Source organism: Extibacter muris, from assembly GCF_004345005.1.
GTDB classification, from domain to species: Bacteria; Bacillota; Clostridia; order Lachnospirales; family Lachnospiraceae; genus Extibacter; species Extibacter muris.
Genome location: NZ_SMMX01000008.1, coordinates 57,672 through 115,342, shown reverse-complemented (window position 1 = coordinate 115,342; position 57,671 = coordinate 57,672). Strand labels below are relative to the sequence as shown.

Here is a 57,671-nt window from a genome sequence, read left to right as displayed (position 1 = left end):
TTACTGGCCAGCATAAGGCTTTGGCTGTGTCAGCATAGTGATAAAGGGCTAAGCAAGTTGGAAACCTTGGTTGGTAATAACATAATGAAAAAGAGCCGGAATCAGGTACGGGGATGTTGAGATGACATCCCCTGGCCAGCAACGCCTCACGACCGCCTCGCCCTTGTTAGTAAAGTAGATAGCGGGCGGGGAGCCGGGTGGGAGATGCGCAGGTGTAAGCGGGAGAGGCGGAGAATCCGTCCCGGAATCCTTGGTTTGCGGAAGAGGAGCTGCTATCAGCGACTCTGCCGCAAAGTTAGGAGGCCGTGGACTAGTCGCAGCCTCGGACGCATCGGAGCAGATGCCACCCGGCTCCCAGTCCGCAGCCACTTTACCGCCCCCCCCACTACTGGATATCCCGGATCTTCTTCCTGAGTCCGAGTACCTGAGGTGGTGTCACGGATAATTCGTCTATGCCTATCTGGATAAAGAACTCTGTCAGCGTCAGATCTGCCGCCAGATCTCCACAGATACTGATTCTTTTTCCCTCCAGATGGACATTGTTCGTCACGATACGAATCATCTTGAGCAGCGCGGGATGGTGCGGGTCATAATATCTTCCGATCCTGCCGTTCTGCCGGTCCACCGCCATCGTATACTGTGACAGGTCGTTCGTCCCTATGCTGAAGAAGTCCACCTCTCTGGCGAGCTCCCCGCTGATCATTACAGCGGCCGGAGTCTCTATCATTACGCCAACCTGTATATCTTCATCAAAAGCTGTCTTTTCATCTTTGAGCTCGCGCTTGGCTGCTTCCAGCATCACCTTCGCACTCTGCACCTCAGCGAGCGATGTGATCATCGGGAGCATGATCGACACATTGCCAAATACCGAGGCGCGCAGTATAGCCCGCAGCTGCGTCTTGAACATCTCGTCCTTATCGAGGGAGATGCGGATTCCGCGGTATCCCATCGCCGGGTTGTTCTCCTCTCCGAGATCAAGACATTCCGCCTGCTTGTCGCCGCCCAGGTCAGCCGTCCTTATGACGACACGCTTCGCTCCCATGGCCTCGGCTGCCAGCTTATACGTCTGGAACTGCTGCTCTTCGGTGGGCAGCTTATGCCTGTTCTCCATATAGAGGAACTCGCTCCGGAACAGGCCGATACCGCCTGCATCGCTGCGCAGTACATTTTCTATGTCTTCCCGTTTGCCGATATTGGCGCAGATGTCAATCCTCTGTCCGCTCTGGGTGACGTTATCCTTTCCCTTGAGACGCTCCAGATTCTTCACCTGTGACACATTGCTTTCTTTCTTCTGCTTCATCCTCGTAAGCGTCGTGTAATCCGGCTCTATGTATATCTTTCCCTCGAAACCGTCGATGATGATAGTCTTGCCGTCATAATCCTTCTTCAGCGCTTCTCCGAGTCCGATGACAGAAGGAATCCCCATCGTTCTTGCCAGTACGGCGGTGTGTGAATTGATTGCGCCGTACCTCGTGACGAATCCGAGAATCTTCGTCTTATCAAGCTGCACCGCCTCGCTCGGATAGATCTCATTGGCCGCCAGCACGATCGGTTCATCCGTAAGCAGCTTGTCTTTCCAGCTTCTGGACAGAATGCGCACGAGCCTGCATGACACGTCACGGATATCCGTGTCATGCCCCTGGACATAGTTCTTCCCCTCCTGCACGCATGTCTCAACAAAATGCTCTGACGCAGACTGTACCGCATATTCCGCATTCAGCTTCTGTTCCAGTATCACGCCGGTAATCACATCGATATAATCCTGATCCTCCAGGATCATCTGCTGCATCTCAAAGATGGCGGCATTCGCCTCCCCGACATCTTTAATGGAATCCGTATACAAATCTTTCAGTTCCAGAAGGGCTTTCTCCCGCCCTTTCTGGAATCTCATGATCTCTTTTTCTACATCTTTGACATCAAACTTCTTGATTTCTTTTGTATCTCTCCTGTAAAACGACAGCCGTCCGATCGCGACGCCTTCCGAAACTTTCTTCCCTGTCAGTGTAATCATAGTACCTCTATCCTTTACTGCCTCTTCGTGTTCAATAAGATAACTTTACACGTTAAAGCAGCTTCCGTCAAGAACTAATATTTTACTCAAACAGTGGAGTTGACAGATATCTCTCCCCCGTATCCGGTAGCAGTGCTACAATCGTTTTTCCTTTATTTTCCACTCTCATAGCCAGCGTTATTGCCGCATGGAGCGCAGCTCCTGAGGAGATGCCGGTGAGAACACCCTGCTTTGCAGCCAGAAGCCTCGACGCATTGTAAGCCTCTTCATTTTCTACTGTTATAATCTCATCGTAGATATCCGTGTCCAGTATATCCGGTACAAATCCCGCACCGATTCCCTGCAGGCCATGCGGACCCGGTTTCCCTCCCGAGAGGACAGGGGAGGCGGCCGGCTCGACGGCAACTACTTTTATATCCGGGTTCTTTTCCTTCAAGTATGCACCCGTACCTGTGACCGTGCCGCCGGTACCTACGCCGGCCACGAATATGTCGACCGTTCCGTCTGTGTCTTGCCATATCTCAGGCCCTGTCGTCTCCCTATGCGCTTTCGGGTTCGCCTCATTCACAAACTGGCCGAGCACGATAGCATCTTCCGTCTCAGCCGCCAGCTCTTCTGCTTTGGCGATAGCTCCCGGCATTCCTTTGGCACCTTCCGTGAGGACGATCTCAGCCCCATATCCTTTCAACAGCTTCCTGCGCTCTATGCTCATCGTCTCCGGCATGGTAAATACGGTCCGGTATCCCCTCGACGCGGCAACTGAAGCCAGCCCGATCCCTGTATTGCCGCTTGTCGGTTCGATAATCGTGGAACCAGGGGCGATAAGCCCTCTCTCTTCCGCGTCAAGCAGCATCGATAAGGCCGCTCTGTCTTTTACGCTACCCGCAGGGTTGAAGAGCTCCAGCTTTACAAGCACTTTTGCCTGTAGCCCCTTTTCCTCCTCAATTCTGGCCACTTCCAGAAGCGGCGTCCTTCCTATCATTTCTTCTACGTTCTTGTATATCTGTCCCATTATGAAACTCCTCCTTTTCTACTGCCGGATTACACGGCTTTACTGATATATGGTTATATTGACGCCAATGCCTGATCCAGATCATGGATGATATCGTCGATATGTTCTGTCCCGATTGACAGACGTACGCTGTTCGGGCGTATGCCGGAATTGCCAAGTTCTTCCTCGGTCATCTGGGAATGTGTCGTGCTGGCCGGATGGATGACAAGTGATTTAACGTCTGCCACATTAGCCAGCAGAGAAAATATTTGCAGCTTATCAATGAAGCGTTTCGCTTCCTCTTCACCTCCTTTCACTTCAAAGGTAAAGATAGAACAGCCCCCTTCCGGAAAGTATCTGCCGTACAAATCATGGTATGGGCTGTCTGCCAGCATCGGATGGTTCACCCGTTCTACTTTCGGGTGCCTGCTCAGGTAATCGACTACCTGCAACGTATTCTGTACATGGCGTTCCACCCGCAGAGACAGCGTCTCAAGCCCCTGCAGAAACAGAAATGCGTGAAGCGGCGCCATCGTGGCTCCTGTGTCCCTCAATATGACTGCCCGGATTCTTGTCACAAATGCCGCCGCCCCGGCCGCCTCGGTAAATATGACGCCGTGATAGCTGGCATCCGGTTCGGTAAGCTGCGGGTATCTGCCTGATGCCTTCCAGTCAAATCTGCCTCCGTCTATGATTACGCCGCCAATCGCCGTTCCATGCCCCCCGATAAATTTTGTGGCCGAATGTACGACGATATCTGCACCATGTTCAAATGGCCGCAGCAGATACGGTGTCGCGAACGTACTGTCCATCACGAGCACGATTCCATGCCTGTGGGCCGTCTCCGCCACTTTTTCTATATCTGCAAGATTGGCGTTTGGGTTGCCGATGGACTCGAGGAACAGTGCCTTTGTGTTGTCCTGTATAGCCGCTTCCCACGCCCCTTCTTCATCGGGATCGATGAAAGTCGTCGTTATCCCCTGTGCGGGCAGCGTATGTTCCAGAAGGTTATAGCTTCCGCCATATATGTATTTGCTTGCCACGATATGGTCACCGGCATGGGCAAGATTCTGGAACGTATACGTTATCGCTGCCGCCCCCGAAGCTACGCCGAGCGCCGCCACGCCTCCCTCCAGCGCAGCCATGCGCTTCTCAAATACGTCCTGCGTGGAATTGGTGAGCCGGCCGTATATATTCCCTGCGTCTGCAAGGGAGAACCGGTCTGCCGCGTGCTGGCAGTCCCGGAACACATAAGAAGTCGTCTGATATATAGGAACCGCCCTGGCGTCGCTTGCCGGGTCCGGCTGCTCCTGTCCTATATGTAGCTGTAATGTCTCAAATTTCCAATCTCTGCTCATAACTGATGTCCCCACTTTCTTTATACTGCAATATTATTGTTCTGTCTGTGTCGCCCTGTGGATGTGCCGCTACAGGTAATACATAGGAACGAATTGTCCCTGCTTTTCCCGATAGTCATCCACGAGCCTGCCAAGCGTGCACTCCTGAAACAATTCATTTACCCTCCTGTCGATTTCATCCCAGACGAGTTCCCGGATAGCTGCTTCCACTTCATCTTCACATTCATCCGTTATCCTGTTGACAATTGAGAATTCTCCTTCCAGAGCCTCCAGAATCTCCTTCACCGTTATCTCAGATGCATCTTTTGCAAGCATGTATCCCCCTCCGGCGCCCTTGACGCTTGCCACGATTCCTGCTTTGCGCAAGGTACCGAATACCTGTTCAAGATAGTTCAGCGACAAGTTCTGCCTGCTCGCCGTCTGCGTAAGGGAGACCGGTTCCCCGTTTGTATTTGCCGCCATATCCACAAGTGCTCTCAGTCCATATCTGCCCTTGGTCGATATCTTCATTGCAGGCACCTCCATTCTAATTCCTACTAAATCGATATGATTTATATGTTTTATGTTATACACCATTTTTCCTACCATGTCAATATACTTTCTGAAAAAATATTCCAGATTAACGGACATGAAGAACGCCCGGGACAAGAATGTACGTTGATACATTCTTGTCCCGGGCGTCTGCACTACGGCCTATCCTCTCTCTGCCGCCACTTTGACAATCTCACCCACAGTCACTGCGTCTGTAACGCTGACGATTACATCCCAGAGCCTCCCCCACGTATCCTGCGTCGGACAGAGGCTGCAGCCAATACCACATCCAGTCTCTTTTGTCAGGCAATCTACAGGCACCAGCTCTCCTTCCACAGCCTCCAGCACTTCCCGCACCGTGAGCTGCCCAGCGTCTTTTGCGAGACGGTATCCGCCCTGTGCGCCGCGCACGCTCGTCACGATTCCTGCAGCTTTCAGCAGCCTGACGATGCGTTCCAGATATTTTTCCGAGAGCTTCCTTCGCTCCGCTATATTTTTTAGGCGTTCCAGGTGCCTGTCGTCTGAATGCATGGCCAGATCTGCCGTTATCTCTAACGCATAGATTCCTTTTGTCGATATCTTCATATGCAGTCCCTCCCAACAGGTGATTCCTCATCAGCACCAGCTTTACGCTATGATTCCTTCCACTATCTCACATTTCAGATCCATTATATCATCCTTTAGCACTTCTTTTGCTTCTTCAATATTCTACCAGATATTTCCCGTTCCTCGCAATGGCTTTCTCATGACATCTTCGATATCCATGCATGCTTTCTCTGCAAAGGCAGTCTGCATATACCCCGGTAATATAGTGATATTGTAAAAAAGATTGTCGAATGCATTGACTTTTTTATAAAAATATGCTAATCTGACGGGGTATTATTTATAGATTCATTTTATAGTTAATACGGTATCTAACTATTTATTTTTATTTTTTATGGAGGTAACACAATGAACAGAGGTACAGTAAAATGGTTCAACAACCAAAAGGGTTATGGTTTCATCTCAGATGAGACTGGCAACGATGTATTCGTACACTACTCAGGCCTGAACATGGACGGTTTCAAGTCTCTGGAAGAAGGACAGGAAGTAGAGTTCGAAGTAACTGAAGGCTCTAAAGGTCCTCAGGCTGTTAACGTAACAAGAGTTTAGTCAATTGCATTAATCAGAATTTGGATGTACCTTTTTATATATAAAACAAGACTTGAAAGATTGATTTAGATATTAAAAAGTAATACATGAAATGAGATTAAGAGAAGAGGGATGTCGAAATGACATCCCTCTTTTTTGTCTTTACACATTCGCCCTGTAAGCCTCATCTGCACTGTACACGTCAAATCCGCTGCCTTTCAGGATATCGATGACCCTCGCCGGGTCGTCGCTTTTGAGCACTGCCGCGGCATCGCTTCCGTTGGCAAATGCGTACATATATTCGATATTCACTTCGCCTTCCACGATCTGGTGCATCGCTTTGCTCAGGGAACCGGTAGCATGAGGCACCCGCAGCGCAACTACGTCTGTCAGCATAGCCGTAATATCCGCCTCCTTCAGAACCGCCCTTCCTTTGTGGGGATCAGACACAATCATGCGGAGCATTCCGTAATCAGATGTATCTGCCAGGCTCAAAGCTACAATATTTACCCCGCCTTCCGCAAGTATGGCAAGCACTTCGTCTAGTCGGCCCTCCCTGTTTTCCAAAAATACTGATAACTGCTGTACTGTATTACTCATACCCATCTCTTTTCCCCTCCTTCTTACAAGTCTCTCTTGTCGATGACACGCTTCGCCTTGCCTTCGCTTCGTTCTATCGTCTTAGGCTCTACCAGCTTCACTCTGGCGGATACGCCAAGCGCCTGCTTCAATGCGGCTCCGACCTTGTTCTTCAGTTCATCCAGCTTACGGATCTCGTCTGAGAAGTATCGCTCATCCACCTCTACCATAACAGTCAGGACATCGAGATTGTTCTCCCGTTCCACGATCATCAGATAATGAGGTGCCACGCCGCCTCCCATCGAGAGCAGCGCTGTCTCTACCTGGGTCGGGAATACATTGACGCCGCGGATGACTTTCATATCATCCGTACGTCCAGTGAACTTCTGGATTCTCGGCAGCGTCCTTCCACATTCGCACGTACTGTATTCGATGCTGGTCAGGTCCTTCGTCCTGTAACGGATCAGCGGCATGCCTTCTTTGGCAAGCGTAGTGAATACAAGCTCTCCCGTTTCTCTGTCCGCGCACGGGGTGTCATCTCCCGGGTTCAATATCTCAGGGTAGAAATAGTCTTCGTACACGTGAAGCCCTTTGTGGTGGATACAGTCCATGGCAACACCTGGTCCTGTGATCTCGCACAGCCCGTAGATATCGAAGCTGTTGATATGCAGGATGCCTTCGATCTTCTTGCGCATCTCGTCTGTCCACGGCTCCGCACCGTTGATGCTCGCCTTGATCTGGAGACGGTCCACGATTCCGGCTTCCTGCGCCGCCTCCGCCAGATAGAGTGCATAGGACGGCGTGCAGGCGAATGCCGTCGCTTTGAAGTCTTCCATGCACATGAGCTGGCGCTTCGTGTTGCCGGATGACATTGGTATCGCCATCGCCCCGAGCGCCTTCGCCCCAAGATCCAGACCCATGCCTCCTGTGAACAGGCCATATCCGTAACATACGTGGATGCGGTCGGCCTCTGTAAGCCCTGCCATCGTTAGCCCTCTTGCGACACATTCGCCCCACACGTCCACGTCATTCTGCGTATAGGAAGCCAGGGTAAGCTTCCCGGTCGTCCCGGATGTCCCCTGCACTCTTGCAATCTTCTCCTGAGGAACCGCCAGAAGCCCGAACGGATAGTTGTCCCTCAGGTCCTCCTTTGTCGTGAACGGGAGCTTGCCGATATCTTCGATACCTTTGATATCACCAGGCTCTACTCCGATCTCATCCATCTTCTTCCGGTAGAACTCCACATTCTCATATACGTTCTTTACCTGCTGTACGAGACGCCCGCTCTGAAGCGCGCTCATCTCATCCCTGCTCATACATTCTATCTTCGGGTCTCTGATCTTTTCCTTCCAGTCTTTTAATGCTACTCCTGCCATGTCTATCTACTCCTATTCTTAATCTTTATAAATCCGATTCCTCTACCATCTTCACACCTGCATCCTTAAGAATCTGAGCTGCTCCTTCATAGTCATCCGTACTGAATACCAGAACCGGCGCTTTTCCTTCGCGGATTACAAATGAATAGATGTAGTTTACATTTATTCTGCCTTCTGCAAGTATAGCCAACATCTGATTGAGATTGCCTTTCTTATCTTCCAGCTCCACGCCTATGACGTCATGAAGCCTGACGACAAATCCCTTTTCAGTCAAACACCCCTTCGCCTCTGCTGGCTTATCGACTACGAGACGAAGGATACCAAACTCCGGTGTGTCGAAAGACGCGACAGCCCGGATATTAATGTGCGCCTCTGTGAGACGAGACGTAACATCCATAAGGCTTCCCGGCTTGTTCTCCACGAATACTGATAATTGCCTGATCATACCACACCTCCTTAATTTTAATCAGGTACGCCGGGGGCTTTTATCTGGCTTCCAGATTATATCCCACATCAAACGCCTGCTTGTTTATATCAACCGTTTTCGGCGGCACTGTCTTTTCTATCACATCGTACCACTGTCCTTTGGTAAAGTCCATGTGCCTGGCCGCGATGCCGAGCACGATCATGTTGAATACTCTGGAATTGCCGAGCTTCCTGGATTCCTCTGTAGCATTGACGCTGTACATCCTGTACTCTTTGCTGAGCTCTTCCAATATATTGTCCGGATATTCTGCAGCGCCGATGACAACCGGCATAGGATCGATTCTCCAGTCATTTACAATGAGGGTTCCGTACTTTTTGAGATAATGCGCGTACCGGTAGGCCTCAAGCCGCTCAAAGGCGATGATGATATCTGCCAGGCCCTCTTCTACGATCGGCTCTGCCACTTTATCGCCATAGCGGACGAATGTGACGACACTTCCGCCCCGCTGTGCCATTCCGTGCACTTCGGAAAGCTTGACATCATAGCCCAGGTCTATCGCAAGTCCTCCGAGGATCCTGCTTGTGAGCAGCGTTCCCTGGCCGCCCACACCAACTATCATAATATTTTTTGCCGTCATTACCTGTCACCTGCCTTTACTAATTCTATCGCGTCGAACTTGCATAATTCCTCGCACAAGCCGCAGCCGGTACACATCGTATCGTCGATATATATCGTTCCGTCCTCATTTCTCGTCATGGCCGGACACCCCGGCTTCATGCACATCCCGCATTTCCTGCACTTGTCTTCATGAGCAGTGTAGACAGGCTTTCTGGCCTTGCTCAGCAGCACGCACGGTGATTTCGTGATAATGACGGACACTTCATCTCTGGCAGTCTCTTCTTTGATGGCACTTTCAAGAGTCCCTATGTCAAATGCATTGACTTCGACCACATGCTTTACTCCTATGGCCCGGCACAGTCCCGGTATGTCAATCGCATATGTCGGGTCTCCCTGCAGCGTCTTTCCCGTTGCCGCGTGGTCCTGGTGTCCGGTCATACCGGTCGTGGAATTATCGAGGATCAGGACCGTTCCTGTCGCATTGTTGTACATCATGTTCATGAGGGAATTGACACCGGTATGTAAGAAGGTAGAATCACCAATCACTGCAACCCAGTCCTTGATATACTCTTTTCCCTTCGCTTTTTCCATCCCGTGGAGGCTGGAGATGCTCGCCCCCATACATATCGTAGTATCCACTACGCTCAGCGGGGCAACCGCTCCGAGCGTATAGCATCCGATATCTCCGGCAGCGTGCAACTTAAGCTTCTGGAGCACATAGAACACGCTCCGGTGCGGACATCCGGGACATAATATCGGCGGACGCATCGGCGCCGGCTTCGGAGCCGCGATCTCAAGCTCCTGCCCGAGAACCGCCGTGCGTATCATGTTGGCGCTGTACTCGCCCTGTACGGTAAATATCTCTTTTCCGATGGCCTTTATGCCCCATGACCTCACCTGCTCCTCGATGACAGGGTCAAGCTCTTCCACGATATAAAGCTTATCTACTCTGGACGCAAAGTCCTCTATCATCTTCCGCGGCAGAGGATTGACCATGCCGAGCTTCAGCACGGATGCCTCCGGCATCGCCTCTTTCACATACTGGTAAGGAATGCCGCTCGTGATGACTCCTATTTTCGTATCATTGAGCTCTACCGTGTTGATGGGAAGCGTCTCCGCGGCTTCTGCCAGCTCCAGGTTCCTCTTCTCGATCTCCACATGCCGGAGTTTTGCATTGCCCGGCATCATGACTGTCTTCTTGACGTCCTTTACATAAGGCCGGTCTTCTATCTCCTCACGGTCCGAAAGCGCTACAAGTCCCTGGGAATGTGCCAGTCTTGTCGTGATACGGAATACGAAAGGACGGTCGAACTTCTCGCTCAGCTCAAACGCCGTCTTCATATACTCCTTCGCCTCAGAGCTGTCGGACGGCTCCAGAACCGGCAGCTGTGCCGCGCGGGCCACCATACGGGTATCCTGCTCATTCTGGGAGCTGTACAGCCCCGGGTCGTCAGCCACGACGATGACCATCCCCCCATTCACCCCCATATACGATACGGTGTAAGCCGGGTCGGCCGCCACATTGAATCCGACATGCTTCATACAGGCCATGGAACGCACCCCTGAGACGGAGGCTCCAATCGCCACCTCTGTCGCTACTTTTTCATTCGGCGACCACTCACAGTACAAGTCATCTTTATACCGGACGAGATACTCGCTGATCTCCGTGCTCGGCGTGCCCGGATAAGCCGCAGACACCTTCACCCCTGCTTCATATGCCCCTCTGGCAATGGCTTCATTGCCGAGCATTACTACTTTCTTTCCCTCTGACATATCTTATAGTCCATCCTTTCTCAAATCGGTTACTCTCTTGGCCTTCCCCTCGAATCTCTGCAGAGAATATGGGGCGACAAGCTTAATCTGGGTCGCAAGGCCAAGCTGCGCCTTCAGTCCCTTCTTAATCCGCTGTTCCAGCTCGCTCAGCTTGCTGTAGCTGTCCAGAAGCCGGTCATCTATCAGTTCTACCGTTATCGTCATCACATCCAGACGGTTCTTCCGCTCTACGACAATCTCGTAATGGGGTCCTATCTCAGGAACCTGGAGCAGGACTTCCTCAATCTGTGTCGGGAATACGTTGACGCCTCGGATGACAAGCATATCGTCCGAACGCCCGGACAGATTCTCCATCCGAACGGTCGTCCGGCCGCACGCACACGGTTCATACATCAGCCTGGTCAGGTCGCCGGTACGGTATCTCACAAGCGGAAGCGCCTCTTTTCCGAGACAGGTCACGACCAGTTCCCCGTGTTCGCCCGGCGGGAGCACCTCTCCCGTCTCAGGATCGATCACCTCCGGTATGAACCAGTCTTCGTTCACATGCATGCCGCACAGGCTCTCGCATTCACCCGCCACACCAGGGCCGCACAGCTCGCTCATACCGTAGTTCTGGGTACACAGGAACTGCTCCCCCCACACCTTGTGCATCTCGTCTCTCATCGGCTCTGTCATACCCTCGCCGCCGAACAGCCCTATATGCACCTTCAGGTCTCTGGAAGGGTCTATCCCCCTCGCCCTGATCTCTTCACCAAGGTGCAGCGCATAGGACGGGGTCGCTACGAGGAGCGTCGTGCCCATATCCTGCATGAACATGATCTGCTTCTTCGTATTGCCCGAAGACATCGGGATGACAGAGGCCCCTAACATTTCCAGACCGCCGTGGAGCCCGAGCGCTCCTGTAAACGTCCCGTATCCGAAAGCGATCTGCGCCACATCGTCCGGCGTGGCGCCGCCCATACAGGCAATCCTTGCCACGTTATTGAGCCATACGTCCAGATCCTTCTTCGTATATCCTACTACCGTGGGCTTACCGGTCGTACCGGAGCTTGCGTGGAAACGCACCAGTTCCTTCTTATCAACCGCAAATAGTCCCATGGGATAATTGTCTCTGAAATCCGCCTTATATGTAAATGGAAGCTTCTGCAGATCGGTCAGGCTGTTGATATCATCAGGTTTTACGCCCGCCTCGTCCATCTTCTTACGGTACGGCGCTGATTTTCCATAGATGTAGCGCACCGTCTCCTTAAGCTTATCAAGCTGGATATCCTCTATCTCAGCTCTCGGCAGGGTCTCTTCTTTCGCCCAAATCATGTTATTTCCTCCTTCATACCATACATGCTTTTTTTAGTATAGCACATTACTTTCGCGGATTAAAGCATTAATTTGTGAAAAAATCAGCCCTTTCTGAAATTTCCTGATACAGATGCCTCGTCTCTGAAGGCGTCTTTCCGTTAATTACGACCGTTCCATATGCAGTGTCCATGACGACATATGCATCGCAGTCCGTATAGGAGTATAGATGATATGCGCCAAACTCGCTGTTCTTAAAGCCTCCCGCCTGTATAGAGCAGAAATATGACTGTTATGACGGACATGCCCGCCCCCATGACACGGCAGAGCTTCTTCTCGTCATACTTCTCTTTTTCCTTCTTATCAGCCGTATTGTAGCCTGCTATGAGAAAGCTGCCCCTCCCGGACAGCAGCACTATGGATAACGCCGCACATATGGCCGTTACGATCCACATACAATCACCTCGTTTTCATCAGTTGGTCCCATCGTGGTGCTTGCATGCATATTCCTCAAGCTCTACTTTTATGACCGCCACGGCATTGATCCATTTCTCGTCGAAGCTGTCAAAGTCTTTTCCTGTCTGGTGCTTCATGATTACCTTGAGCGCCTTCCGCTTTTCGTTCGCGTCCTCCTCTATGACAGCCCTGCCTGTGCCGATAAGGCTTGCAAAGCAGAAGCTGTGGCTGCACGGCTTGTCGGCAGACACAAGCCCATGCCTGCAGTCAAGTTCAATGCCTACGTCCGGATTCTCCTTGAGCACTTCTATCTTTCTTCCGACCCTGGCGCTGTGAAGGTAGAAGGTAAGCTTCCTGTCCTCACATATATAGCCGAAATTCATCGGCACTATGTACACGCCGCCCTTGTCACACAGCCCTATCCTGCATACGCTGCACTCGTCTATCACCTTGCATATCTCTGCCATATCTTTGATTTCCCGTTTTGGTCTTCTCATCGTCATCATCCATCCTTCTTGTATTTTTTCTCCAAGCGGCCGCCCGCAAGTTATAACTTCAATTATAATAAGTAAACTCCCATATTTCAATGTGAAATCATGGGAGCAAACGTATTCTATATTGCAAATTGTCATTTACCTGTGCATCTTCTGCCTGAATCTCCGCACCTCCGGTCGGTTCTATACTTCTTGAGAATCCCATCTGCGAGACTGAGAAGGCGGCCGCGCAGTTCCACTGGTTCCAGCAGCTCCGCCTTGTCACCAAAGCTTAAAATCCAGCTGAATATATTCTCCTCATCGGCAAAATCAAACCGGAACAGCAGCCTTTTGTCCTCTTGTTCTTCAAAGCTGTCCGCTCCATATTCTTCGATAAGCCTCCATCTCATCTCAGGAGCAAATACAGCTTTCACCGGTATGTGCCTGTCGTATGCCGAATCTGCCTGCAGTTCATAGGGTTCTGCCTCCCGCTGTGCAAACTGCTCTGGGAGCACTTCCAGCTCCAGCATGCGGTTCAGCTTGAACAGACGGTAGTCCTTCCTGTCCGGGCAATACCCCCGGACATACCATGACGCCCACTGGAACACGAGCAGGCACGGCTCGATCTTCCTGACGCTCTCCCCCTTAGGCGCATAGTAGCGGAAAGCGATATATCTCCGGTTTTCTATCGCGTCCTGTATCTTTTCTATCTTCGGTGCCAGTGTCGATCTGTAGTAGGAGGACAGATCTATGAGTATATGGCTGTTGGATGCAAGCGTAGTGCTCCTTACATCCAGCTTATCCATCAGCTGTCTGTACCTGCTCGTCCCTGCCACGCTGTCCAGGCTTTTCAGCCCTGTCAGTATGGCCTGCATCTCTGAGGAAGTGAGAAGCGTCTTCTCCAGCTTGTAACCTTCCATGATGGATATGCCGCCTCCGCTTCCCTGCGTGGTGACAAGCGGTATTCCGGCCTTGCACAGATCCTCAATGTCCCTGTTGATCGTTCTTCTGGACACTTCGAACTTTTCTGCCAGATATGGGGCCGTCACCTTTTCCTGCTGCAGCAGCACAGATAAGATTCCTATCAGCCTGTCTATTTTCATAATAAGCAGCCGCCTTTCTTTTTTTATTTTCCGCCCGGTCGGGTTCCTGCCTTACAGATGGAACACCATTGTCGCGATCTTGAAGAAGATGATGATGGAGCATGTATCCACTATCGTCGTGATGAGCGGTGCCGCCATAATCGCCGGATCCAGCCTGAGCTGTTTTGCGAAGATCGGCAGCATGCAGCCTACCATCTTCGCCACGATTATCGTGCCTATTAGAGAGATGCCTATCACTGCCGCCAGTCCCAGATCCCTCTGCATGACATAGATCCGGATACCGTTGGCGGCGGCCAGCACCGTTCCCACTACGAGGGATACCCGGAATTCCTTCCATACGACGGTGAACAGGTCTTTAAAGTGCAGCTCATCAACCGCCAGGCCCCGTATGACGAGCGTGGAGCTCTGAGAACCGCAGTTGCCTCCTGTATCGGTAAGCATCGGGATAAATGATACGAGGAGGGGGACGGCAGCGATTGCCGCTTCATACCGGGTGATGATGGTGCCTGTTATAGTAGCCGAGAACATCAGGAACAAAAGCCAGCCGATGCGGTTCCTGGCATGCCGGAACACTCCTGTCTTAAGATAGGAGTCTTCATTTGCCGTCATGGCTGCCATCTTGTGCATATCTTCCGTCGTCTCGTCCGTAAGGACTCCGATGGCGTCGTCAAACGTCACGATGCCGACAAGCCGTTCCTCATGATCCAGAACCGGTATCGCTATGAGGCCATACTTGCGGAACAGCTTCGCAGCATCCTCCTGATCGTCGGTTGTCCGTACAGAAATAAAGTTATCCTGCATCAGATCCGCGATCTGGACTGTCTCTGCATTTGTCATGAGCGATTTGGCGGTCACAATGCCGACAAGCTTCTTGCGCTCCACCACGTAGCATGTATATACCGTCTCGCTCTCGATTCCGACCCGGCGGATCTTAGCAAGCGCCTGGCCGACTGTCATCTCGGGAGACAGCTCCACATACTCTACCGTCATGATGCTTCCCGCACTGTCCTCCGGATACTTCAGCAGCCGGTTGATATCGGCCCGTGTCTCCCCGCTTACGTGTTCCAGAAGCTTCGTTACTACGTTGGCCGGCATATCTTCCAGGAAATCCACCGCATCGTCCGTGTACATGGTATCCAGAATGTAGGATATCTCCTGGCTCGTGAAGCCTTTAAGCAGTGTCTGTCTCTGGTCATCCTCCATATAGGAGAACACCTCCGCGGCCTTCTCCTTGTCTATCATGCGGAATATGGCCGCCAGCTCCGAATCATCCAGTTCCATCAGAAGTTCTGCCAGATCGACCGGGTTATACGCTACCAGCATGTCATGGATCTCTTTATACTTCTTTGCATACAGCAGTTCTTTCAGTGTGTTTCTTATCATCTTGCGCCTCCTTGTCCCGGACAGAAAAATGCTGCCCGCCCTGGTACCGGACAGACAGCACAATATAAAGCCTGGCTCTATAATAAATCTATACGAACAAAAGACGTACTTTCTATCAAAAGAACGCTTCTAAAAGGGCAGACTCCACGTACATGCCATATCCGATTGTCATCATCAAGTTGCAACTTCGTCCCGAATGACCATCCATGCAGGTTCGCCTCCCTTACTTTTACAATTCTTTCGTTACTTTAATCAGCATAGCTTACTTGCCTGTAAAAGTCAAGTCAGCTTCCGCTGTTTCTTATCCGGATCAGTGGCGTGACCGATACGGCGCCCGATATATCTATGTTCCGTGTCGTTGCCGGTTACGTAAGATGAAAGGACAGCCGTGCCTCCGAGACAGCCGCCTCATTCGTCGTAAAACTGCCGGACGCGGAAGCATTCCGCTCTGTCCCTGCCGGAGCAAAGAAAGAATACAGCCCTCTTAAGCTCCGGTTGATCCTTGGAACTATCTGCATATATCCCTGCGGTTCCGGTGTTGCCAGAAATATATAGTCCACAAGATAGAGCCAGCCCGGTTCGAGCATGATATCCGAGTCCCCCTCAAGGCGAATCCCCTGTCCCACGTTGAAAAGCTGGATAAGCGGCAGGCTGCCTGCTTTTGTTACTTTTCTCTCTTTAAATTATAGAAGAACATGAGAACCGCCATGGCACAGATGATCAGATAGCCAAGCCAGCTTAAGATGTCCGGTATCTGGCCGAAGATGAAGAAACCGAGCAGGGCGGAAAAAATGATCTGGGAATAGTCGTACACCGATATCTCCCGCGCCGGTGCATGGCCGTAAGCCGCGGTAATGCCGAACTGTCCGCCCGCGGCAGCAAGGCCAGCGAGCAGAAGCATCAGCACCTGCATCCCTCCCATCGGATGGAAGCCGAATACGAGGAACGGCAGCGTCACCAGGCAGGAAAACGCCGAGAAGAAGCAGACGATGAGCGGTCCCTTCTCCCCCCTGAGGCTCAGCTTCCGCACGAACGTATATGCCGCTCCTGCCCCGAGGCCGCCTGCCAGCCCGATCAGGGACGGAAGCAGGTCCATATTGGAAAACGTCGGCCTGATGACGAACAGGCTGCCCGCAAATGCTCCAGCCACAAAAAGCGCCTGTAGTACCGTCACCCTCTCCTTCAGGATGAAGAAGCTGAAGATGACGACAAAAAACGGAGACATCTTATTGAGCATCGACGCGTCGGCCAGCACAAGATGGTCTACCGCGTAAAAGTTGCAGAGTATGCCAAGCGTACCGAACAGCGAGCGAAGCAGCAGCAGCTTTAAGTTCCCCGCTTTGCATTTCAGCGGAATAGCCTCCCGCCTTATTATGACAAAGGCAAAGAAAAATGCCACCAGGTTACGGAAGAAGCTCTTCTGTACAGAAGGCAGGTCGCCGGAGAGCCGCACGAACATGTTCATGAGCGCAAAGCAGAACGCCGAAAGTACAATATATAAGATTCCTTTATATCTGTTATTTCCACTCATCTGATTCAATACCACCTTTACATGCTCAAGTCGAACAGGGACAGCTGGTTGGACTCCGGAATATCTCCGAACAGCCCCATATCCGCCATGTAGTCGATGACTGTCTTGCTGGCCTTCGTGCGCTGCCGGAAATCATCCCTGGAGAGGTACGGACCGTCCTTCGCAGCTTCTTCCACTGCCTCGGCCGCCTTGTCTCCCATGCCGTCTATGCTGGAAAGAGGCGGCATAAGCTTTCCGTCGATAATCTGGAACTTGGAAGCCTTCGCCCTGTAGATGTCAAGCGGCATGAACTCATAGCCCCTCGCGTACATCTCCTGGACAATCCTCATATCCTTCATCGTATCCTGTTCCTTCTTGCTCAGCGAATCAGAACGGCGTTTATAATCATTGATATAATAGTTCAGCTTTTCCTTTCCCTGGCACATCAATTCATAGGAAAAGGCATCTGCCCGGATTCCAAAATAGGCGCCGTAATATGCAAGCGGATAATTGATCTTGCAGTAGGCGATGCGGTATGCCATCATGACATATGCGGCGGCATGGGCTTTCGGAAACATGTACTTGATCTGTTTGCACGACCAGATATACCAGTCCGGCACGTCCGCCTCTTTCATCGACTTTTCAAATTCCGGCGTAAGCCCTTTGCCTTTCCTGACCTTTTCCATGATGGTAAAAGAAAGTTCACTGTCCATCCCTTTGTTGATCAGATAAGTCATGATGTCGTCACGGGTACAGATAGCGGTAGAGATGGTCGCCTTGCCGCTCTTGATAAGTTCCTGGGCGTTGTTGAGCCACACGTCCGTACCGTGGGACAGGCCGGATATGCGAATCAGGTCCGACAGCGTCTGCGGCTTCGTGTCCACGACCATCTGTACGACAAATTCCGTACCGAATTCCGGGATGCCGAGGCATCCTACCGGACATCCACCGATGTCATCCGGCTTGATTCCTAACGCGGACGTATCGTGGAACAGTGACATGACGCCTTTGTCGTCCAGCGGAATCTTCGTCGCGTCAAAACGGTTGTCCGTCTCGTCGTATTCATTCTCCATCGCCGGCGAGCTTATGAACTCCTCCAGCGTCTTAATCATGGTCGGATCATCATGGCCGAGGATATCGAGCTTCAGCAGATTGTGGTCAATGGAATGATAATCAAAATGTGTCGTGACAATATCTGTCGTCATATCATTCGCAGGGTGCTGTACCGGCGTAAAAGAATTGATATCCTCGCCGAGCGGAAGTACGATGATCCCTCCCGGATGCTGACCGGTACTCCTTCGGATTCCGGTACATCCCTGTACGATTCTGTCAATCTCGCAGTTACGCTTTCTCTGTTCCCGCTCTTCAAAGTAATTCTTAACATAGCCAAAGGCAGTCTTATCGGCAAGCGTGCCAATGGTGCCCGCGCGGAACGTCTGCCCGTCCCCGAATATGACTTCTGTATATTTGTGCGCGTTACTCTGGTAATCCCCGGAAAAGTTCAAGTCGATATCTGGTTCCTTGTTGCCCTTGAAACCGAGGAACGTCTCAAACGGGATATCAAAGCCGTCCTTTACGAGCTTCTCCCCGCATACGGGGCACATCTTATCCGGCATATCCCAGCCGCACCCTCCTGCATATGCCCTTACTTCTTCGGAATCAAAATCGCTGTAATGGCAGCTCTTGCAGTAGTAGTGCGGGCTGAGCGGGTTGACTTCCGTTATGCCTGCCATCGTCGCGACAAAGGAAGATCCTACCGAGCCACGGGATCCTACCAGATATCCGTCCTCATTGGACTTCCACACAAGCTTCTGGGCTATGATATACATTACGGCAAAGCCATTGGATATGATTGAGTTCAGTTCCCGCTCCAGCCGTTCCGTAACGACCTCGGGAAGCTCATCCCCATACATGGAACGGGCCTTGTTGTAACAGATATCCCGAAGCATCTGGTCGGAATCCGGAATGACAGGAGGGCACTTGTCGGGACGGACAGGAGATAGCTTCTCCACAGAATCTGCAATCTTATTTGGATTGTCAATCACGACCTCCCTTGCTTTTGCAGAGCCGAGGTATTCAAATTCGGCCAGCATCTCGTCCGTCGTGCGCAGATACAGCGGCGCCTGCTCGTCGGCATCCGTGAACCCCTTGCCCGCCATGATGATCCTCCGGTATACCTCATCCTCCGGATCCATGAAATGGACGTCACACGTCGCCACGACGGGTTTTCCGAACTTCTCTCCCAGCTTGACGATCGTCCGGTTCATATTCTTTATGTCTTCCTCCGACCGTATCTTCGAGACCCTCTCGCTGGCAATCATAAATTTATTATTGCCGAGCGGCTGTATCTCCAGATAGTCATAGAAGTTCACGATACGCGCAATCCGCTCCTGGCTCTTATCGTCCAGAAGCGCCTGGTACAGCTCTCCTGCCTCGCAGGCGCTGCCCACTATGAGCCCCTCCCTGTATCTGGACAGCTCGCTCTTGGGAATCCTCGGCTGCCGGCCGAAGTAGTCCAGGTGGGACTTGGATATGAGCGTATACAGGTTCACTCTGCCAACCTCATTCTTAGCCAGTATGATGACATGGAACGACGGAAGCTTTTTAATCGCGTTGGCATTCGATGAGCCGAACTGGTTCAGCTTGCCCAGCGTATGGATATCCCTCTCCTTCAGCATATCGACGAACCGGACGAATATCTCCGCGGTGGCACCTGCATCGTCCACGGCACGGTGATGGTTCTCAAGCGAGATGTTCAGCGCCTTGGCAACGACGTTCAGCTTGAATTTGGACAGCGTGGGCAGCAATATCCTGGCCATGGCTACCGTATCTACAGATGTAAAGTCCGGTATCCTATCCATATATCGGCAGTTCTGCTCTATGAACCCGACATCAAATCCGGCGTTGTGCGCTACGAGGGCCGCATCCCCGACAAACTTCAGGAATTCCGGCAGTGCCGTCTCAATCGTGGGCGCATCCATGACCATCTGGTCCGTGATACTCGTGAGCTGTGTGATGCGGAACGGAATCGGCACCTTCGGATTGACAAAAGTGCTGAACTTATCTGTAATCCTGCCTCCCTCTACCTTCACTGCTCCGATTTCGATAATCTTATCTTTGATAGAACTGAATCCTGTCGTCTCAAGGTCAAATACGACGAACGTATCATCAAGCGTCTGTCCCTTTTCATTCACCGCGACATCGGTAAGGTCGTCCACGAGATATCCTTCCACCCCGTATATGACCTTAAACGGGTCCTCTTTGTCCAGCGTCTCAATATAATGGTTAGCGTCCGGGAATGCCTGCACCACGCCGTGGTCGGTGATGGCAATCGCTTTATGCCCCCAGTCATGCGCCCTTTTTACGAGATCCTTCACTTCCGTCACTCCATCCATATCGCTCATCTTGGAATGGCAGTGAAGCTCCACCCTCTTCTCCGGCGCGGTGTCCTTTCTTGACTCCGTAAAGTCCGCAATCTTCTTGATGCCCGTGACAGAACCTATCGTCAGCTCTCCGTCAAACTTGTCGATCGTAGTGACTCCCTTTATCTTCAGAAACGCACCTTTTCTGATATCTGCCAGTATGTCCGGCAGCTGCTCGTTTCTTACAAACATCTTCACGGTAATCGTATCTGTGAAGTCTGTGACGGCATACATGACAATCGTCTTTTCGTTTCGGATTTCCCTCGTATCAAAGCTGATGACCTTGCCTCGGATGGTAATCTCTCCCATCTCTCCTACGACCTGTTCCAGCTCGATCGTCTCATCGTCAAAATTTCTTCCCCAGATTAGGCTCGGGTCGTCGGACGGCTTCTTATAGCTTCCAAAGGAATACTTGTCCTTCTTCTCCTGCCTGCCAGACTTTGAAGGAGCCTCCTTCTTTTCTTCCGCCTCCTTTTTCTGCTCAGCTTTCTCCTGATGCACGGCAGCCGAATGTTCAAGGATTGCTTCCACTTCCTGGCGGATCTTCGCCTCATTGTATTTCAGCTTGCTGTCTTTCGCCTCTTGGTAGGCGACACGGACCTCCACTTTAAGCCCGAATCGTTCCCTGAACACGTGCTCCAGATATGAGGTAAGCGATTCCTTCTTTCCTTTGGCAACAATCGTATCCGTCAATTCCAGACAGAGTATACTGCCATCTTCAAAAGAATATCTGGCGCTCTGCAGCATGCTGCGCTCTACGACGCTTCTCTCATTCAGTTCCAGAATCATGCTGTCCACATATTCGTTCATCAAGTTCTCCGGCGTATACTGTCCGGACAGTTCGTAGCGCTCGACCAGCTCCGTCCTGATCCTGCTGCGTCCGAACAGCTGGTCCTTCAGCATCTTCTCCATCTCATAGATCCGTCTCTTCTGGAGCAGATGGCGGCTCAGTATATGCACTCTGATAAACTCCCTGTCCGAGTTGGTCGCCACTTTGAGGACCTCTACCCCGGAAAACAGCATCTTCATGTCTTCATCCGTCTTCAATGTAGGAAATACTTCAAAAAATGACTTACTCATCCCAATGCAACAACTCCTGTCTCAATGTCTCCAATAATTCTTCTTCCTTCACTTTTTTCACGACCTCACCCTTTTTGATGAGCAGCCCTTCACCGATTCCTCCGGCGATTCCGATGTCTGCTTCCCTCGCTTCACCGGGTCCGTTGACGACGCAGCCCATGACAGCCACCTTGATATCAAGCGGGATGTCCGCCACCATTTGTTCTACCTTGTCGGCCAGTCCGATCAGATCTATCTTTGTCCTGCCGCACGTAGGACAGGATACGACTTCTATACCGCCTTTCCTGAGGCCGAGCGTCCTCAAGATCAGCCTGGCCGTTTTAATCTCTTCTATCGGAGGACCGGTGAGGGATACCCGTATCGTATCGCCGATACCTTGATTCAGGATGATTCCAAGACCGACGGAAGACTTAATGTTGCCGGACAGCAGCGTACCTGATTCTGTGATGCCTATATGCAGCGGATATGGGCATTGTTCCGCTATGAGTTCATGTGCTTTTACACACATCATGACGTCTGATGATTTGATGCTCACCACAATCTCGTCGTACCCCATCCTCTCAATCATATGCACTTTGTCCATGGCGCTTTCTACAAGCCCTTCCGCTGTAACCCCGCCATACTTTACAAGCAGCTGCTTCTCCAGGGATCCGCTGTTGACACCGACACGGATCGGGACATGGTATTCTTTCGCCTTGTCCGTCACCGCCTTTACCCGGTCCTGCCCTCCTATATTGCCCGGATTGATACGTATCTTGTCCGCACCGTTTTCGATAGCCGCTATCGCCAGCCTGTAGTCAAAGTGGATATCAGCCACGAGCGGTATATGTATCTGTCTCTTGATGCAGGAAATCGCCCCGGCCGCCTCCATAGAAGGCACAGCACAGCGGATAATATCACAGCCGGCACTCTCAAGCGACAGGATCTGGCCTATCGTAGCTTTGACATCCTCGGTCCTCGTATTCGTCATAGACTGTATCGCCACCGGGCTGCCACCTCCTATGGGCACACTCCCGATCTGTATCTTTTTCGTCTCTTCTCTCTTCATAGCACACCTCCTGCAAAATAAAACCCCTCTATCCTTCACCTTCCTTTCCCGGCGTCAATAGAGGGATATCTGATCCTATTATTTTTTCGTAAACAGCATCTGTTCGCCATATTCTCGTTCCGTCAGCGTCAGGGTATCTCTGTCCACGCTGTAGCCAAACGTAGTAGTTACCGAACTGAGCGCGTTGTCAAGCGTCTCCTCCGTGAGCATCCCGTCAGAACGTTCCACCGCCTTCTTCACCTCGGCCTCATTCATCTTGATCGTAACCGTCTTTTCATCCTTATCAAGCACATAATCCATCTTGATGTCCGCGTCGTAATCTTCGGCAAGGGCCGGGACATTCACGGTCAGAGAATTATTTCCTTTGATGGACAGGACATAGCTCCCGTCCTCATCCTCCCATGTGCCTTCCAGCGGGTTTGTCGTGAACAGCTTTGTCAGAAGGAATACCGCAATCAATACGATCAACACGGAACTGACCAGCGTCACTACTGTCCAAATCTTACTTCTTTTAGCCTCATCATTTTTTGCAATTATCATCTATCATAATCCTCTCGGTTCATTTATTTCTGCTTAATTAAATTATAGGTTGTTTCCCTTCTCATGTCAACGCCATCCATTTATGTTCCGTATAGGAACTTTGCCGCAACATTTTGTTGATATTCGACACATATCCTCTACTTTCCGGGAACACTTGCTAAAATAAAGCTCATAATGCAGAGGAGGTAGCGGTATGTCATTTGATAAAAGGTTGAAAGCCCTGCGTCTGAAAAATGAGATGACGCAGGAGTATGTCGCCCGCCGGCTCAACGTGGCGCGCTCTACTATCGCCGGATACGAGACAAAAAACAGGCAGCCTTCACACGAAAAGCTGACTGCGCTTGCCAGCCTCTTTCATGTGTCCATCGATTATCTGCTTGAAGGTGAAGAGACGATCAGCCTGACACCGTCGCAGTCCGTACCGGAACCCGTCACAGAACGGAACTTCCTGGAACGGTACCGCGGCCTTTCCTCCGAGTCAAAAAGAGACGTGCTGAAGTGTATCCATCTGCTGGAACTGCGCGACGAAGAACAGGCAGGTTCCTGAGAGGTCCCTGCTTTTATTGTTTTACAAATCTGTGGTAAATATACTCGTTTGCCTCCTTCTCCCGGCTGTCATCCAGAGGTTCCAGCTCCGTGGCCCCATACCGGCGCTCCAGCGCTTTTTGTATGAGCCAGTCGCAGACTTGCGGATTCTTAGGCAGCAGCGGGCCGTGGAGGTACGTACCAATCACATTCTTATATACGACCCCTTCGCAGCCGCTCTCCCCGTCATTTCCCGCACCGTACAATACCTTGCCAAATGGCGTGTTGTCATTGATAAATGTCCTGCCTCCATGATTTTCAAAGCCGACCACAGGCATCTCACACACGCTGCTTTCCAGCACGATATTATCGATCAGCCTTCCTTCTCCCTGTTCCGTATATATGTCCACAAGGCCAAGCCCTTCAATCGGCCCTTCATCTGTCTTATAATACTTGCCGAGCAGCTGGTAGCCGCCGCATACAGCTATGACTACTCCGTTATCTTCTACATATCCTTTGAACTGTTCCCGGATGGCGAGCAGATTTTTACATACGATTCTCTGTTCCCTGTCGGAGCCTCCGCCGAGCAGGACGATATCAAGGTCCTGAAAGTCAATCTCATCCCCGGTATTAAATTCAACCGTCTGTGCTTCAATTCCCCTCCATGCACACCGCTTCATCAAGCAGGCGATATTGCCGCGGTCGCCGTACAGGTTCAGAAGGTCCGGATAGAGATGTCCGATAGTCAGCTTCATGTCTTTCTTATCCATCATTTCTCCTCCTCCAGCCTCTTAAGCACATTTCTTGTACTGAAAAGCGCAGTATAGTTGACAAGTACGTACAGATTGCCGCAGCCATTATCCAGCCGTTCACGTATGGCCTTTTCTACATCGGCCTTTATTGCATTCTGAATGTCCGTATATTTCAGACGCAGCCCCATGTCGTGGCAGCGGATGCCGCTGACGGTTACGGAATTGACGTCATCTTCCTTAAACCGGTCAAAGTCCACGTCCCAGAGCCAGGACACATCTGTACCGTCCTGGGCATTGTCATTGATCACGATGATAATATCTTTCCGGGACGCATCCTGCATAACTGCAGAGATGTTCTGGTTGAATCCCGCCGGATTCTTGGCAAGGTTCAGGATGACACCGGTTCTGCCTATCTGGAACTTCTCCATCCTGCCGTTCTCGGGATTGAACTTTTCAAGCATATCATTGAAATGTTCCAGTTCAAGACCGGCCGTCCTGCCTGCCGCATAAGCCGCCAGAATATTATATACATTATAGAATCCTTTATAATCTGCCGTAATCTTCCTGTCCTCAACCGTAAAGGCGAGCCGGTCCCCCACTTCAACTTCGGACGCGTCGAACCGTATGCCGGGCCGCATGAAATCACATCCGGTACACGCGTAATCGCCGAGCTGGCTGTAATGGTAGAATCTGTACGCGAGCGGCGCGCCGCACTTCTTGCAGAAGCGGCCTTCCCGTATCTCCTGCGAACCGCTGTCCTCCATCACCTGTTCGCTGATTCCATATGTGATATACGGGTTGCCGCTCTCCATGGCAAGGTATGCGGACAGGGCGTCATCCCCGTTCACGACCACCTTCATCTCAGGAGCGGAGCCCATCGCTTCTTTTAATATATTCATCGTAATATCAATCTCTCCGTATCGGTCCAGCTGGTCACGGAACAGATTGGTCAGCACCATATAATCAGGCTTGAAATGTGGAAATACTCTTCTTGTAGATGCCTCGTCCACTTCGACGCAGGCATAATCTGCATCCAGGCGGCCGCCATTTCCTGCCCCGAGCACAAATGCGGCTACAACGCCGTTAAGCATATTAGAGCCTGTATGGTTGCATATCACTTTATTTCCTTCTGCCTCCAGTGCGGCACAGAGCATATTGTTCGTCGTCGTCTTTCCGTTTGTGCCACATACGATAAAGATACCTTTCCTCACCTGCCCTGACAGCTCTTTCAGGACAGACGGGCATATTCTGAGCGCAATCTTCCCGGCCCACGTCACACCTTGCCGGTGAAAGATATGAACACTTGCTTTTTCTGTAATTTTTGCCGCCCAGACGGCCAGCATTCGTCGTAATCCCATAATATTTCCTTCGCAATTTTACTTGTGTATCAATGCCTCGATATCCGCAGGCTCCGGCATGGAACGGATAGCGCCCTTCTTCATCGTGATAAGGGCGGCGCCTGCATTGGCATATGTAAGGATATTGCCGAGCTGGCTCTCCGTCAGCATATCCAGTCCATAATCCAGTATTCCCCCGATGCTCAGGCCACAGAACGTATCCCCGGCCCCTGTCGTCTCTATCGCCTTGACGCTGAATCCTTTGCGTTCCACGCGGGTACCTTTATAGTATGCCCTGCTTCCGTCTTTTCCCATCGTGAGGAAGATAAGCGGAATCTTATATTTTTCCTTCAGATATAGTATGCCTTCATCATAGTCTTCTTTTCCTGACACGAACTGAATCTCATTATCTGATATCTTCAGTATGTCACAATACTGGAATCCAAATTCCATAGCTTTCTTCGCATCGTCAAGAGAATCCCAGAGCGGCGGGCGCAGATTCGGATCGAACGATATGAGGCATCCTGCCTCCTTGGCTACGTCAAGCGCTTTCTTTGTCGCGCTCTTCACCGGTTCGTCCGTCATGGAAAGCGTCCCAAAATGAAATACCCTCGACTGGCGGATCAGGTCATAATCCACTTCCTCTTCCGTCAGCATCATATCTGCCCCCGGCTTCCTGTAAAAGGAGAACTCGCGGTCTCCGTCAGGAAATGTATGTACGAAGGCCAGCGTCGTGTGAATCTGTTCATCCAGGATAAGCCCCTTGGTCTCTATCCCAAGACCGTCTATCGTATCCTTCAGGAGGCGTCCGAACTGGTCCTGCCCCACTTTTCCGATAAAGGCTGTCTTTTTGCCCGTCTTGTTCAGCATGGCCAGTACATTGCACGGCGCTCCCCCAGGACATGCCTCAAACATATTATTCCCCTGGCTGCTCTGTCCATTCAGCGTAAAATCAATCAGCATCTCGCCAAGTGCCGTCACATCATATATCTTATCCATAAACTCTGCTCCTTATTTCCGATATTTTGTTTCAGCCCTGCGGGCCCTGTGTACCAGATAATTCTATCATAACCGGATCTGATTTTCCACAGGTAACTTGCATCTATTTGCGCCTACACATTGCAGGGACCATATCTATATGTTAAAATGCGCCTTGGAGGACACGATTATGACATATGTATTATTTTATCTTATATGTGTAAATATGCTAGCATTCACGCTCTTTGGAATGGACAAGTCAAGAGCCGTCCGTCGGCAATGGCGCATTCCGGAGAAAACGCTGCTGCTCGCCGCTCTTATCGGAGGCAGCCTGGGCGCAGAAGCGGGCATGCTCTGTTTTCGTCACAAAACAAAGCACGCCCGCTTCCGTATCGGCATTCCTGCCGTCATTATCGTACAGCTTCTTATTGGTATAGGCCTTTCACTGTCGGATATATCTTTTTGAACCGGCTGTACTTCTCTTCGTACTTCTCAACCAGATCCGGCTCAGGCTCCACCGTGTCTACCACTCTTACAATCTTACGCGCGATCGTCTCTACATCCGGGTACTCCCCGCATCCGACCGCCGCCAGCATGGCACCGCCGAGTGCCGGCCCTTCTTCGCTCTCTATCACATCCACCTTCATATTCATGACATTGGCTATGATCTTCTTCCAGAGAGGACTCTTTGCACCTCCGCCGCATATCTTCGTACGCTCTATATTGACGCCGAGGCTTCTCGCCACTTCAAGCGAATCACGGAGTCCGAATGCCACTCCTTCGAGCACTGCCTGCGTCATATCTTCTCTCGTCGTGTCCATAGACATGCCGATGAACATGGCCCTTGCTCTCGGATCATTGTGAGGGGAACGCTCTCCCATCAGATAAGGCAGATAGAAGACGTTGTTCTCGCCAAGCGCACGGATCCCTTCCTGCTCTGCAGCGTAATCCTTGGTCTTCAGTATATCTTCCGCCCACCATTTATTACAGGAGGCCGCACTCAGCATACATCCCATGAGATGGTAGTTCCCGTCCGCATGTGCGAAGGAATGCAGCGCGTTATGCTCGTCCACGCCGAACTTCCTGCTTGATATGAATATCGTTCCGGATGTGCCGAGAGAGATGTTGCACATGCCGTCTCCTACTGTTCCTGTACCGACTGCCGCGGCCGCGTTGTCTCCTGCACCGGCTATCACCTTGACTTCAGCGCGCAGCCCAAGCTCTTCTGCCACTTCCTTCCTTAAGGTGCCCACAACTTCATAGCTCTCATAGAGCTTTGGAAGCTGCTCTTCACTTATCCCGCACACGTTAAGCATCTCAGCCGACCAGCGGCGGTTCTCCACGTCCATGAGCAGCATGCCCGACGCATCCGACACATCCGTGCAGAAAGAGCCGGACAGCTTGTATGCGAGATAATCTTTCGGCAACATGATCTTCGCAATCTTCTCAAAGTTCTCCGGCTCATGCTTTTTCATCCAGAGAATCTTAGGGGCGGTAAATCCCGCAAACGCGATATTTGCCGTATACTCCGACAGCTTGTCCTTACCGATGACCTCGTTCAGGTAATCCGTCTCTTCCCCTGTCCTGCCATCGTTCCAGAGAATCGCAGGTCGAATGACGTGGTCGCTGCCATCCAGTGCCACCAGGCCATGCATCTGTCCGCCGAAGCTGATGCCCGCTACCTCTCCTCTGTCGAACCCTTCCGTCAGCTCTTTGATCCCTTCTACCGACTTTTCAAACCAGTCTTCCGGATGCTGCTCGGACCAGCCCGGATGCGGGAAAAACAGCGGGTACTCTTTGGATACGATATTCTTTATATTTCCTTCTTCATCCATCAGCAGAAGCTTTACTGCCGATGTTCCCAAATCAACTCCTATGTACAACATGACGCTACCTCCATGGATTTTCTGTAGGATATCTCACTCCGGCCGGCTGGTTATAGCCAATCTCCTCCACCGGAACACCTATATATTTGAACACTTCAAAAAGTGCCTTCCCGTAATGGCCGAATGCCACGGCCCCGTGGTGCGGATAGCCTCCCTCGATCAGTACGTGGCGGTAGAACCGCCCCATCTCCGGGATGGCAAATACGCCTACGCCGCCAAATGACCTTGTCGCCACCGGCAGTACCTCGCCGTGCGCGATATAAGCCCGAAGTATATTGTCAGCCGTGCTCTGCAGGCGGTAGAACGTAATCTCTCCGGGTATGATGTCCCCTTCCAGCGTCCCCTGCGTCACTTCTTCCGGAAGGGTCCTAGCCATAATCATCTGATACTTCATCTCACAGAAGGACAGCTTGCCGGCAGCCGTATTGCCGCAGTGGAACCCCATGAACGTATCCTGGAGGCTGTAGTCATACTTCCCTTTTATCTCCTGCTCGTACATATCCTTCGGCACCGTATTGTTGATATCCAGAAGCGTCACCGTGTCTCCACTCACCACCGTACCTATGAATTCGCTCAGGGCACCGTAGATGTCCACCTCGCACGATACCGGGATGCCCTGGGCCGTCAGGCGGCTGTTGACATAACATGGGACGAAACCGAACTGTGTCTGGAATGCGGGCCAGCATTTACCGGCGATGGCGACGTATTTACGATATCCCCGGTGCTCTTCCACCCAGTCTTTCAGCGTCAGCTCATACTGCGCCAGCTTATTCAGTATCTCCGGCTTCTTATTGCCTGCGCCAAGTTCCGCTTCCATCTCCTTTGCGACGGCGGGGATCCTCTCATCCCCGGCATGTCTGTGAAATGCTTCGAACAGATCAAGCTCCGAATTCTCCTCAATCTCCACGCCCATATTGTAGAGCTGTTTGATAGGTGAATTGCAGGCCAGAAAATTCAGCGGACGGGGACCGAAGCTGATGATCTTCAGGCTGCTCAGTCCGACAAGGGCCTTAGCGATCGGAACGAACTCGTGGATCATGTCCGCACAGTCGGATGCATCCCCTACCGGATATTCCGGGATGTATGCCTGCACATTCCTAAGCTTCAGGTTGTAGCTGGCGTTCAGCATGCCGCAGTAGGCATCCCCTCTTCCCTGCACGAGATTATCTCCTGTCTCTTCCGCAGCGGCGATAAACATCTTCGGTCCCTCAAAGTGCCTGGCGAGCAGCGTCTCTGATATCTCCGGGCCAAAATTGCCGAGATATACGACCAGCGCGTTGCAGCCTGCTTGCTTTACATCTTCCAGCGCCTGCACCATATGGATCTCGCTCTCTACGATACAGACCGGACATTCGTAGATGCCTTCCTCTCCGTACTTTTCCGTGTAGGCTTTCATCAGATTCTGCCTTCTTGTCACCGACAGGCTTTCCGGGAAACAGTCGCGGCTTACGGCTACGACCCCGATTTTTACTTCTGGCATGTTGTTCATGTTTTTGAATCCTCCTTGTTGATAAATTGTTATCTATACAGTGATATTGGTTCCTTTCAGTCCACAGAAAGCACCTTCTATCTCCGCTTCACTGTGGGCGATCAGCCATTTGTTCCTCGCGGCCAGGAGCTTGCCTTCCCCCTCCTTGGATACGAGGAAGTCCAGCTCCGTATTCGTACCTTTCGGCAGTATCACGACACACCGGAACCCGCTGCCGGACGCCGTGCACGGCGCATAATGCAGCGTAGTCGCGTATACTTCTATCACGGTACCCGCAGGTACGAAAAATGCTTCTGCCTTTGAAGTGTCATACGTGTAGTCATCCTCCAGGTCCTGCTGCCTGCCGAGCAGAAGGATCAGATCCGTAACAGCGATGTTGATCTCTGACGACCGGTGGTATTCCAGCGCATTGAGCGCGTGGTTGCTGCCGTTGCAGTAGCCCACCTGTATGGGAAGCCCTCCGTATGCCATATCCCGGAAGCATTCTGCTGCCGGAAGCGCCTCCAGCTCTTCCACAGACGGCACATAGATGACACCGTCCGTGGGAAGCGGCGTATGCTCCATCTCCTTTCGCAGCCTGCATACGTCATATTCCGCCATCACATGGCCGTATGCTTTAAAAGATTCATCGTTTACATTTTTTATTTCCATATCGCACCCTCCGAAAACGGTATTGTTATATAATGAATTATAACAATTTTTATATGTTGCTACGACCAATTATTTGGCTTGTTTATGGTCTTTTTTTGCCTTTTTCCGCATGCACGCCTATATCCACTTTTTCGTACGGGAGCCAGACCACATACCTACGTAAAAACAAAACGAGCTGGCATGTTACTGCCAGCATCGGTGGTCCACTTAATACGGTAAATCAAGCCTTATATTCTTTTCGGAATTCGCTCGGGAGCATCCCGTATTTCTTCTGGAAGACCTTTGAGAACGCCTTGCTGTTAGGGAAGCCGTTCTGTATGGCTATCTCTCCGATAGCCTGTTCCGTATTGACGAGGTCTTTGTAGGCATGCTCCAGCCTCAGGTTGTCCAGGTATGTCTTATAGTTCATCCTCGCATATTTCTGGAACATTCTGGACAGGTATGTCGGGGAATAGCCGAACGTCTGCGACAGGCTGTCAAGAGACAGGTCCCTGGCGTAATTGTCCTTCATATATGCTGTTATCGTGGAGAGCTTGTTCAGTTTCCTGTTGTGCTTCACCATCTCGCCGTCCACGTCCGTCTCTCTATACTTCGTGACCATGAGGTAGATGAGCATGTAGAACTGGCTCTGCACCTTCAATTCATAGCCGCATTTCTTTTTCGCGTATGTCCCGTACATATCCCCGATGAGCTTCATGACTTCCTCGTCCTGCAGCCTTGAACTGTGGGAAAAATAGATGAACCGTTCCTCTGTATAATACTTCTCAAAAGTAGAGAGCGGAATCTGGAGCACGATCGTCATATTCTTCTTCGGAGAGTGTATGGAGTGTATCTCATTAGAATTTACGAGCATAAATTCTCCCGGCTTCAGGGAATACCTCAGCTCATTGACATAGAATTCCAGCTCCCCCTCAAAAAGCGCGAAAATCTCTATGGAACGGTGCCAGTGCTTCTCACGCATGTAGTTGCCGTTCCTACCTTCAAAAACAAACATCTTAAACGGGATATCATCGTTTGGCATGATGATTTCATGAGAATACTCCATAATCTCCTCCTATCCTAGCAGGCTTACACCTCCGAGCAGCACATAGCTGATAAACCACATTATGACGGTAGCTACACATATTCCTAATATGATTGCCGGAAATGCCTTTTTAAACTTCACACCAAGCAGCGATGCGATAAGGGCACCCGTCCACGCCCCGGTTCCCGGAAGCGGAATCCCGACAAACAGCACGAGTCCCCAGAATTCATATTTCTCAATCTTATCGCTTTTGCTCATCGCTTTTGCCTCCAGCTTATCCACCATCGGCTTGAACTTCTTCGTCCCCTTCATCCAGTTGAATATCGGAGTGATCAGCCAGAGGATGAACGGCACCGGTATGATATTTCCGATAATACAGAGCGGTATTGCCGTGGCAACCGGAACCCCGAGCAGAGGGCCTGCCACAAGAAGGGCCCCTCTCAGCTCCAGGATCGGTATCATGGATATGATAAATACGATCGCTTCTTTTCCCATGCTGCCGCCTAACGCATCAATAATATTCTGTACTAATGTTTCTGTCATATCGTTCTCCCTTATCTATTCATATATTGTCTGAAAAATGCAAACAGCGCTTCCATCTCTTCCCTTGTGCCGACGCTGATCCTCATATACTGCTCTATCCGGGCGGTCCCCCAGTAACGGACATAGATGCCATTGGCTTTCAGCTCCTCAAACAGCTTCTTGGCATCATATTCCGGGTGCATGGCAAAGATGAAGTTGGCACTGGAATCCAGAAAACAAAAGCCAAGCTTCGCAAGCTCCTGCTTCGACCATTCTCTCGTCTCCACGATTCTGCGGATTCCTTCTTCAAAATATGCCCTGTTCTTCACAGCCTCCACGCCGCAGACGAGGGATGTCTCGTTCATGGTGTAGGAGTTGAAGGAGTATTTGGCATCGTTGAGATACTTGATGAGCAGCGGGCTGCCGATGGCGTATCCGATACGCATGCCGGCCATGGACCGCGCCTTTGAGAAGGTCTGCACCACGAGAAGATTATCATACTTGTCAGTCAGTTCCAGCGCAGACCTGCCTGCAAAATCAATGTACGCCTCATCCACGATGACAACTGCATCTTTATTGTGCGCGATGATATCCTCTACGGCATCCAGTTCCTCATAAAGGGCCGTAGGTGCATTTGGGTTCGGGAAGATGACGCCCCCGTTCTCTTTATAATAGTCTTCCTTCACGATGCGAAAATCATCATCCAGCTTCTGGCACTCATATGGAATCCTGTACAGTTCAGCCCACACCTTATAAAAGGAATACGTGATATCCGGAAACAAGACGGGCTTATCAGAATTGAAAAACGTCAGGAAGCACATGGCCAGGACATCATCGGATCCAACCCCGACGAAGACCTGGTCCTTACCTACTTTATAATAATCTGCCAGCGCCCCAACCAGCACGTCTGCCGCCGGATCCGGATAAAGGCGCAGCCGGTCCGTGTCCATCTCCCGCAGCGCTTTCGTGACACCGGGCGCCGGAGGGTATGGATTCTCATTCGTATTCAGCTTGATTACCTTGTGCCGCGGCTGCTCTCCCGGAACATAGGGTTCTACTTTACGGATATTCTGTTCGAATGCTTTCATATGTATTCATCCTCTTTATCATCAGGCAAAATATTCTGCCGCCAGCTCCCTGAACTTAGGCAGCGAGTTTACTATCGTCTCGTGAGACACGCAGTATGCCAGCCTCACATATCCCGGGCAGGCAAACGAGCTGCCCGGCACGATGAGTATATTATACTTCTTCGCCGCTGCACAGAACGCCTTCTCATCCTCCACCGGCGACTTTACGAACAGATAGAATGCACCTTCCGGCTTGATGCATTCAAATCCGCATTCCTTCAGTCCGTTATACAGCGTCTCCCTGTTCCTGTCGTAGAAAGATATATCCGTCTTCTCCCCGAGGCATTTTGCCACTACCTTCTGCTGCAGCGTCGGGGCATTGACAAATCCGAGTATGCGGGTGGCGACATTGGCCGCAGCCTGCACTTCTTCACTGTCTCTCACCTCATCCGGTATGACGAGGTAGCCGATTCTCTCCCCGGGAAGGGACAACGACTTGCTGTATGAATAGCCGACGATCGTATTGTCATAATATTTCGTAAGATATGGGACTTCCGCCCCGTCATATACAAGCTCACGGTATGGCTCATCCGATATGAGATAGATATCTGTGCCATATTCCGTCTGCTTTGCCTCCATGATGGCCGCCAGCTTTTTAATCGTGCCCTCGGAGTATACGACACCGGTAGGATTATTCGGCGTATTTACGATCACCGCTTTCGTCTTATGTGTAATCTTCTGTTCAAATTCATCCAGCTTTGGCTGGAAATCCTCCGTATTGGGCGATATTTCGACCATGACCCCGTCATAATTGTTCGTGTAGGAACGGTATTCCCCAAAATACGGGGCAAATGCAATCACCTCGTCTCCCGGATTGAGCAGAGTCTTCAGGATGACATTCATCCCTCCCGCGGCGCCTACCGTCATCACGATATTCTTCTCTGTAACATGAGTCCCAAACCTTTCATTCAGCGATGCCGCAACTGCGGCCCGTACATCCGCATATCCGCTGTTGCTGTTCGTATATCCGTGCAGGGCGACCGGGTCATCTTCGTCGAGCAGCTCCTTGATTGCCGTCTTCACCGCCTCCGGCGCCGGCACGTTCGGATTGCCGAGGCTGAAATCATAGACATTTTCTGCCCCGTAGATGCCTGCCAGACGGTTGCCTTCTTCAAACATCGCGCGGATTGCCGAACTGTTTGCCACCATATTTTTCATCTTCTCTGCTATCATTATGCTCCTTCTCCTTTACCTGTCTTTTTCTGTAACGAATCCCTTTTCCACCATAAATACCGGACGATAGGACAATTTTGCCTTCCTGAGTCCCTCGGAACCGGTGTCTTCTTCTCTGTTCACATACTTATAATCCTTACATTCATGCTCGACGAACTGCTGGTTTATCATCGGATAGGCTCCCTGGATGTCTGCAAAAGCCTTCTCGATATGCACGACAAAGGTGTCGGAACAGACCGGTTCGCCGATGGTGAACGCGATGATGTTCCCGTCTACCCTGAGCAGCCCTCCGGTGAGCTCCAGCTCCTCGAACAGACGGAGGGAGTTCAATGTGACACACATCTCAGAGTTCTTGTCCGGGTCATCTTCACATCCATTCTGGTTCCTCCACTTCAGCGCCATCTGGAAGCAATCTTCCACGTTATCCCGCGTAATCGGCTCATAGCTCCATCGGTCCCCGTACATATTTTTAAACTTGTTGATATGGTTGCGTTTTCCGTGGAGCTTCTTGCCCGACAGCGTGGCCAGCTTCTCAGATTCATAGACATAGTCCGCATCTGCCTCGCTGTACTCTATCTGGAAGCGGTCCGGATACCATTCTGCAAGCTGCGCAAAATTATCTGGCGTCACGTTATAGAGCGAGAACAAAACTCCACGTTCCCGGCTGTACTCCATGAGCACTTCCAGTGCATTCTTCACATCTTCAGGCTCTCCGGCCGGATAGGCGTACGATATGCCGCCTTCCCGTTCGCTCTTAAACACAAGCGCATTTTCCACGACCGCAAATTCCACTCCGTAGTGCTTCGCCCACAGATATACATTTACAAAAGTCCGCTCGCAGCTGCGGCTCGTGTGATGGTTGAAGTAATGGGATATCAGTTCCTTATCCTCAAGCTGCGGACGTTTAAAGTTAATTTCTATCATAATTTCCCTTCTTTTCTTCTGTCTGCAATTTCATATTTTTTTAGTATATCATATTTTTCTTCTTTTTTCTTCTTTTAATTATGAATCGCACAACCAATACTATGATTAGGATGAGGCATATAGCTGCTCCATATACGATAAAAGCGAATTTGTTCGGCTGCTTTACAAGCTCGATAATATTCTTGCTGTCAACCTCTTCCTTGCGTCCTTCTGGCCGGCCGTAGCTCTGGGGAATCTGGGAGATGCCCTCCCCGCTCTTGTCAAAGGATTCCAGATATCTGGCGAGCGCGTACCATTCTTTCAGCTCCGCACCGTTTTTATCATGGATGATGTGCTGCTCAAAGTCTTTGATTTCGACACCGTCTTTGTCTTTCGGCGTAATCTTCAGAAGGCCTTTGGACGTATCCTCCACCGCTCCCAGCATCTGGGCGGAATATAATCCCGCCACCACCCGGTACAGCCTGTCGTCCTTAAGCTCCTGTGCTTTCTTTTCATTGGACGGGGCCAGATCGTCGTACAAGGCTGCCTCCGTCACCCGGTTCAGCATCATGCGGTTCGGGTTATATGTCCAGTGGAGGCCGCTCGGATAGAGCTGTGCCGTCGTCATGATCGGAGACACCGACACGTCAATCTCCGCCGCCGTCTTAAGTTCAGCGCCGGTCAGGTACACGCTTACAAGCGGATAGCCCGGAATGCGGTCGGCTCCGATTCCAAGCGAACAGACGTTAAAGGCGTCCGAGACAGTCAGGGCCCCTATCTGCAGCGTATCCCTGATGGTCCCGGAAGGGACGACCGCCACGTCCACTTTGTCGTAATCTGCACCCTCCGCCTGCTCTACGGCATATACATATGCATCTGCGATGATGCTTCCAAGCGGGTCTTCCTCTACCTCCAGCGCGAACCGGTCCATCTGCGTAAATGCGACGCTGTTGTCTGCGAGCACTTGGTCGAATGTATAGTCGAACCTGCTCAGGTATTCTTCGTTAACAAGCTTTTTATATATGTCCAGTTCCTCGTTGACCTTTTCATCCGGCGAGACAGATTCGTCCAGATGATGCAGCGTATACTCGTCAAGGTTCCACCGGCCGTCCTCAGTAGGCGTCATCTTCAGATCCCCGAGGTATTCCCCGTAGCAGCCTGCAGATACGATGTACGTGTCGCCGCTCTTGATATGCTTGTCAAGCTTCGTGTGTGTATGGGCGCTCACGATGACATCGATTTCAGGCACTTTCTTTGCGAGTATCTCGTCTTCTGACTTGTCTTCCTCTTCATTCGTGCCGCTGTGGGAGAGGCAGACGATCATGTCGGCCCCTTCCTTTTCCAGCTCTTTCACAACCTCTTCGGAAGCCTCTACGATAGGTTCAAATTCCAGCCCGCTCTCCGGGGCACAGGCCTCCGCGTCTTCGCCGAGTACCCCGAACACTCCGATCCGCACGCCCTCTCTTTCCACGATTGCATAAGGAGTGCTGCCGTAGTCCTCCAGCGCGTCACGGATAAGCCTGTTGTCTTCCGTATCGTTCTTCTCCCAGTCAATATTGGCAGTCACAAACTTAGGAAGCACGATGGACGGATCATCGCCGGCATTCTCGAGCGCACTGTGGAACATATGGGAGATTCCCTCGCTCCGATAGTCAAATTCGTGGTTTCCGAATGTAGTGGCATCATAGCCGAGACGCCCAAGCATGGTCAGCTCTGCGGCCTCCGTCTCGTAGACGGTCTGGTAGAGCGTTCCCATTGAAAAGTCGCCGCCGTCAAACACAAAGGTGGCCGGATTGCTTCCCCGCTCTTCATCCAGCAGCGTCTTAAGTCGTGCAAATCCTCCTACCTTGCCGTCCGCATTCCTGAATTCATCCAGGTGGGAGTGTATATCGTGTGTAAACAATACTGTCACTTCATCTGCGCTGCTTTTGTCATCTTTTGCCAGCACCGAGCCGACGCACAATATACAGAGCATCATGACCGTCAGCATGGCCTGGCGCAATCTCCTTCTAATCATCATAACCTTCTCCTCCCCATCTTTCTCTTAGCAGCCAGCATGCCGCATCCTGTGCCGTCCGCCGTAACATAAAGCTTCGTATGTTCCCTTTTCTGCAAGGAGTTCTTCGTGCGTACCCTGTTCTGCGATTCCTTCTTCTGTCAGCACGAGTATCCTCTGTGCGTTCTGGATCGTCGTCAGGCGGTGGGCAATGACAAACGTAGTCCTGTCCTTCGCGAGACCTTCCAGAGACTGTTGTACCATTTGCTCACTCTCATTGTCCAGTGCCGAGGTAGCCTCGTCAAAGATAAGTATAGGCAGATTCTTGAGAAATACCCGCGCGATGGACAGCCGTTGCTTCTGGCCGCCTGAGAGTTTCACGCCCCGTTGTCCGATATCTGTGTCATAACCTTCCGGAAAGCTCATGATGAATGCATGGGCGTTGGCGTTCTTCGCCGCCCGCACCACGTCAAGCTCCACCTTAAGGCTGATATGGTTCAGCACTTTCTCGTCATTATCTTCATAGTGGAAGGAGACATCACAGAACGTAATCTCTCCTTTCAGCTTCTCCACATGTACGGCATCCTCTTTATCTGCAATGTCGGGTGCTATGGACAGGATCTCAAGGAAGCGTTCAAAGCCTGTGTATCCATTCTGGAACTGTTCTGCCGAATTGACCAGCTTCTTCACCGGCTCTGTAAAGTTATTGATATATAGAAGAAATGTAATCAGGTCCGACACGTTGACGCTTCCGACAGTCAGATAGCTGCCCCCGGCTACGAGCACACCGACGGTTACCAGCGTAGTCAGCGCGTTCAGCCCGGAATGATACATGCCCATGTAGCGGTAGCTCGTCTTTTTGGCTTCTACGAAGTTATTATTGCCCCGATTGAACTTTTTCATCTCTTCTTTTTCATTCGCAAAAGATTTTACGACTCTGTTGTTGTAGTAGACGGCGAACAGCAGCATGGCGGGTACAAATGCGAATGCGACGATCGTAAGCCTGGCATTAATATTCACAAGTATGATGAAAGAACCGGCAATTTTGATGATGGAGATAAGCACATCTTCAGGCCCGTGATGCAGAAGTTCGCTGATATCGAACAGGTCGCCCGTAATCCTGGACAGGAGATGCCCTACCTTCTGGTTATCGTAAAAGGCAAAGGTAAGCTTCTGGTAATGGCCGAATATATGGCTGCGCATATCGTCTTCAATCCTGGCTCCCATCATATGCCCAAAGTAAGCAATATAATAATTGCACCCGAACTCAAGGAGTACAAGTGCAATCATGACCGCTCCCAGCATGAGTATCGCCTGTCTCGCCTCAGGGGGCTCATAATATACGGTCTGATTGGTTATATATCTCACAATCAGCGGTATTACGAGCGTCACCCCTGCACCGAGAACGGCAAAAAACAAATCACTGTAGAACAGCAGCTTATATGGTTTATAGTATGCGATTAATTTTTTTAATTTCTCTTTCATCTTACTCTATTCATCCTGAAGATTGCTCAGCTTCGCCGCCTGATCGGCAGCAATCAGGCTGTCGATCACTTCATCCAGGTCTCCGTTCAGCACAGAGTCCAGTTTGTGCAGCGTCAGCTTGATCCTGTGGTCCGTCACGCGCCCCTGCGGGAAATTGTAGGTGCGTATCTTCTCAGACCGGTCTCCTGTACCAATCTGGCTTCTCCTCGCCTCTGCCTCCGACGCCTGCTTCTTCTCCATCTCCAGGTCATAGAGCTTGGAGCGCAGCAGGCGGAATGCCTTTTCCTTATTCTGGAGCTGGGACTTCTCTGTCTGGCTGTAGATGACGATTCCTGTCGGGTAGTGCGTAAGCCGTACCGCCGAGTCTGTCGTATTGACGCACTGTCCGCCGTTGCCGGAGGCGCGCATCACGTCGATACGGATATCCTTCTCATCGATGACGACATCGACCTCTTCCGCCTCCGGCATGATGGCCACCGTTACCGTAGACGTATGGATGCGCCCTCCGCTCTCTGTCTCCGGCACGCGCTGGACGCGATGGACGCCGCTTTCGTATTTGAGCCTGGAATATGCCCCCTGTCCGGTTATCATGAACACGACTTCCTTGAAGCCTCCGATGCCATTTTCGCTGATGGAGATGATCTCCGTCTTCCATCTGCGGCCCTCCGCGTAATGTACATACATGCGGTATATCTCTGCCGCAAAAAGGGCTGCCTCGTCTCCGCCGGCCCCTGCCCGGATTTCAACCATGACATTCTTATCATCGTTCGGGTCTTTCGGAAGCAGGAGGATCTTCAGCTCGTGCTCCAGCTCCTCCACCCTTGTCTTGGATTCGTTCAGCTCTTCCTTGGCAAGATCGCGCATCTCTTCATCGGATTCTTCCTCCAGCATGAGCAGACTGTCTTCAATGGCCTGCCTGCAGGCCTTATATTCTTTATATGCTTCCACAATCGGGGTCAGGTCATTCTGCTCTTTCATAAGCCTGCGGAACCGCTCCTGGTTGTTCACCACATCCGGTTCCTGCAGCTCGCTCATGAGTTCTTCATAGCGAATGAGCAGATCCTCTAATTTGTCAAACATAATTCTTCCTCCTCGATTTTCCATACACCATTATAGTCCCGTGTATGTTCTATTGTAACTGCCGCCCACGACACGGTCAAGACCTGCCAGGTCCTTTTTCACAAAGACGCCGTGGTAGCCGGCCTGCTCCAGCAGGGCGCATACATCTTCCGCCTGGTCATGCCCGGTCTCGAACAGAAGATGGCCCCCCTCCGTGATATGGGCAGTGCTTTCTGCCGTTATCCTCCTGTAATAATGCAGGCCGTCGTCCCTTCCGTCCAGCGCGATATACGGGTCATGGCACTGCACTTCCGGCTGGAGCTTCTTTATCTCCTGCGTCCGTATATAAGGAGGGTTCGATACGATGAGGTCGTATTTCCCCTCTGCGTTCTCAAACAAATCTCCACGGCAGAACCTGAAGCCGCCTGCCTCCTCTTCCGTCCCTCTGCCGCCGAGCAGCCGCCGGGCGTTGCGCTCCGCCACCTGAAGCGCCTCCTGCGATATATCCGTCCCTGTGCCATAAAGCCCTGCTATGTGCCGCCTTTCACGCCCGGCTTTGAGCAGGCTGATAAGGATACATCCCGAACCGGTGCACATATCAAGTATGCGCATCCCGGGAGCCAGCATCCCCAGCGCTTCTTCCACAAGCAGCTCCGTATCCTGCCGGGGTATGAGCACATGCCCGTTCACGTAGAACGGGTATCCCATGAATTCCTGTTCCCCTGTAATATGCTGGAGCGGTATCCTCCGTGCCCTGCGCCTGACATACGCGAAATAGGCCTCTTCCTGCTCTACATCAAGCTCCAGGTCCGGGTGGGCATAATAAGCTGCTCTTGTGATGCCCGAGACATGCTCGAGCAGATGCCACGCATCGAGCCCTGCCTCCTCAACACCGGCGTCCTCCAGAAGCCGGACTCCCTCCTTATATATCTTCTGTGCGTTGGAAATTCTCTGCTTCATATGTTCTCCAGTCAAATACAGCTTCTACCGCTTGTATCGCCACTTCAATCATACTGTCGTCCGGCTCTTTTGTCGTAAGCTTCTGTATTGCCAGGCCGGGCCTGCTCAGCAGATTGATGAGCGGATTCTCGCTTCGGCCGGCCAGCTTCAGTATCTCATAAGAGATACCCGCGATAACAGGGATGAGCGCAATCCTGATGACAATCCGCATCAGCGGTGATTCGACCTGGATGATGAGCAGCAGTATGATGCTGATTGCAAGCACGAAGAAGAGGAAGCTCGTCCCACATCTCTTATGCTGCCTTGAACTCTTCCTGACATTTTCCACATTCAGCGGAAGCCCGTGTTCGATGCAGTTGATGCATTTGTGCTCTGCACCATGGTACATGAATGTGCGCTGTATATCGTCCATCCTTGAGATGAGGAGCACATATGCGATAAATATACCGATACGCACAAATCCCTCGATGACTGTTCTGACATGGTAAGACGGAACGACCGGCTTCAGCAGCCCTGACAGAAAGTATGGAAGCACCATGAACACAGCTATCGCGATTACGACAGAAAAGGCCACGGTCCCTCCCATCAGCAGCTTATCCTGCTTCTCTTTCTTTGCAGACTCTGCCTCTGACAGCGGCTTTTCCTCTTCCTCTTCTTCAAAGAAGTCTGCCGAGTACATCAGCGTCTTTATCCCAAGCACCATGGAATCTATAAAGTTGAAAATCCCGCGTACAAAAGGGATCCGCGTCAGCGCTTTCCACTTGATAATGCTGCTGTAGGTATCTTTCTGCACGATGATATCCCCATCCGGTTTCCTGACCGCCACTGCGTAATCATCTTTGTTCTTCATCATGATACCTTCCAGAACGGCCTGCCCTCCGATATTTGATGACTTCATATCTTCCCCTTTCGATGCCTATATACAGAAAGGGTTGAGATTAAACAACCTCAACCCGCTACTTGTATGACTATTTGTCCATTCCGTATTTTTTGTTAAACTTGTCAACACGGCCACGGGCCTGTGCGGCTTTCTGCTGTCCTGTATAGAACGGATGGCATTTGGAACAGATTTCAACGTGGATATCTTCATTGGTAGATCCTGTCACGAATGTATTGCCACAGTTGCAAGTTACCGTTGCCTGATGATATGTTGGATGGATTCCTTCTTTCATGATTTTCACCTCTTCTTTATTTTACTCACGCGCGGTGCGCGTCTAATAATGTTCAATATCTCTAAACAGCTTTGTTATTGTATCATATTACAAAGCACTTGTCTAGATTATTTTTGTCTTTTTTACCATTTGTATTAGTTCATTATTGCTCTTGGTCCTCGTGAACATGTTAAGTATATTGTCGACCGCTTCTTCCGCACGCATTCCGTTCAACGCGCGTCTCATGGAGTCAACCGCCTCCTGTTCTTCCCTGGACAGCAGCAGGTCTTCTCTTCTCGTACCGGACTTCGGAATATCGATGGCCGGGAATACCCTGCGTTCGGAAAGCTTTCTGTCCAGCACAAGCTCCATATTGCCGGTTCCTTTGAATTCTTCATATACGACGTCGTCCATCTTGCTTCCCGTATCCACGAGAGCTGTGGCAAGAATCGTAAGGCTGCCGCCTTCCCGCATATTCCTGGCCGCACCAAAGAAACGCTTCGGCATATGCAGCGCGGCCGGGTCCAGACCACCGGAAAGCGTCCTGCCTGATGGCGGTACAGTCAGGTTGTAAGCACGGGCCAGCCTAGTGATGCTGTCGAGCAGTATCATGACGTCCTTCTTGTGCTCTACAAGGCGCTTCGCCCGTTCAATCACCATCTCCGACACGCGCTTATGGTGGTCGGGCAGCTCATCGAACGTCGAATAGATGACTTCTACATTTTCCCCTTCGATTGCTTCTTTAATATCTGTAACTTCCTCCGGCCGTTCATCGATAAGAAGGATAAGCAGGTGAATCTCAGGATCATTCTTCCTTACCGACAGCGCCACCTGCTTAAGCAGGGTTGTCTTACCGGCTTTCGGCGGCGATACTATCATCCCCCTCTGCCCTTTCCCTATCGGGGACAGCAGATCTACAATCCTCATGGCAGTACTTGTCTTGCCGCATTCCAGGCGGAGCCTCTCATCCGGGAAGATTGGCGTCATATCTTCAAAATTAGCCCGGCGCAGCACGCGCATCGGCTCCATGCCGTTAATCCTGCTCAGATAGAGCAGTGCACTGAACTTTTCCTGCTGAGTCTTGATCCGCGTATTTCCTTCCAGTATATCCCCTGTCTTCAGATTGAACTTCCGAATCTGCGAAGGTGAGACATATACATCGTTATCTCCCGGCAGGTAGTTGTCACTTCTTATGAACCCATAACCGTCCGGAAGCACTTCCAGGATTCCGTGGGCGGTAACCCCGCTGTCCAGCTTGTCAATGTCATGCGCTTCCTTGTCGCCTGTGTTGGCAGACATCTCCTTGACACTTTCCCTCTCCGCTTTCTTCTCCTTTTCATCTTCCGCCAGCATAAGCTCTATCAGCTCTGCCTTCTTCATTGTTGAGATTCCCTTTAATCCTCTTGCCTTTGCCAGGTCTTTCAACGTCGCAAGCGGCAGGGATTCATACTTTTCTTTCATCATAATTGTCTGTCCTTTCCGTTATTAAATCTTTGACATTCACTGTGGGAGTCATGGTCTGAAACGACCAGCCTGAAATAATTAATATTTATTGGACATATTATACACCATCTTCCAGAAAATAGAAAGTCCTTTTTGCAAAAACATGAATTTTTCTAAACGCGTATATACTTGTCAACCGGACATATCAATGATATATTAAGTAAGTAAATATTCAGAAAAAGGCGGCTGAATCTGTCATGGCTGTATACTGGGGCGAAAAGAGATATCATTCTCTTGATTATTTTCTAAAGAATACGTACGGGGAAAAACTATATAAGATTGCCCTGGATGCAGGCATGACGTGTCCGAACCGTGACGGCACTCTCGGAACCCGTGGCTGCATCTTCTGCAGCGAAGGCGGCTCGGGCGACTTTGCCTCGGACAGGAGGCTTACGATTACGCAGCAGATCGAGTCCGGCAAAAAGCGGACTGCGGGGAAATACGCCGGTGGTTCTTATATCGCATATTACCAGGCCTATACGAATACGTATGCCCCACTTCCCTATCTGAAGCAGATATTCACAGAGGCGGCGCAGCACCCGGACATCCGTGTCATATCGATCGCCACGAGGCCCGACTGTCTTGATCTAGATACCGTAACGCTGCTTGCAGACATCAACCGCATCAAGCCCGTATGGGTAGAGCTGGGACTTCAGACGATACATGAGAATACTGCTGCGTCTATCGGGCGCGGATACCCTCTGCCGGTCTTTGACGCCGCCGTCTCCATGCTGAAGGACGCACAGATCGATGTCATCGTCCATACGATACTGGCCCTTCCGGGAGAGGATCTTTCCATGATGCTGGAGACGATGCATTATCTGAACGGCGCCCGTATCCAGGGGATCAAGCTCCAGCTTCTTCACGTCCTGAAAGGAACGGCGCTGGCCGAGGTCTATGAAGCCCATCCGTTCTGGATTCCTTCCATGAAAGAATATTTCTATCTGCTCGGCAGGTGCATCGGCAGCTTAAGTCCGGATATCGTCATCCACCGGCTTACAGGAGACGGGCCCAGGCAGCTGCTCATAGCGCCCGGCTGGACAGTCAGCAAGCGACTTGTATTGAACCAGATGCACGCATATCTGAAAGCGCAGGACATCTGGCAGGGAAAGGAGTTATAACTATGGCAGAGCCATTTACACTATATAAACTGATCATCCTCTACATGCTGAAAAAAGTAGACTTTCCTCTAACCAATTCACAGATATCCGAATTCGTGCTGGACGAAGGCTATACGACTTACTTCAAGCTCCAGCAGGCCATATCGGAACTGATCTCCTCCGGCTTTGTCAGGGAAGAGTCCACACACAGCAGGACATTCTACCATCTGACGGCGGAAGGCGATGAGACGATCTGCTACTTTAAAAACGACATATCCCCCGCGATACAGCACGATATCGATACGTTTCTGAAGGAAAAGCAGTATGAATTGAAGAATGAGGTCGCGGTCAAATCAGACTACTACCAGAATTCCAATATGGAATACTCTGTCCGATGCCAGGTGTTCGAGCAGGGAGCCCCGCTCATCGACCTAACCCTTACCGTGCCGACCGAATCCGAGGCGGAGACGATAGCGAACAACTGGATGAAGAAGAATCCGCAGATATATGCATTTATCATGGAACATCTTCTATAAGATTACGCCGGCTCCGGATGTCATGCCGGAGCTGTCATTCCTCTTCACCGAGCAGGAATGCGCTCATGACATAATTGCTTATATCCGTGCCCTTGTCTGTAAGCCTGACGGCATCCTCTTCTATCTCCAGAAGCCCCTTCTGTCCCATATCCGCCATCACTTTTCCGAACACGCTCTCCATGCTCTTGTCAAAGTATGTCCGGAAGGCTTCTCTCGATACCCCTTCCGTCTTTCTAAGTCCCAGGAACATGAATTCCTCCATCTGTTCCCTTTCGGACAGCTTCACCGGCTCCTCTCCCTCCGCAAAACGGTATCCCTGAAGCAATGACGCTGCTCCCGTGCCGATTCCAAGATACTCGGCACGGTCCCAGTACCCGAGATTGTGCCTGCACTCATAACCTGGCCTGGCATAATTGGATATCTCATATCTGTGATAACCGTATTCTTCCAGTATCGTCCGGGTATGCATATACATCTGCCTCTCCTCTTCTTCCGTAGGGAGCTCCTTCGCCCGCTTTCCATTGCCGTATCTGTCAAAGAACGGCGTCCCTTCCTCGATGATGAGGTTGTACGCCGAGATATGCTCCGGTCCAAGTTCCGCCGTCCTTATCAGTGTCGTATCCCAGCTATCCACGCTCTGGAACGGAATCGCAGACATCAGGTCTACATTGATATTGGCAAATCCCGCCTTACGTGCCATCTCATACGTATGCAGGAAATCCCCATACGTATGGATCCTGCCAAGCATCTTAAGCTCGCTGTCGTCCGTTGACTGCAGGCCGATGCTGAGGCGGTTGATGCCGGCATGCCGGAGCGTTCTGAGCTTTTCTTTCGTGACCGTCCCCGGATTCATCTCCATGGATATCTCCGCGCCTGCGTCTACCGGGAATGTCCCGCGTACCGCGTCCATAATATCGAGTATCTGTGCCCCTTCCAGCACAGAAGGGGTTCCGCCTCCTATAAAGACAGTCGCAACATGATAAGCCTCTGCCAGTTCTCCGTAGGAACGGATCTTCCGGCAAAGGCCTGTCACATAATCCTGCCGCTCCTCTATCGTAGAAGGAGCTGACAGGAAATCACAATATCTGCATTTTCTGATACAAAACGGTATATGAATATATAATTCTAATGGTCTCATCTATTTATCATCCAATTTCAACACGCTCATAAATGCTTTCTGCGGTATCTCTACATTGCCCACCTGCCGCATCCGCTTCTTGCCTTCCTTCTGCTTTTCAAGAAGCTTACGCTTTCGGCTGATATCTCCGCCGTAGCACTTGGCAAGCACGTCTTTGCGCATTGCTTTGACGGTTTCTCTTGCTATTATCTTGCTTCCGATGGCTGCCTGGATCGGAATCTCAAAGAGCTGTCTGGGTATCTCTTCCTTGAGCTTCTCACACATCTTACGGCCCCGCTCATATGCGGTATCCGCATGTACGATAAAGGACAGGGCATCTACCTCTTCTTTGTTGATCAGTATATCCAGCTTCACGAGCTCTGAGCGCTCATACCCTGCCATCTCGTAGTCAAAGGATGCATATCCTCTTGACCTTGACTTCAGCGCGTCAAAGAAATCATAGATGATCTCATTCAGCGGAAGATGATAGCGGAGCACCGCTCTCGTCTCTTCGATATATTCCATGCCGTCATACACGCCGCGCCGCTCCTGGCACAGATCCATAATGGCGCCGATAAACTCTGATGTCACCATAATCTCCGCCTTCACGACCGGCTCTTCCATATATTCTATCTCAGACGGGTCCGGCAGATTGGACGGATTCGTAAGCTGTATCATATCTCCGTTCGTCTTATACACGTTATAGATAACGCCCGGTGCCGTCGTAACGAGATCCAGGTTATATTCCCGCTCCAGCCTCTCCTGGATAATCTCCAGATGCAGCAGCCCGAGGAATCCGCACCGGTAGCCGAAGCCAAGAGCGACAGATGTCTCCGGCTCAAACTGGAGCGAGGCATCGTTAAGCTGCAGCTTCTCAAGCGCGTCTCTGAGATCCGGGTATTTGGCACCGTCTGCAGGATACATGCCGCAGTATACCATAGGATTGACCTTCTTATATCCCGGGAGCGGTTCGCTGCAAGGCTGCTTGGCATTCGTAATCGTGTCGCCGACACGGGTATCCTTCACGTTCTTAAGGCTTGCCGTGATATATCCGACCATCCCGGCGCTGAGCTTTTCACACGGAATGAACTGCCCTGCTCCAAAGTATCCTGTCTCGACTACTTCCGCAGACGCACCGGTAGCCATCATCTTAATCGGAGTCCCTTTCCTGACCGTGCCTTCCTTTATGCGGCAGAATACGATGACACCTTTATAAGAATCATAGACCGAATCAAAGATGAGCGCCTGCAGCGGGGCTTCTGGATCTCCTCCGGGGGCGGGGATCTTCTCCACTATCTGTTCCAGCACTTCCTCCACGTGATAACCGGTCTTGGCCGATATCTGGGGGGCATCTTCCGCCTCTATCCCGATGACGTCTTCTATCTCTTCTATTACCCTGGCAGGATCTGCGCTCGGCAGGTCCACCTTGTTGATTACCGGCATGACATCCAGATCATGGTCCAGTGCCAGATATACATTGGCCAGCGTCTGTGCCTCCACCCCCTGTGCCGCATCCACTACGAGGATTGCACCGTCGCAGGCGGCCAGGCTTCTGGACACTTCATAGTTGAAATCTACATGTCCGGGCGTATCGATGAGGTTGAATATATATTCCTCGCCGTCACCTGCCTTATATACGATACGCACGGCCTGTGCCTTGATCGTGATACCGCGCTCTCTCTCCAGTTCCATGTTGTCCAGCACCTGTGACTGCATCTCACGGCTCGTGAGCAGCCCTGTCTTTTCTATAATACGGTCTGCCAGCGTCGATTTACCGTGATCTATATGTGCTATGATACAAAAATTGCGAATTTTACTCTGTTCTACTTCTGCCACTTATATCGTTCCTTCCGCTATATTCTTTCATCCATGTGCATGTCGCACCTGCCGGCAATGGACGTACTTCGCCGGCTGAGGGTAGTATATCACGCGGCACTGTACTTTACAATGAAAAGTTCAACGCTCATCACATCGTTCAGACGGCCGGTCTTCACCATCTCTTCCGTATCTGCGGCGTCCTCCATGATTCTCTTAAGCTCCTGCCCTGCAAATGTACGGCACTGGCTGATGTACTTGCCGGCCACAAATGGATGAAGTCCGGCTGTCTTGGCAATCTGAGCCTTGTCAAATCCTCTTCTTTGAAGGTCCTTTACCTCGTACAGCAGCTTGAACTGACGGGACAGCAGATAGAGGATCCGCATCGGAGGCTCCTTCAGCGCAAGCAGATCGTAATAATAATCCAGCGCCTTTTTCTGCTGCTTCGCCGCCACCGCTTCTACCATGTCAAATATTTTTTTAGTAATCTGCGTCGTACATACGGCATCGATATCAGCGGCTGTTATCTCATCTCTGTCGATGGCATAGCAGAACAGCTTTTCCAGCTCCCTGTCCAGATTCTCCATATCCGTGCCTGTCTTTGATATGAGATACCGGACGGTAGATTCTTTGATCTGCTTCCCTTCTCTCTTCACGCTGCCGCCGACCCACAGGATGAGCGTCTTCTCATCCTGGCGTCCCATCTCCACGGCACGCCCTTTGTCCTTTACAGCCTTGAACATCCTGCTCCTCTTGTCTGTCTCTGACTCGATAAACAGGAAGCATGCGGTTTCCGGCATCGCTTTGATATAATCTGCCAGTTCCGGCGCGGCGTTCTTAAAGAACCCGGAGTTCTCCACGACTATCAGCCGCCGTTCTGCGAAAAACGGCATCGTCTCAGCCAGATCGATGAGCTCGGAAATGTGAATCCCTTTCCCTTCATAATAGGCGTAATTCACCGTGTCCCCATCCGGGAGCATGGCACGGGTCAGCTTATCTTTATACTGCTTTTTCAGATAAGCTTCCTCTCCGTACAGCAGGTACACCTGCTTCAATTGTCCTGTCCTGATATCTTCATTCAAACTCTTCATATAGCTTAACGCACCATATCCCTTGTAATCTCGTTGAGGCTGTGGGCACCGCACATCGCCATCGTATCAGAGAGCTCTGCTGCGAGCTTTGCCGTATATGCAGCCACGCCTTCTGCTCCGCCTCCATACACAGCAGTGACAAACGGCCTTCCGATAAGCACTGCGTCCGCACCGAGCGCAAGCGCCTTGAACACATCTGCTCCGGAACGGATTCCGCCGTCTACAAATACTTTCATATCTCCGCCTGCTGCCGCCGCAATCTCCTCCAGCACCTCTGCCGTTGCCGGACACTGGTCGAGGACACGTCCGCCATGGTTGGACACTACGATAGCCGCCGCCCCGGCTTCTTTTGCTTTCAGGGCGCCTTTTACGGTCATCACTCCCTTGATGATGAACGGCACGCCCGCCTCCGCCACGATCTCTTTCAGCTCTTCCACGGATTTGCTGCCCGCCGGAGGTGTCAGATTCTTGAGGAACGGCAGTCCGGCCGCGTCGATGTCCATCGCTGCCGCAAATGGACCTGCCTCTTTCACAAGCGCAAATTTCTCTTTCAGTGTATTAATATCCCACGGTTTTATCGTCGGTATTCCTCTCCCGTCCTTCTGTCCGATGGCTTTCGTTGCCGCCGCCATGACATCCGGGTTCGTGCCGTCGCCGGTAAAAGCCGCGATGCCCGCGTCCGCACAGGCCGACACGAGGATATCATTGTATCCCAGATCGTCATATTTATCTCCGTAATGGAGCTTCATCGCGCCAATCGGCGCTGCGAATACCGGATACTTGAACGTCTTGCCAAACACTTCAAATGACATATCCACCGGCTTATTATCGCAGATCGTGTCCATGTTTACACACAATTCCTGCCATTTCTCATAATTCCGGATTGCTACCGTACCGCTTCCCTTGGCTCCTGGCCCGGGCACTTTATTCGTGCACGCCTTCCCGTTACAGACCGGACAGGCTTTACAGTGTTCTCCCATACATGTTCTGGCATTTGCCAATACTTCCTCATACGTCATGATGATTACCTCGCTTTACTATTTTTATCCTGTATTTCAGTATACTGAATTTTGGACTTTAATTCAACCGTTTCCTTATGGACCGGCCCCTTCTGCAAATGCCGATATGCTCATACGGCTGCCGTCCGTCCACACGGTGACGGCCCCATCCGACGGCGTGCAGAACAGCCTGCAGCCAATGTCCTCAAGCCGCTTGGCCGTATCTCTATGGGGATGTCCGTACCGGTTGTCTCTTCCAGCGGAAATCAGGCCATAGGCCGGCCTCGTTGCTTCCAGAAATTCCGCTGATGTCGAATTCTTCGACCCGTGGTGCGCCACTTTCAGCACTTCCAGGATACCGTCAAAGCCATCTGTCCGCCAGGCTTCCTTTGCCTCATCCACAGCGGCAGTCAGCGCAGCTTCGCCCTCCCCTTCCACATCGCCGGTAAGCAGCATATCAAAACGGCCATATCTGACCCATACGGCCATCGAAGCCGCATTGCCAGGCTCCCCGCGGTATGCCCCGCCCGGATGCAGGCAGTACAGCGACAGGCCGCCGTCCTGTATGTGCTGCCCCTCTTCCATGATGAACACCTTTATCCCGTTATCCCTTGCAAGTGCCGCCAGTTCCGTCAGGCTGTCATCCCACACCTCTTCCCGGGGCAGCACGAGATGTCCGATCGGGATGCCAAGCGGACCTCTGTCTATCATCTCACGGATGGCATTCATATGGTCGCTGTCGCCGTGGGAGATGAAGGCATAGTCGATACGGCCGGTGCCTTTATACTTCAGAAAAGGTTCGATACGGTACTTTCCCGCCTGACGCACGTCGCTGCTCCCGCCGTCGAAGAGATACGTCCTGCCTGACGGTGCCTTCATATAGATTCCATCCCCCTGTCCGACATCCAGCATCGTAACTTCCAGCTGCCCTTCCCTGCCGCATGTTCCTGGTATAAGTATGAACAGCGCGACAGCATATGTAATTCCAGTTATAATCATATACTTTGCTATACATTTTTTTCTTGTGCCTGCATTCCGTCTGATCTTGTAACGGCCCCACATCAGAAGGAGGGCAGACAGCAGGATATAATAGCATACGACGGAGGCAGCGGACGGACGGCCAGTGATGATCCTGGCCGCAGGAAGTTCTACTGCTGTCCGGCAGAGCCATTCATAAAAGGTGAGCAGGGCTCTGCACAGGCTCAGAGCTGCCTCCCCCGGCCAGGGCAGGACCAGTGCGGCCACACTGCCGGCCAGTCCCAGCAGCAGCAGCGCCGGCATGAGGGGGATTACGAACAGGTTGAGCAGGATACTGTAAAGCGGATATTCATAGAAGTAATAGAGAAGGACCGGCAGAATGGACAGATTGATGCTGACGCTTGCCCAAAGTCCCTGGGCCGGCAGCTTTCTGAACAGCGGAAGGACAGCCGCCACGCCAAAGACAGCCCCGAAGGACAGCCAGAATCCGCCGTCGTACAGGTACAGAGGCCTCCAGAGAAGCACGATGCATGCAGCCGCTGCAAGTGCTGTCGCCGTATCGTAACGTCTTCCTGCCATATCGGCGCCAATCCGAAACAGGAACATGACTGCCGCACGCACGGCCGACACGGATATCCCTGTCATCAGGATATAGGCGAAGAGAAACAGTATGCCGCACATTCCGCCGGCGGCGTAGGAACCGCACAGACGCCGGCAGAGCCGGTACATGCCGATTCCTATGATGGATAGATGCAGCCCGGATATGGCCAGTATATGGCCGATGCCGTTCATCTGATACAGCTCTTTTACCGCCGGGTCTATATCGGCCTTGTCTCCGAGCATGATGCCGCAAAGCAGGGCGCCTTGCCCTTCCCCCATGAAATCATATAAGACAGCCTTCCATTTCTGCCGGAAAGAAAAGATGCCATCTCTCACCTTCCAGACACGGCCTGAGGTGACTATGACGCTTTCACTCCACATGCAGGCATGGATCCCCTGCTTTTCATAGTACTGCTTTTCATTGAAATTCCCCGGATTGCGCGGTTCCTCGTAGAATCTGACGTTACCCTCCGCCGTAATCTGGTTTCCTGTTTTAACTTCTTGTATGGATTTATCATAAACGATGAATTTTGACTCCTTCAGCTGCTGCTTCCGGAACTTGATAGAATTATGTTTCAGATATAAGACTTGATAGTCAGATTTTATTTCTCTGGCGTATACCTGTCCCGTAACCAGGACAGTATCGCCAGAGACGGCCTGCTGCATGAGCGCCGTCGTCTCCAGCTCTTTAACGAACCGGCTCCCGCCCAGCCAGACCGCCGCCGCCAGCAGGACGGCAAGCAGAAGGCAGGCAGTGCATAAGATTCTGTTTCGTATTATTTTCCTTCACCTTCCTCCAGATCGAGGTTCCTCGAAAGAGGTTTGCCAAGGTCGATCGCTCCCTGGTATTTCACGTCCGTCTCTCCGTTGACCGATATCTGGACCTGGCTGGCATTGCCCGCTTCCACGATGGAATTCACGAGGGAATAGATTGCAAGCTCCGGATTGATTCCGTACACGGAACTTTGAAACTGGTCGTCAAAATTGACATAGCAGATGCCATCCTTGACCGATATCCCGAGAAGCTTTGTCTCCGGCGGCAGCGCCGGCTGGTGCTCCTGCATGGATGGCCCCTTTATGAGCTGTTCTACCACAAGCTTTTCGATGGACATGTTGCTGTTGTAGCGCACGCTGACCTCTTCCTCTGCGAGCTTGTCTCCTTTTTTATCCGCATAGTACAGGTGGAGATTGGCCAGCTGGTATGAGTGGAGGCTGGAACCGGTGTTCTGCACAAAATCCTCTGCATGCATATACCCGACCTCATCTCCTTCATTGTCGGTGAGCGGCGTGCCGCCGATATAGAAGTTCACATAATCCACTCCCGCGATCTGCACGAGCGACTGTACCAACGCCGCCCGGAGCAGAATCTCTGATGATGTATCTATATCTTTATAGCTTTCATTAAAGTACAGGTCCAGCCTGCCCTTGTCAAGCTTCCAGTCTTCTGCCCGGATCCCCTTGGGGAATGCGCTCCTGCAATCCTCGTCCTCCGGTTCCTTCTGCATATCGCTGAGCACCGCTTTGATCTCTGCTTCTGCACCGTCTCCTTTTATGTCATACGCCTCTTTGACAAGCCTGGTGCCCTCCGCATTCATATAGTATATGCACGTCCCTGATACCTCCGGCTTCCTTCCTCTCCCGCAGCCAGTCAGAAGCATGGCTATGAGCAGGATACACAGGCACTTCATACATTTTCTCCTCATACTGGCATCCTCCCTCTGCTTATGACACATATGTCAACGGAATCCTGATGGTAAATGTAGTTCCTTCGCCTTCCTGGCTGAACACCTTGACCGCCCCCCTGTGCATGACAACCGCGTTTCTGGCGATAGACAGTCCGAGCCCGGTGCCTCCGATTTCTCTGGAATGCGACTTGTCGACACGGTAGAAGCGCTCAAATATATGCTCCACCGAATCCTCGGGTATTCCGATTCCGGAATCCGCCACTTCCACATAGAAATACTTGTGGTCCGCATTGAGCGAGACATGCACCCATCCGCCATCGTGGTTATACTTGACCGCATTCTCAACGAGATTTGAGATTGCAAGCGACAGTTTCATCTCATCCACTTCTGCATTGACCGGCCGGAAGCTTTCAAACACGACCTCGACATTACGGTTTGCCGCGATCGGGCGCAGCCGCTTCAGTATCCTCTCTACAAGCTCATTGATGTTTTCAGACTTGATGTTCAGTGTCGTGGCGGTCTTATCCATCTTCACAAGCGACAGCAGGTCGTTGATAATCTTGTTTTCCCTCTCTATCTCTTCAGAGAGGTCTCCCATAAATTCCTGGTACAGCTCAGCCGGAACTTCCTCCTGACTGAGGAGGGAATCCGCCAGCACTTTCATGGATGTCAGCGGTGTCTTTAACTCATGCGACACATTAGAAACGAATTCCTGTCTTGAGTCATCCAAAACTTTCATCCTTCCAAGCATCTTATTAAATGCCTCTGAGAGGAGCACCGTCTCCGTATATGCATTTTCATGTAGATAGTTGTCATCATACCCCTCTGTCACCGCGCCGATAGAGTCCGTGATGCGCTTGAACGGCTTCACCATCACGACACCTGCAAAAAAGGCAAGGACTGCCATCGTCACGATGATTATGACCGCGACTACATTCGCATTACCTTCGAGTATCGTCATGCTGTCCGCAATAGAATCTGTCGATACGCTCACGAGCATGACGCCTTTCACGGCATCTGTCTCCGTATCTGTAATCGGCGCAGTCACCTCGATATATCTGTTTGCCGCATCATAATGGCTTGTACTCTTTCCCTGGAAACATTTGATGACATCTTCTGATATGATCGTCTTCCCTTTATCTAGGTTGTACGTGTCTTCTTCTATCTCATAGTCGCTGTCAATAACCATCACACGCCCGTTGTAGATGTTTGTCAGCTGAGTCAGCTCCGTCTTGATAACCTCAGATGTAATCCCGTTCAAGTAGTCGATGCCGCTTAACTGGTTACATAGAATTGTACATTGATTCTGTATATCCGCGGTCCGTACTTCTACCGCACGTTTTTCATAGCTGTTCAGAATCACCGCTTTCATGATCAGGCATGGTATGATTCCTGCCGCCAGCAGCAGGAGGATGATCCGAAAGCGGAGACTCTTAAATATATTTTTCTTAAAATACTTCCTAACCCCTGAAATAATAACCAACTCCCCACTTTGTGTACACGTATTTCGGATCGCTGGGGTTCTTCTCGATCTTCTCACGCAGCCGCCTTATATGTACATCTACCGTCCTGGCGTCTCCGGGATACTCATATCCCCAGACAATGTTCAGAAGATTTTCCCTGCTGTATACCTTGTTTGGATTCATCGCAAGAAGTTCCAGAAGGTCAAATTCTTTGGCTGTCAGGTTGATCTCTTTGTCGCCGATAAATACTCTGCGGCTCTCACAGTCAATCTTCATGTCTCTCTTCAGGATAACTTTATCGTTTACCATCTTGCTGTCCCGCTTGCCGGTGCGCCGCATGATGGCCTTGATACGCGCTTTGACCTCCAGTATGTTGAACGGCTTGGTGATATAATCGTCCGCGCCGTACTCCAGCCCCAGAATCTTATCCATGTCATCCCCTTTTGCAGTGAGCATGACGACCGGTACGTCAGAAAATTCCCGAATCTGCTGGCACACCTGGAATCCGTCATGCTTGGGGAGCATTACATCCAGCAGAACCATATCATAAGCATTTTCCCTTGAAAGCTTCAGCGCTTCTTCTCCGTCATAGGCACAGTCCACTTCCATGCCGTCCTGCTCCAGGCTGAACCGGATGCCTTTCACAATCAGTTTTTCGTCATCTACGACCAATACTCTCTTACTCATACTTCTCTCCCTTATTAATTTCGCTAGACCTTGATCTGATCTTTAACCTTGTTAAAGATTCCATCTTTGATTCCTTCCACTTCTTTCAGTTCTTCTATGGACTGGAAACCTCCATGCTCTTCCCGGTATTTTATGATACTGTCTGCTCTGGCTTCCCCAATGCCATTTAAAGTCATAAGTTCATCTTTCGCAGCAGTATTGATATCTACTCTTCCGTCGTCTTTAACGTCTGTCCCCGCATCCGTATCGCTTGCGGCGCGCATGTCCTCGCCTTCCGCTGGTACATACAGCTGCTGCCCGTCAGACAGCATCTCCGCCTGGTTAAGGTACGAGCCGTCCGCGCCTTCGCACATCCCGCCGGCGGCCTCTACGGCTTCAAACACACGGCTTCCCGCAGGCAGGCGGTATACGCCGGGCCTTTGGACCTTACCGCAGACATGGACGTACATCTCCTGCCGGCGGCCGGTTTCCTCTGTATCTTCACCTTCTGTATCCTGTGGCTCTTCCTCTGCACTCTCCCCTGCCTCTTCACGGAGGGGACGCGCTTCGTCTAGTTCCCTCACCTCTTCTGTGCCTTCACTGCGGCATCCCGACAGGCAGAGCACGAGAAGCATACACATGAAACAACCGGTTATCCTTAATCTGTCAAGCATAAAATCCTCCTTTACAGCTGTCGAAACTGTAAATACCCCTCTTATGCCAGATAGATTTATTGTACTATTTCCACTGGAAAATTGCAACTCCAATCAGTGCAATTGCCATGCCGATCACTCTCCGCCATTCCAATGGCTGCTTATCGACGCCAAACAGGCCCAGAAGTTCTATGACATATGCGATGATAAGCTGGGAGATGACGATGAGCAGCGCGGCTTTCGCCGGCCCGAGCTGCTCCATGCTCTTGATTACCGTCCATGTGATTCCGGCGCCGATGACACCTCCAAGCAGTACATACTTGGGTTCTACCTTCGCAAGCGTCATCACGCTGTCCCGGCCGGCAATAAGCCAGGCCACAAGACAGAGGGCGAACGCGCTCAGCTGCACCCATCCGTTGCTGACCCACATCCCTGTAGTTTTCGTAACCTGTGTATTGAATACTCCCTGTACGCTCATCAGCGCTCCTGACAGCAGAGCTATGAAAAAACCAATCATTCGATATACCTCCTATGTTTTACCTATAGTATATCCAATGACTGGTTAATTATGTTATAACACCTTCTTCAGTTTTTCAATCAATTCGTCGATGTGTTCCTTTTCGATAACAAGAGGCGGCACTAGGCGGATGACATCGCTCCTCGCGCTGATGATAAGCAGCCCTTCTCTCAGTGCCGCCTGTACTGTCTCCGCGACCGGCTTGTTAAGCCGTATGCCCTGGATCAGGCCTTTTCCTCTGACTTCTGTTATGCTGCCGCAGGCTGCTTGCAGCCTTGTCAGCTTCTCTGTCAGATACGCACCCATCTCCTGCACATGTTCGGTCAGCCTCTCTCTTTCGAAGATTTCAACCGTCTTGGCTACTGCGGCGCAGACGAATGGGTTTCCTCCATATGTCGTTCCGTGGTCTCCCGGCTCCAGAGAGTGCCGCGCTACGTCTTCCGTCATGGCGAATGCCCCTACCGGAACGCCGTTTCCGATGGCTTTTGCCATCGTCATGATATCTGGTTTCGTTCCATAGTTCTGCCACGCGAACATCGTGCCGGTACGGCCCATGCCGCACTGTATCTCATCACATATCATGAGGATGCCTTCCTCATCACAAAGCTTGCGTATTCCTTTCATGAACGCTTCGTCGGCCGTGTTGATTCCGCCTTCGCCCTGAAGGGGCTCCAGAATAATCGCACACGTCCTGTCCGTCACAAGTTCCCTGACGCTGTCCAGGTTATTGTATTCTGCAAATGACACGCCCGGAATCAGCGGTTCAAACGGCGTACGGTAAGCCTCGTGCTCCGTAACCGACAGCGCGCCCATGCTTCTCCCGTGAAA

55 protein-coding genes (1 of these 55 only partly in view) are annotated in these 57,671 nt (G+C 51.3%); 5 read left to right on the top strand and 50 right to left on the bottom strand.

The genetic code is table 11. From position 1 onward, the window contains the following. Positions 1-48 precede the first annotated feature (48 nt). From E1963_RS11165 to E1963_RS11140, 6 genes are all read right to left on the bottom strand, one after another. Positions 49-369 (bottom strand): hypothetical protein, encoded by a 321-nt coding sequence (locus tag E1963_RS11165; protein ID WP_132277981.1) that lies wholly within the window; start codon positions 367-369, stop codon positions 49-51. A gap of 16 nt (positions 370-385) precedes the next feature. Continuing rightward, on the bottom strand, positions 386-2,011 hold the full coding sequence (gene ptsP / locus E1963_RS11160; protein WP_132277979.1) for a phosphoenolpyruvate--protein phosphotransferase: 1,626 nt from the start codon (positions 2,009-2,011) through the stop codon (positions 386-388). Positions 2,012-2,093: 82 nt separating this feature from the next. Next, positions 2,094-3,023: a cysteine synthase A gene (gene cysK / locus E1963_RS11155; protein WP_132277977.1), complete on the bottom strand. Its 930-nt coding sequence runs from the start codon at positions 3,021-3,023 to the stop codon at positions 2,094-2,096. A gap of 53 nt (positions 3,024-3,076) precedes the next feature. Continuing rightward, positions 3,077-4,360, bottom strand: a complete 1,284-nt coding sequence (locus tag E1963_RS11150; RefSeq protein WP_132277975.1) for an O-acetylhomoserine aminocarboxypropyltransferase/cysteine synthase family protein — start codon at positions 4,358-4,360, stop codon at positions 3,077-3,079. Positions 4,361-4,429: 69 nt separating this feature from the next. Continuing rightward, entirely contained in the window at positions 4,430-4,870 is a 441-nt protein-coding gene (locus E1963_RS11145) for an RrF2 family transcriptional regulator (protein ID WP_132277973.1), read from the bottom strand. A 183-nt stretch (positions 4,871-5,053) separates the two neighbouring features. Further along, positions 5,054-5,476: an RrF2 family transcriptional regulator gene (locus E1963_RS11140; RefSeq protein WP_132277971.1), complete on the bottom strand. Its 423-nt coding sequence runs from the start codon at positions 5,474-5,476 to the stop codon at positions 5,054-5,056. Positions 5,477-5,842: 366 nt separating this feature from the next. Here E1963_RS11140 and E1963_RS11135 point away from each other — a divergent pair, with 366 nt between their 5' ends. Next, on the top strand, positions 5,843-6,043 hold the full coding sequence (locus E1963_RS11135) for a cold-shock protein (protein WP_006441829.1): 201 nt from the start codon (positions 5,843-5,845) through the stop codon (positions 6,041-6,043). A 141-nt stretch (positions 6,044-6,184) separates the two neighbouring features. Here E1963_RS11135 and E1963_RS11130 read toward each other — a convergent pair whose 3' ends face one another. From E1963_RS11130 to E1963_RS11060, 15 genes are all read right to left on the bottom strand, one after another. After that, the gene (locus tag E1963_RS11130; protein ID WP_132277969.1) at positions 6,185-6,628 is read right to left on the bottom strand and encodes an amino acid-binding protein; all 444 of its coding nucleotides are present in this window, start codon (positions 6,626-6,628) and stop codon (positions 6,185-6,187) included. 17 nt (positions 6,629-6,645) lie between these two features. Further along, the gene (locus tag E1963_RS11125; RefSeq protein WP_132277967.1) at positions 6,646-7,977 is read right to left on the bottom strand and encodes a phenylacetate--CoA ligase family protein; all 1,332 of its coding nucleotides are present in this window, start codon (positions 7,975-7,977) and stop codon (positions 6,646-6,648) included. Positions 7,978-8,002: 25 nt separating this feature from the next. Then, positions 8,003-8,422, bottom strand: a complete 420-nt coding sequence (locus E1963_RS11120; RefSeq protein WP_132277965.1) for an ACT domain-containing protein — start codon at positions 8,420-8,422, stop codon at positions 8,003-8,005. 40 nt (positions 8,423-8,462) lie between these two features. Next, the gene (locus E1963_RS11115; protein WP_132277963.1) at positions 8,463-9,041 is read right to left on the bottom strand and encodes an indolepyruvate oxidoreductase subunit beta; all 579 of its coding nucleotides are present in this window, start codon (positions 9,039-9,041) and stop codon (positions 8,463-8,465) included. Then, a complete protein-coding gene (gene iorA / locus E1963_RS11110; RefSeq protein ID WP_132277961.1) occupies positions 9,041-10,795 on the bottom strand; it encodes an indolepyruvate ferredoxin oxidoreductase subunit alpha in 1,755 nt (584 codons plus the stop codon). Before iorA ends, E1963_RS11115 begins: the two co-directional genes overlap by 1 nt. A 3-nt stretch (positions 10,796-10,798) precedes the next feature. Beyond that, complete coding sequence (locus E1963_RS11105; RefSeq protein ID WP_132277959.1) at positions 10,799-12,109, bottom strand: phenylacetate--CoA ligase family protein; 1,311 nt, start codon at positions 12,107-12,109, stop codon at positions 10,799-10,801. A gap of 233 nt (positions 12,110-12,342) precedes the next feature. Next, entirely contained in the window at positions 12,343-12,543 is a 201-nt protein-coding gene (locus tag E1963_RS11100; RefSeq protein WP_132277957.1) for a DUF3784 domain-containing protein, read from the bottom strand. Positions 12,544-12,561: 18 nt separating this feature from the next. Continuing rightward, entirely contained in the window at positions 12,562-13,041 is a 480-nt protein-coding gene (locus E1963_RS11095; RefSeq protein WP_243117687.1) for a pyridoxamine 5'-phosphate oxidase family protein, read from the bottom strand. Between the two features lie 131 nt (positions 13,042-13,172). Further along, entirely contained in the window at positions 13,173-14,120 is a 948-nt protein-coding gene (locus E1963_RS11090; protein WP_132277953.1) for a helix-turn-helix transcriptional regulator, read from the bottom strand. Positions 14,121-14,171: 51 nt separating this feature from the next. Then, positions 14,172-15,503, bottom strand: a complete 1,332-nt coding sequence (gene mgtE, locus E1963_RS11085) for a magnesium transporter (RefSeq protein ID WP_132277951.1) — start codon at positions 15,501-15,503, stop codon at positions 14,172-14,174. A gap of 365 nt (positions 15,504-15,868) precedes the next feature. Beyond that, entirely contained in the window at positions 15,869-16,129 is a 261-nt protein-coding gene (locus tag E1963_RS11080) for a hypothetical protein (RefSeq protein WP_243117686.1), read from the bottom strand. 38 nt (positions 16,130-16,167) lie between these two features. Further along, positions 16,168-17,034, bottom strand: coding sequence for a DMT family transporter (locus E1963_RS11075; RefSeq protein ID WP_132277949.1), 867 nt, complete (start codon positions 17,032-17,034; stop codon positions 16,168-16,170). A gap of 17 nt (positions 17,035-17,051) precedes the next feature. Continuing rightward, entirely contained in the window at positions 17,052-21,515 is a 4,464-nt protein-coding gene (locus E1963_RS11070) for a PolC-type DNA polymerase III (protein ID WP_132277947.1), read from the bottom strand. Beyond that, on the bottom strand, positions 21,508-22,563 hold the full coding sequence (gene ispG / locus E1963_RS11065) for a flavodoxin-dependent (E)-4-hydroxy-3-methylbut-2-enyl-diphosphate synthase (protein WP_132277945.1): 1,056 nt from the start codon (positions 22,561-22,563) through the stop codon (positions 21,508-21,510). The genes E1963_RS11070 and ispG overlap by 8 nt, the downstream gene beginning before the upstream one ends. A gap of 78 nt (positions 22,564-22,641) precedes the next feature. Continuing rightward, a complete protein-coding gene (locus E1963_RS11060; protein WP_132277943.1) occupies positions 22,642-23,103 on the bottom strand; it encodes a hypothetical protein in 462 nt (153 codons plus the stop codon). A 193-nt stretch (positions 23,104-23,296) separates the two neighbouring features. Between E1963_RS11060 and E1963_RS11055 the strand changes: the two genes are divergently transcribed. Next, positions 23,297-23,650, top strand: coding sequence for a helix-turn-helix transcriptional regulator (locus tag E1963_RS11055; protein ID WP_132277941.1), 354 nt, complete (start codon positions 23,297-23,299; stop codon positions 23,648-23,650). A gap of 13 nt (positions 23,651-23,663) precedes the next feature. Here E1963_RS11055 and E1963_RS11050 read toward each other — a convergent pair whose 3' ends face one another. From E1963_RS11050 to E1963_RS11040, 3 genes are read right to left on the bottom strand one after another with little or no spacing between them, the layout of a single operon-like run. After that, a complete protein-coding gene (locus E1963_RS11050) occupies positions 23,664-24,383 on the bottom strand; it encodes a type 1 glutamine amidotransferase (protein WP_066581309.1) in 720 nt (239 codons plus the stop codon). Between the two features lie 14 nt (positions 24,384-24,397). Further along, positions 24,398-25,738, bottom strand: a complete 1,341-nt coding sequence (locus E1963_RS11045; RefSeq protein ID WP_132277939.1) for a MurT ligase domain-containing protein — start codon at positions 25,736-25,738, stop codon at positions 24,398-24,400. A gap of 18 nt (positions 25,739-25,756) precedes the next feature. Continuing rightward, a complete protein-coding gene (locus tag E1963_RS11040; protein ID WP_132277937.1) occupies positions 25,757-26,716 on the bottom strand; it encodes a carbohydrate kinase family protein in 960 nt (319 codons plus the stop codon). A 169-nt stretch (positions 26,717-26,885) separates the two neighbouring features. On the opposite strand from E1963_RS11040, the gene E1963_RS11035 reads away from it, so the two are divergent. After that, a complete protein-coding gene (locus E1963_RS11035) occupies positions 26,886-27,161 on the top strand; it encodes a DUF1294 domain-containing protein (RefSeq protein WP_132277935.1) in 276 nt (91 codons plus the stop codon). Here the strand turns inward: E1963_RS11035 and xylB are convergent. The 15 genes from xylB to rho form a co-directional block, all read right to left on the bottom strand. Continuing rightward, positions 27,121-28,581: a xylulokinase gene (gene xylB, locus E1963_RS11030; RefSeq protein WP_132277933.1), complete on the bottom strand. Its 1,461-nt coding sequence runs from the start codon at positions 28,579-28,581 to the stop codon at positions 27,121-27,123. The genes E1963_RS11035 and xylB overlap by 41 nt on opposite strands. A 4-nt stretch (positions 28,582-28,585) precedes the next feature. Next, positions 28,586-30,070, bottom strand: a complete 1,485-nt coding sequence (locus tag E1963_RS11025; RefSeq protein ID WP_132277931.1) for an L-fucose/L-arabinose isomerase family protein — start codon at positions 30,068-30,070, stop codon at positions 28,586-28,588. Between the two features lie 33 nt (positions 30,071-30,103). Beyond that, positions 30,104-30,721, bottom strand: a complete 618-nt coding sequence (locus E1963_RS11020) for a DUF4867 family protein (protein WP_132277929.1) — start codon at positions 30,719-30,721, stop codon at positions 30,104-30,106. Positions 30,722-30,941: 220 nt separating this feature from the next. Continuing rightward, positions 30,942-31,766, bottom strand: a complete 825-nt coding sequence (locus E1963_RS11015) for an AraC family transcriptional regulator (RefSeq protein WP_132277927.1) — start codon at positions 31,764-31,766, stop codon at positions 30,942-30,944. A 9-nt stretch (positions 31,767-31,775) separates the two neighbouring features. Next, the gene (locus tag E1963_RS11010; RefSeq protein ID WP_066574150.1) at positions 31,776-32,288 is read right to left on the bottom strand and encodes a COG2426 family protein; all 513 of its coding nucleotides are present in this window, start codon (positions 32,286-32,288) and stop codon (positions 31,776-31,778) included. Positions 32,289-32,299: 11 nt separating this feature from the next. Next, the gene (hisC, locus tag E1963_RS11005; RefSeq protein WP_132277925.1) at positions 32,300-33,355 is read right to left on the bottom strand and encodes a histidinol-phosphate transaminase; all 1,056 of its coding nucleotides are present in this window, start codon (positions 33,353-33,355) and stop codon (positions 32,300-32,302) included. Positions 33,356-33,376: 21 nt separating this feature from the next. Continuing rightward, a complete protein-coding gene (locus tag E1963_RS11000; protein WP_132277923.1) occupies positions 33,377-34,567 on the bottom strand; it encodes a pyridoxal phosphate-dependent aminotransferase in 1,191 nt (396 codons plus the stop codon). A gap of 15 nt (positions 34,568-34,582) precedes the next feature. Next, complete coding sequence (locus tag E1963_RS10995; RefSeq protein ID WP_132277921.1) at positions 34,583-35,491, bottom strand: DUF2156 domain-containing protein; 909 nt, start codon at positions 35,489-35,491, stop codon at positions 34,583-34,585. A gap of 40 nt (positions 35,492-35,531) precedes the next feature. Next, positions 35,532-37,490, bottom strand: coding sequence for a bifunctional metallophosphatase/5'-nucleotidase (locus tag E1963_RS10990; protein ID WP_243117685.1), 1,959 nt, complete (start codon positions 37,488-37,490; stop codon positions 35,532-35,534). 24 nt (positions 37,491-37,514) lie between these two features. Beyond that, positions 37,515-38,951, bottom strand: a complete 1,437-nt coding sequence (locus E1963_RS10985; RefSeq protein WP_132277919.1) for an ABC transporter ATP-binding protein — start codon at positions 38,949-38,951, stop codon at positions 37,515-37,517. 6 nt (positions 38,952-38,957) lie between these two features. After that, positions 38,958-40,031 (bottom strand): peptide chain release factor 1, encoded by a 1,074-nt coding sequence (gene prfA, locus E1963_RS10980; RefSeq protein WP_132277917.1) that lies wholly within the window; start codon positions 40,029-40,031, stop codon positions 38,958-38,960. 30 nt (positions 40,032-40,061) lie between these two features. After that, positions 40,062-40,970 (bottom strand): peptide chain release factor N(5)-glutamine methyltransferase, encoded by a 909-nt coding sequence (prmC, locus tag E1963_RS10975; protein ID WP_132277915.1) that lies wholly within the window; start codon positions 40,968-40,970, stop codon positions 40,062-40,064. Continuing rightward, positions 40,933-41,868 (bottom strand): DUF1385 domain-containing protein, encoded by a 936-nt coding sequence (locus E1963_RS10970; protein WP_132277913.1) that lies wholly within the window; start codon positions 41,866-41,868, stop codon positions 40,933-40,935. The genes prmC and E1963_RS10970 overlap by 38 nt, the downstream gene beginning before the upstream one ends. A 70-nt stretch (positions 41,869-41,938) precedes the next feature. Then, positions 41,939-42,142 (bottom strand): 50S ribosomal protein L31, encoded by a 204-nt coding sequence (rpmE, locus tag E1963_RS10965; RefSeq protein WP_066574102.1) that lies wholly within the window; start codon positions 42,140-42,142, stop codon positions 41,939-41,941. 102 nt (positions 42,143-42,244) lie between these two features. Further along, positions 42,245-43,582 carry a transcription termination factor Rho gene (rho, locus tag E1963_RS10960; protein WP_132278070.1) on the bottom strand — a complete coding sequence of 446 codons (1,338 nt, stop codon included), beginning with the start codon at positions 43,580-43,582 and terminating at the stop codon, positions 42,245-42,247. A gap of 239 nt (positions 43,583-43,821) precedes the next feature. On the opposite strand from rho, the gene mnmL reads away from it, so the two are divergent. Both mnmL and E1963_RS10950 read left to right on the top strand, forming a co-directional pair. Then, entirely contained in the window at positions 43,822-44,745 is a 924-nt protein-coding gene (gene mnmL, locus E1963_RS10955) for a tRNA modification radical SAM protein MnmL/YtqA (protein ID WP_132277911.1), read from the top strand. Positions 44,746-44,747: 2 nt separating this feature from the next. After that, entirely contained in the window at positions 44,748-45,260 is a 513-nt protein-coding gene (locus E1963_RS10950; RefSeq protein WP_132277909.1) for a DUF4364 family protein, read from the top strand. Positions 45,261-45,294: 34 nt separating this feature from the next. Here E1963_RS10950 and hemW read toward each other — a convergent pair whose 3' ends face one another. The 11 genes from hemW to E1963_RS10895 form a co-directional block, all read right to left on the bottom strand. Then, positions 45,295-46,398, bottom strand: a complete 1,104-nt coding sequence (hemW, locus tag E1963_RS10945; RefSeq protein ID WP_132277907.1) for a radical SAM family heme chaperone HemW — start codon at positions 46,396-46,398, stop codon at positions 45,295-45,297. Further along, a complete protein-coding gene (gene lepA, locus E1963_RS10940; protein WP_132277905.1) occupies positions 46,399-48,213 on the bottom strand; it encodes a translation elongation factor 4 in 1,815 nt (604 codons plus the stop codon). An 89-nt stretch (positions 48,214-48,302) separates the two neighbouring features. Further along, positions 48,303-49,283 carry a DNA polymerase III subunit delta gene (gene holA / locus E1963_RS10935; RefSeq protein ID WP_132277903.1) on the bottom strand — a complete coding sequence of 327 codons (981 nt, stop codon included), beginning with the start codon at positions 49,281-49,283 and terminating at the stop codon, positions 48,303-48,305. A gap of 5 nt (positions 49,284-49,288) precedes the next feature. Further along, a complete protein-coding gene (locus tag E1963_RS10930) occupies positions 49,289-50,302 on the bottom strand; it encodes an alpha-hydroxy-acid oxidizing protein (protein ID WP_132277901.1) in 1,014 nt (337 codons plus the stop codon). A 75-nt stretch (positions 50,303-50,377) separates the two neighbouring features. After that, positions 50,378-52,603, bottom strand: a complete 2,226-nt coding sequence (locus tag E1963_RS10925; protein WP_262200453.1) for a DNA internalization-related competence protein ComEC/Rec2 — start codon at positions 52,601-52,603, stop codon at positions 50,378-50,380. A gap of 32 nt (positions 52,604-52,635) precedes the next feature. Further along, positions 52,636-53,562 carry a GerMN domain-containing protein gene (locus E1963_RS10920; RefSeq protein ID WP_243117684.1) on the bottom strand — a complete coding sequence of 309 codons (927 nt, stop codon included), beginning with the start codon at positions 53,560-53,562 and terminating at the stop codon, positions 52,636-52,638. 19 nt (positions 53,563-53,581) lie between these two features. Beyond that, positions 53,582-54,916, bottom strand: coding sequence for a sensor histidine kinase (locus tag E1963_RS10915; RefSeq protein WP_243117683.1), 1,335 nt, complete (start codon positions 54,914-54,916; stop codon positions 53,582-53,584). Positions 54,917-55,004: 88 nt separating this feature from the next. After that, positions 55,005-55,694 (bottom strand): response regulator transcription factor, encoded by a 690-nt coding sequence (locus E1963_RS10910; RefSeq protein WP_132277895.1) that lies wholly within the window; start codon positions 55,692-55,694, stop codon positions 55,005-55,007. Between the two features lie 23 nt (positions 55,695-55,717). Then, entirely contained in the window at positions 55,718-56,347 is a 630-nt protein-coding gene (locus tag E1963_RS10905; RefSeq protein ID WP_243117682.1) for a helix-hairpin-helix domain-containing protein, read from the bottom strand. 64 nt (positions 56,348-56,411) lie between these two features. Next, positions 56,412-56,843 carry a DMT family transporter gene (locus E1963_RS10900; RefSeq protein WP_066574063.1) on the bottom strand — a complete coding sequence of 144 codons (432 nt, stop codon included), beginning with the start codon at positions 56,841-56,843 and terminating at the stop codon, positions 56,412-56,414. 54 nt (positions 56,844-56,897) lie between these two features. Then, positions 56,898-57,671: the 3' portion of an aspartate aminotransferase family protein gene (locus tag E1963_RS10895; protein ID WP_132277893.1), read on the bottom strand. The gene runs 405 nt beyond the window's last position; only the last 774 of its 1,179 coding nucleotides appear in the window; its start codon lies off the right edge, out of view; its stop codon occupies positions 56,898-56,900.

Bases quoted from the DNA above. Each gene is read 5' to 3' on its own strand.
- ptsP (WP_132277979.1), bottom strand. From the start codon at position 2,011: ATGATTACACTGACAGGGAAGAAAGTTTCGGAAGGCGTCGCGATCGGA.
- cysK (WP_132277977.1), bottom strand. From the start codon at position 3,023: ATGGGACAGATATACAAGAACGTAGAAGAAATGATAGGAAGGACGCCG.
- E1963_RS11150 (WP_132277975.1), bottom strand. From the start codon at position 4,360: ATGAGCAGAGATTGGAAATTTGAGACATTACAGCTACATATAGGACAG.
- E1963_RS11145 (WP_132277973.1), bottom strand. From the start codon at position 4,870: ATGAAGATATCGACCAAGGGCAGATATGGACTGAGAGCACTTGTGGAT.
- E1963_RS11140 (WP_132277971.1), bottom strand. From the start codon at position 5,476: ATGAAGATATCGACAAAAGGAATCTATGCGTTAGAGATAACGGCAGAT.
- E1963_RS11135 (WP_006441829.1), top strand. From the start codon at position 5,843: ATGAACAGAGGTACAGTAAAATGGTTCAACAACCAAAAGGGTTATGGT.
- E1963_RS11130 (WP_132277969.1), bottom strand. From the start codon at position 6,628: ATGGGTATGAGTAATACAGTACAGCAGTTATCAGTATTTTTGGAAAAC.
- E1963_RS11125 (WP_132277967.1), bottom strand. From the start codon at position 7,977: ATGGCAGGAGTAGCATTAAAAGACTGGAAGGAAAAGATCAGAGACCCG.
- E1963_RS11120 (WP_132277965.1), bottom strand. From the start codon at position 8,422: ATGATCAGGCAATTATCAGTATTCGTGGAGAACAAGCCGGGAAGCCTT.
- E1963_RS11115 (WP_132277963.1), bottom strand. From the start codon at position 9,041: ATGACGGCAAAAAATATTATGATAGTTGGTGTGGGCGGCCAGGGAACG.
- iorA (WP_132277961.1), bottom strand. From the start codon at position 10,795: ATGTCAGAGGGAAAGAAAGTAGTAATGCTCGGCAATGAAGCCATTGCC.
- E1963_RS11105 (WP_132277959.1), bottom strand. From the start codon at position 12,109: ATGATTTGGGCGAAAGAAGAGACCCTGCCGAGAGCTGAGATAGAGGAT.
- E1963_RS11100 (WP_132277957.1), bottom strand. From the start codon at position 12,543: ATGTGGATCGTAACGGCCATATGTGCGGCGTTATCCATAGTGCTGCTG.
- E1963_RS11095 (WP_243117687.1), bottom strand. From the start codon at position 13,041: ATGAGAAGACCAAAACGGGAAATCAAAGATATGGCAGAGATATGCAAG.
- E1963_RS11090 (WP_132277953.1), bottom strand. From the start codon at position 14,120: ATGAAAATAGACAGGCTGATAGGAATCTTATCTGTGCTGCTGCAGCAG.
- mgtE (WP_132277951.1), bottom strand. From the start codon at position 15,503: ATGATAAGAAACACACTGAAAGAACTGCTGTATGCAAAGAAGTATAAA.
- E1963_RS11075 (WP_132277949.1), bottom strand. From the start codon at position 17,034: ATGAGTGGAAATAACAGATATAAAGGAATCTTATATATTGTACTTTCG.
- E1963_RS11070 (WP_132277947.1), bottom strand. From the start codon at position 21,515: ATGAGTAAGTCATTTTTTGAAGTATTTCCTACATTGAAGACGGATGAA.
- ispG (WP_132277945.1), bottom strand. From the start codon at position 22,563: ATGAAGAGAGAAGAGACGAAAAAGATACAGATCGGGAGTGTGCCCATA.
- E1963_RS11060 (WP_132277943.1), bottom strand. From the start codon at position 23,103: ATGATAATTGCAAAAAATGATGAGGCTAAAAGAAGTAAGATTTGGACA.
- E1963_RS11055 (WP_132277941.1), top strand. From the start codon at position 23,297: ATGTCATTTGATAAAAGGTTGAAAGCCCTGCGTCTGAAAAATGAGATG.
- E1963_RS11050 (WP_066581309.1), bottom strand. From the start codon at position 24,383: ATGAAGCTGACTATCGGACATCTCTATCCGGACCTTCTGAACCTGTAC.
- E1963_RS11045 (WP_132277939.1), bottom strand. From the start codon at position 25,738: ATGGGATTACGACGAATGCTGGCCGTCTGGGCGGCAAAAATTACAGAA.
- E1963_RS11040 (WP_132277937.1), bottom strand. From the start codon at position 26,716: ATGGATAAGATATATGATGTGACGGCACTTGGCGAGATGCTGATTGAT.
- E1963_RS11035 (WP_132277935.1), top strand. From the start codon at position 26,886: ATGACATATGTATTATTTTATCTTATATGTGTAAATATGCTAGCATTC.
- xylB (WP_132277933.1), bottom strand. From the start codon at position 28,581: ATGTTGTACATAGGAGTTGATTTGGGAACATCGGCAGTAAAGCTTCTG.
- E1963_RS11025 (WP_132277931.1), bottom strand. From the start codon at position 30,070: ATGAACAACATGCCAGAAGTAAAAATCGGGGTCGTAGCCGTAAGCCGC.
- E1963_RS11020 (WP_132277929.1), bottom strand. From the start codon at position 30,721: ATGGAAATAAAAAATGTAAACGATGAATCTTTTAAAGCATACGGCCAT.
- E1963_RS11015 (WP_132277927.1), bottom strand. From the start codon at position 31,766: ATGGAGTATTCTCATGAAATCATCATGCCAAACGATGATATCCCGTTT.
- E1963_RS11010 (WP_066574150.1), bottom strand. From the start codon at position 32,288: ATGACAGAAACATTAGTACAGAATATTATTGATGCGTTAGGCGGCAGC.
- hisC (WP_132277925.1), bottom strand. From the start codon at position 33,355: ATGAAAGCATTCGAACAGAATATCCGTAAAGTAGAACCCTATGTTCCG.
- E1963_RS11000 (WP_132277923.1), bottom strand. From the start codon at position 34,567: ATGATAGCAGAGAAGATGAAAAATATGGTGGCAAACAGTTCGGCAATC.
- E1963_RS10995 (WP_132277921.1), bottom strand. From the start codon at position 35,491: ATGATAGAAATTAACTTTAAACGTCCGCAGCTTGAGGATAAGGAACTG.
- E1963_RS10990 (WP_243117685.1), bottom strand. From the start codon at position 37,490: ATGATGATTAGAAGGAGATTGCGCCAGGCCATGCTGACGGTCATGATG.
- E1963_RS10985 (WP_132277919.1), bottom strand. From the start codon at position 38,951: ATGAAAGAGAAATTAAAAAAATTAATCGCATACTATAAACCATATAAG.
- prfA (WP_132277917.1), bottom strand. From the start codon at position 40,031: ATGTTTGACAAATTAGAGGATCTGCTCATTCGCTATGAAGAACTCATG.
- prmC (WP_132277915.1), bottom strand. From the start codon at position 40,970: ATGAAGCAGAGAATTTCCAACGCACAGAAGATATATAAGGAGGGAGTC.
- E1963_RS10970 (WP_132277913.1), bottom strand. From the start codon at position 41,868: ATGAAGTCATCAAATATCGGAGGGCAGGCCGTTCTGGAAGGTATCATG.
- rpmE (WP_066574102.1), bottom strand. From the start codon at position 42,142: ATGAAAGAAGGAATCCATCCAACATATCATCAGGCAACGGTAACTTGC.
- rho (WP_132278070.1), bottom strand. From the start codon at position 43,582: ATGAAAGAAAAGTATGAATCCCTGCCGCTTGCGACGTTGAAAGACCTG.
- mnmL (WP_132277911.1), top strand. From the start codon at position 43,822: ATGGCTGTATACTGGGGCGAAAAGAGATATCATTCTCTTGATTATTTT.
- E1963_RS10950 (WP_132277909.1), top strand. From the start codon at position 44,748: ATGGCAGAGCCATTTACACTATATAAACTGATCATCCTCTACATGCTG.
- hemW (WP_132277907.1), bottom strand. From the start codon at position 46,398: ATGAGACCATTAGAATTATATATTCATATACCGTTTTGTATCAGAAAA.
- holA (WP_132277903.1), bottom strand. From the start codon at position 49,283: ATGAAGAGTTTGAATGAAGATATCAGGACAGGACAATTGAAGCAGGTG.
- E1963_RS10930 (WP_132277901.1), bottom strand. From the start codon at position 50,302: ATGACGTATGAGGAAGTATTGGCAAATGCCAGAACATGTATGGGAGAA.
- E1963_RS10920 (WP_243117684.1), bottom strand. From the start codon at position 53,562: ATGAGGAGAAAATGTATGAAGTGCCTGTGTATCCTGCTCATAGCCATG.
- E1963_RS10915 (WP_243117683.1), bottom strand. From the start codon at position 54,916: ATGAAAGCGGTGATTCTGAACAGCTATGAAAAACGTGCGGTAGAAGTA.
- E1963_RS10910 (WP_132277895.1), bottom strand. From the start codon at position 55,694: ATGAGTAAGAGAGTATTGGTCGTAGATGACGAAAAACTGATTGTGAAA.
- E1963_RS10905 (WP_243117682.1), bottom strand. From the start codon at position 56,347: ATGCTTGACAGATTAAGGATAACCGGTTGTTTCATGTGTATGCTTCTC.
- E1963_RS10900 (WP_066574063.1), bottom strand. From the start codon at position 56,843: ATGATTGGTTTTTTCATAGCTCTGCTGTCAGGAGCGCTGATGAGCGTA.